Annotated in this window: 58 protein-coding genes; 22 read left to right on the forward strand and 36 right to left on the reverse strand. The window is 70.4% G+C overall.

The window, feature by feature from the left end; genetic code table 11:
• Positions 1-536: 536 nt before the first annotated feature.
• Entirely contained in the window at positions 537-3,050 is a 2,514-nt protein-coding gene (locus ABZ707_RS31220) for a Helicase associated domain protein (RefSeq protein WP_360181507.1), read from the forward strand.
• Positions 3,051-3,107: 57 nt separating this feature from the next.
• Here ABZ707_RS31220 and ABZ707_RS31225 read toward each other — a convergent pair whose 3' ends face one another.
• Positions 3,108-4,106, reverse strand: a complete 999-nt coding sequence (locus tag ABZ707_RS31225) for a hypothetical protein (protein WP_360181510.1) — start codon at positions 4,104-4,106, stop codon at positions 3,108-3,110.
• Between the two features lie 67 nt (positions 4,107-4,173).
• Positions 4,174-5,808: a replication-relaxation family protein gene (locus ABZ707_RS31230; protein ID WP_360181513.1), complete on the reverse strand. Its 1,635-nt coding sequence runs from the start codon at positions 5,806-5,808 to the stop codon at positions 4,174-4,176.
• A gap of 700 nt (positions 5,809-6,508) precedes the next feature.
• Here ABZ707_RS31230 and ABZ707_RS31235 point away from each other — a divergent pair.
• Positions 6,509-6,952, forward strand: a complete 444-nt coding sequence (locus tag ABZ707_RS31235; RefSeq protein WP_360181516.1) for a hypothetical protein — start codon at positions 6,509-6,511, stop codon at positions 6,950-6,952.
• Between the two features lie 529 nt (positions 6,953-7,481).
• On the opposite strand, the gene mobF is transcribed toward ABZ707_RS31235, so the two are convergent.
• Complete coding sequence (mobF, locus tag ABZ707_RS31240; protein ID WP_360181519.1) at positions 7,482-9,452, reverse strand: MobF family relaxase; 1,971 nt, start codon at positions 9,450-9,452, stop codon at positions 7,482-7,484.
• A 408-nt stretch (positions 9,453-9,860) separates the two neighbouring features.
• Here mobF and ABZ707_RS31245 point away from each other — a divergent pair, with 408 nt between their 5' ends.
• The 3 genes from ABZ707_RS31245 to ABZ707_RS31255 all read left to right on the forward strand — a co-directional run bounded on the left by ABZ707_RS31245 (position 9,861) and on the right by ABZ707_RS31255 (position 12,632).
• A complete protein-coding gene (locus ABZ707_RS31245; RefSeq protein ID WP_360181522.1) occupies positions 9,861-10,310 on the forward strand; it encodes a hypothetical protein in 450 nt (149 codons plus the stop codon).
• A gap of 166 nt (positions 10,311-10,476) precedes the next feature.
• The gene (locus ABZ707_RS31250; protein WP_360181525.1) at positions 10,477-11,625 is read left to right on the forward strand and encodes a ParA family protein; all 1,149 of its coding nucleotides are present in this window, start codon (positions 10,477-10,479) and stop codon (positions 11,623-11,625) included.
• Complete coding sequence (locus tag ABZ707_RS31255) at positions 11,622-12,632, forward strand: ParB/RepB/Spo0J family partition protein (RefSeq protein ID WP_360181528.1); 1,011 nt, start codon at positions 11,622-11,624, stop codon at positions 12,630-12,632. The genes ABZ707_RS31250 and ABZ707_RS31255 overlap by 4 nt, the downstream gene beginning before the upstream one ends.
• A gap of 194 nt (positions 12,633-12,826) precedes the next feature.
• Here ABZ707_RS31255 and ABZ707_RS31260 read toward each other — a convergent pair whose 3' ends face one another.
• The 24 genes from ABZ707_RS31260 to ABZ707_RS31375 form a co-directional block, all read right to left on the reverse strand.
• The gene (locus ABZ707_RS31260; RefSeq protein WP_360181531.1) at positions 12,827-13,543 is read right to left on the reverse strand and encodes a hypothetical protein; all 717 of its coding nucleotides are present in this window, start codon (positions 13,541-13,543) and stop codon (positions 12,827-12,829) included.
• A gap of 10 nt (positions 13,544-13,553) precedes the next feature.
• Positions 13,554-14,042: a hypothetical protein gene (locus ABZ707_RS31265; RefSeq protein WP_360181534.1), complete on the reverse strand. Its 489-nt coding sequence runs from the start codon at positions 14,040-14,042 to the stop codon at positions 13,554-13,556.
• Positions 14,043-14,045: 3 nt separating this feature from the next.
• Positions 14,046-14,888 carry a histone-like nucleoid-structuring protein Lsr2 gene (locus tag ABZ707_RS31270; RefSeq protein ID WP_360181537.1) on the reverse strand — a complete coding sequence of 281 codons (843 nt, stop codon included), beginning with the start codon at positions 14,886-14,888 and terminating at the stop codon, positions 14,046-14,048.
• 2 nt (positions 14,889-14,890) lie between these two features.
• Complete coding sequence (locus tag ABZ707_RS31275) at positions 14,891-15,448, reverse strand: WhiB family transcriptional regulator (protein ID WP_360181540.1); 558 nt, start codon at positions 15,446-15,448, stop codon at positions 14,891-14,893.
• Positions 15,445-15,900, reverse strand: a complete 456-nt coding sequence (locus tag ABZ707_RS31280) for a hypothetical protein (protein WP_360181543.1) — start codon at positions 15,898-15,900, stop codon at positions 15,445-15,447. The genes ABZ707_RS31275 and ABZ707_RS31280 overlap by 4 nt, the downstream gene beginning before the upstream one ends.
• Positions 15,897-16,577 (reverse strand): GGDEF domain-containing protein, encoded by a 681-nt coding sequence (locus ABZ707_RS31285; protein WP_360181546.1) that lies wholly within the window; start codon positions 16,575-16,577, stop codon positions 15,897-15,899. The genes ABZ707_RS31280 and ABZ707_RS31285 overlap by 4 nt, the downstream gene beginning before the upstream one ends.
• A 282-nt stretch (positions 16,578-16,859) precedes the next feature.
• On the reverse strand, positions 16,860-17,138 hold the full coding sequence (locus ABZ707_RS31290; RefSeq protein ID WP_360181549.1) for a hypothetical protein: 279 nt from the start codon (positions 17,136-17,138) through the stop codon (positions 16,860-16,862).
• A gap of 59 nt (positions 17,139-17,197) precedes the next feature.
• Complete coding sequence (locus tag ABZ707_RS31295; protein ID WP_360181552.1) at positions 17,198-17,995, reverse strand: hypothetical protein; 798 nt, start codon at positions 17,993-17,995, stop codon at positions 17,198-17,200.
• A gap of 40 nt (positions 17,996-18,035) precedes the next feature.
• Positions 18,036-18,548 carry an ATP-binding protein gene (locus tag ABZ707_RS31300; RefSeq protein WP_360181555.1) on the reverse strand — a complete coding sequence of 171 codons (513 nt, stop codon included), beginning with the start codon at positions 18,546-18,548 and terminating at the stop codon, positions 18,036-18,038.
• 88 nt (positions 18,549-18,636) lie between these two features.
• A complete protein-coding gene (locus ABZ707_RS31305; RefSeq protein WP_360181558.1) occupies positions 18,637-19,206 on the reverse strand; it encodes a hypothetical protein in 570 nt (189 codons plus the stop codon).
• 89 nt (positions 19,207-19,295) lie between these two features.
• Complete coding sequence (locus ABZ707_RS31310; RefSeq protein ID WP_360181561.1) at positions 19,296-19,988, reverse strand: hypothetical protein; 693 nt, start codon at positions 19,986-19,988, stop codon at positions 19,296-19,298.
• A gap of 92 nt (positions 19,989-20,080) precedes the next feature.
• Positions 20,081-20,461 (reverse strand): hypothetical protein, encoded by a 381-nt coding sequence (locus ABZ707_RS31315; RefSeq protein WP_360181564.1) that lies wholly within the window; start codon positions 20,459-20,461, stop codon positions 20,081-20,083.
• Between the two features lie 107 nt (positions 20,462-20,568).
• Entirely contained in the window at positions 20,569-21,144 is a 576-nt protein-coding gene (locus ABZ707_RS31320) for a hypothetical protein (protein WP_161266724.1), read from the reverse strand.
• Positions 21,145-21,146: 2 nt separating this feature from the next.
• The gene (locus ABZ707_RS31325; RefSeq protein WP_265546941.1) at positions 21,147-21,278 is read right to left on the reverse strand and encodes a hypothetical protein; all 132 of its coding nucleotides are present in this window, start codon (positions 21,276-21,278) and stop codon (positions 21,147-21,149) included.
• Positions 21,275-21,745, reverse strand: coding sequence for a Pycsar system effector family protein (locus ABZ707_RS31330; RefSeq protein ID WP_161266723.1), 471 nt, complete (start codon positions 21,743-21,745; stop codon positions 21,275-21,277). The genes ABZ707_RS31325 and ABZ707_RS31330 overlap by 4 nt, the downstream gene beginning before the upstream one ends.
• A gap of 88 nt (positions 21,746-21,833) precedes the next feature.
• A complete protein-coding gene (locus ABZ707_RS31335; protein ID WP_161266722.1) occupies positions 21,834-22,436 on the reverse strand; it encodes a hypothetical protein in 603 nt (200 codons plus the stop codon).
• A 123-nt stretch (positions 22,437-22,559) separates the two neighbouring features.
• The gene (locus ABZ707_RS31340; protein WP_360181569.1) at positions 22,560-22,997 is read right to left on the reverse strand and encodes an RRQRL motif-containing zinc-binding protein; all 438 of its coding nucleotides are present in this window, start codon (positions 22,995-22,997) and stop codon (positions 22,560-22,562) included.
• Entirely contained in the window at positions 22,984-23,481 is a 498-nt protein-coding gene (locus tag ABZ707_RS31345) for a hypothetical protein (protein WP_161266721.1), read from the reverse strand. Before ABZ707_RS31345 ends, ABZ707_RS31340 begins: the two co-directional genes overlap by 14 nt.
• 140 nt (positions 23,482-23,621) lie before the next feature.
• Positions 23,622-23,804, reverse strand: coding sequence for a hypothetical protein (locus tag ABZ707_RS31350; RefSeq protein ID WP_360181573.1), 183 nt, complete (start codon positions 23,802-23,804; stop codon positions 23,622-23,624).
• A complete protein-coding gene (locus ABZ707_RS31355) occupies positions 23,801-25,309 on the reverse strand; it encodes a hypothetical protein (protein WP_360181576.1) in 1,509 nt (502 codons plus the stop codon). Before ABZ707_RS31355 ends, ABZ707_RS31350 begins: the two co-directional genes overlap by 4 nt.
• A gap of 170 nt (positions 25,310-25,479) precedes the next feature.
• Positions 25,480-27,624 carry a hypothetical protein gene (locus tag ABZ707_RS31360; RefSeq protein ID WP_360181579.1) on the reverse strand — a complete coding sequence of 715 codons (2,145 nt, stop codon included), beginning with the start codon at positions 27,622-27,624 and terminating at the stop codon, positions 25,480-25,482.
• Positions 27,624-28,085 (reverse strand): hypothetical protein, encoded by a 462-nt coding sequence (locus tag ABZ707_RS31365; protein WP_360181582.1) that lies wholly within the window; start codon positions 28,083-28,085, stop codon positions 27,624-27,626. Before ABZ707_RS31365 ends, ABZ707_RS31360 begins: the two co-directional genes overlap by 1 nt.
• Positions 28,086-28,191: 106 nt before the next feature.
• Positions 28,192-28,389, reverse strand: a complete 198-nt coding sequence (locus ABZ707_RS31370) for a hypothetical protein (RefSeq protein ID WP_360181585.1) — start codon at positions 28,387-28,389, stop codon at positions 28,192-28,194.
• Positions 28,390-29,841: 1,452 nt separating this feature from the next.
• Positions 29,842-30,207: a hypothetical protein gene (locus tag ABZ707_RS31375; protein ID WP_360181588.1), complete on the reverse strand. Its 366-nt coding sequence runs from the start codon at positions 30,205-30,207 to the stop codon at positions 29,842-29,844.
• Positions 30,208-30,385: 178 nt separating this feature from the next.
• On the opposite strand from ABZ707_RS31375, the gene ABZ707_RS31380 reads away from it, so the two are divergent.
• From ABZ707_RS31380 to ABZ707_RS31410, 7 genes are all read left to right on the forward strand, one after another.
• Positions 30,386-31,207, forward strand: coding sequence for a GntR family transcriptional regulator (locus ABZ707_RS31380; RefSeq protein ID WP_360181591.1), 822 nt, complete (start codon positions 30,386-30,388; stop codon positions 31,205-31,207).
• Positions 31,207-31,968, forward strand: a complete 762-nt coding sequence (locus tag ABZ707_RS31385) for a glycosyltransferase (protein WP_360181594.1) — start codon at positions 31,207-31,209, stop codon at positions 31,966-31,968. The genes ABZ707_RS31380 and ABZ707_RS31385 overlap by 1 nt, the downstream gene beginning before the upstream one ends.
• Positions 31,932-32,750 carry a glycosyltransferase family 2 protein gene (locus ABZ707_RS31390; protein WP_360181597.1) on the forward strand — a complete coding sequence of 273 codons (819 nt, stop codon included), beginning with the start codon at positions 31,932-31,934 and terminating at the stop codon, positions 32,748-32,750. Before ABZ707_RS31385 ends, ABZ707_RS31390 begins: the two co-directional genes overlap by 37 nt.
• A gap of 655 nt (positions 32,751-33,405) precedes the next feature.
• Positions 33,406-35,574: a hypothetical protein gene (locus tag ABZ707_RS31395; protein ID WP_360181600.1), complete on the forward strand. Its 2,169-nt coding sequence runs from the start codon at positions 33,406-33,408 to the stop codon at positions 35,572-35,574.
• 88 nt (positions 35,575-35,662) lie between these two features.
• Entirely contained in the window at positions 35,663-36,022 is a 360-nt protein-coding gene (locus ABZ707_RS31400) for a hypothetical protein (protein ID WP_360181657.1), read from the forward strand.
• A 153-nt stretch (positions 36,023-36,175) separates the two neighbouring features.
• Positions 36,176-36,448 carry a hypothetical protein gene (locus tag ABZ707_RS31405; RefSeq protein ID WP_360181602.1) on the forward strand — a complete coding sequence of 91 codons (273 nt, stop codon included), beginning with the start codon at positions 36,176-36,178 and terminating at the stop codon, positions 36,446-36,448.
• A 47-nt stretch (positions 36,449-36,495) separates the two neighbouring features.
• Positions 36,496-36,687: a hypothetical protein gene (locus tag ABZ707_RS31410; protein ID WP_360181660.1), complete on the forward strand. Its 192-nt coding sequence runs from the start codon at positions 36,496-36,498 to the stop codon at positions 36,685-36,687.
• A gap of 96 nt (positions 36,688-36,783) precedes the next feature.
• Here ABZ707_RS31410 and ABZ707_RS31415 read toward each other — a convergent pair whose 3' ends face one another.
• Both ABZ707_RS31415 and ABZ707_RS31420 read right to left on the reverse strand, forming a co-directional pair.
• Positions 36,784-36,996, reverse strand: a complete 213-nt coding sequence (locus ABZ707_RS31415) for a hypothetical protein (protein WP_360181605.1) — start codon at positions 36,994-36,996, stop codon at positions 36,784-36,786.
• 7 nt (positions 36,997-37,003) lie between these two features.
• Entirely contained in the window at positions 37,004-37,249 is a 246-nt protein-coding gene (locus ABZ707_RS31420) for a winged helix-turn-helix domain-containing protein (protein WP_360181608.1), read from the reverse strand.
• Positions 37,250-37,338: 89 nt separating this feature from the next.
• On the opposite strand from ABZ707_RS31420, the gene ABZ707_RS31425 reads away from it, so the two are divergent.
• The 5 genes from ABZ707_RS31425 (at position 37,339) to ABZ707_RS31445 (ending at position 42,576) form a co-directional block, all read left to right on the forward strand.
• Positions 37,339-37,551, forward strand: coding sequence for a hypothetical protein (locus ABZ707_RS31425; RefSeq protein ID WP_360181611.1), 213 nt, complete (start codon positions 37,339-37,341; stop codon positions 37,549-37,551).
• A gap of 490 nt (positions 37,552-38,041) precedes the next feature.
• Positions 38,042-38,647: a sigma-70 family RNA polymerase sigma factor gene (locus ABZ707_RS31430; RefSeq protein WP_360181614.1), complete on the forward strand. Its 606-nt coding sequence runs from the start codon at positions 38,042-38,044 to the stop codon at positions 38,645-38,647.
• Positions 38,644-39,297 (forward strand): hypothetical protein, encoded by a 654-nt coding sequence (locus tag ABZ707_RS31435; RefSeq protein ID WP_360181617.1) that lies wholly within the window; start codon positions 38,644-38,646, stop codon positions 39,295-39,297. Before ABZ707_RS31430 ends, ABZ707_RS31435 begins: the two co-directional genes overlap by 4 nt.
• Before the next feature lie 597 nt (positions 39,298-39,894).
• Positions 39,895-42,015, forward strand: coding sequence for a helix-turn-helix domain-containing protein (locus ABZ707_RS31440; protein WP_360181620.1), 2,121 nt, complete (start codon positions 39,895-39,897; stop codon positions 42,013-42,015).
• Between the two features lie 3 nt (positions 42,016-42,018).
• On the forward strand, positions 42,019-42,576 hold the full coding sequence (locus ABZ707_RS31445) for an XRE family transcriptional regulator (RefSeq protein ID WP_360181623.1): 558 nt from the start codon (positions 42,019-42,021) through the stop codon (positions 42,574-42,576).
• Positions 42,577-42,638: 62 nt separating this feature from the next.
• On the opposite strand, the gene ABZ707_RS31450 is transcribed toward ABZ707_RS31445, so the two are convergent.
• Together ABZ707_RS31450 and ABZ707_RS31455 are read right to left on the reverse strand one after the other, a co-directional pair.
• Entirely contained in the window at positions 42,639-43,301 is a 663-nt protein-coding gene (locus ABZ707_RS31450) for a hypothetical protein (RefSeq protein ID WP_360181626.1), read from the reverse strand.
• Positions 43,302-43,415: 114 nt separating this feature from the next.
• Entirely contained in the window at positions 43,416-43,937 is a 522-nt protein-coding gene (locus ABZ707_RS31455) for a DUF6233 domain-containing protein (RefSeq protein WP_360181629.1), read from the reverse strand.
• A gap of 100 nt (positions 43,938-44,037) precedes the next feature.
• Here ABZ707_RS31455 and ABZ707_RS31460 point away from each other — a divergent pair, with 100 nt between their 5' ends.
• The 5 genes from ABZ707_RS31460 to ABZ707_RS31480 all read left to right on the forward strand — a co-directional run bounded on the left by ABZ707_RS31460 (position 44,038) and on the right by ABZ707_RS31480 (position 46,604).
• Complete coding sequence (locus tag ABZ707_RS31460) at positions 44,038-44,628, forward strand: helix-turn-helix transcriptional regulator (protein ID WP_360181632.1); 591 nt, start codon at positions 44,038-44,040, stop codon at positions 44,626-44,628.
• Positions 44,629-44,730: 102 nt separating this feature from the next.
• Positions 44,731-45,501, forward strand: coding sequence for a hypothetical protein (locus ABZ707_RS31465; protein WP_360181635.1), 771 nt, complete (start codon positions 44,731-44,733; stop codon positions 45,499-45,501).
• Positions 45,498-45,767 (forward strand): hypothetical protein, encoded by a 270-nt coding sequence (locus ABZ707_RS31470; RefSeq protein ID WP_360181638.1) that lies wholly within the window; start codon positions 45,498-45,500, stop codon positions 45,765-45,767. The genes ABZ707_RS31465 and ABZ707_RS31470 overlap by 4 nt, the downstream gene beginning before the upstream one ends.
• A 359-nt stretch (positions 45,768-46,126) precedes the next feature.
• On the forward strand, positions 46,127-46,357 hold the full coding sequence (locus ABZ707_RS31475) for a hypothetical protein (protein WP_037664301.1): 231 nt from the start codon (positions 46,127-46,129) through the stop codon (positions 46,355-46,357).
• A complete protein-coding gene (locus ABZ707_RS31480; protein WP_360181641.1) occupies positions 46,347-46,604 on the forward strand; it encodes a hypothetical protein in 258 nt (85 codons plus the stop codon). The genes ABZ707_RS31475 and ABZ707_RS31480 overlap by 11 nt, the downstream gene beginning before the upstream one ends.
• Positions 46,605-46,793: 189 nt before the next feature.
• Here ABZ707_RS31480 and ABZ707_RS31485 read toward each other — a convergent pair whose 3' ends face one another.
• The 5 genes from ABZ707_RS31485 to ABZ707_RS31505 all read right to left on the reverse strand — a co-directional run bounded on the left by ABZ707_RS31485 (position 46,794) and on the right by ABZ707_RS31505 (position 50,023).
• On the reverse strand, positions 46,794-47,180 hold the full coding sequence (locus ABZ707_RS31485; RefSeq protein ID WP_360181644.1) for a hypothetical protein: 387 nt from the start codon (positions 47,178-47,180) through the stop codon (positions 46,794-46,796).
• A gap of 38 nt (positions 47,181-47,218) precedes the next feature.
• Positions 47,219-47,929 carry an RNase adapter RapZ gene (locus tag ABZ707_RS31490; protein ID WP_360181647.1) on the reverse strand — a complete coding sequence of 237 codons (711 nt, stop codon included), beginning with the start codon at positions 47,927-47,929 and terminating at the stop codon, positions 47,219-47,221.
• A gap of 122 nt (positions 47,930-48,051) precedes the next feature.
• Positions 48,052-48,534 carry a hypothetical protein gene (locus ABZ707_RS31495; RefSeq protein WP_360181650.1) on the reverse strand — a complete coding sequence of 161 codons (483 nt, stop codon included), beginning with the start codon at positions 48,532-48,534 and terminating at the stop codon, positions 48,052-48,054.
• Between the two features lie 341 nt (positions 48,535-48,875).
• A complete protein-coding gene (locus ABZ707_RS31500; protein WP_023420993.1) occupies positions 48,876-49,322 on the reverse strand; it encodes a helix-turn-helix domain-containing protein in 447 nt (148 codons plus the stop codon).
• Entirely contained in the window at positions 49,319-50,023 is a 705-nt protein-coding gene (locus ABZ707_RS31505) for a hypothetical protein (protein WP_360181654.1), read from the reverse strand. Before ABZ707_RS31505 ends, ABZ707_RS31500 begins: the two co-directional genes overlap by 4 nt.
• Positions 50,024-50,992 lie beyond the last annotated feature (969 nt).

Here is a 50,992-nt window from a genome sequence, read left to right on the forward strand (position 1 = left end):
ACGCACCGCCAACGGGAGGGCATCCGGCCCGCGTTGCGGGTCGGGGCCGGCCTCCGGCCGACCCGTGGCCTCCGCTGCGCTCCAGCCACCCCAGGCGCGCCCCCGATCCCCGTGCGGACCAGGCGCGCCACGCTCCGCGAGGCACGCCCACCGGGCTCGGGCCACAAACGGCAGCAAGAGCGGGGAGGGGTGACGGGTAGTCGGGAGAGTGACAGGCCGAACCGGGGAGCACGGGGCCGGATTGACCGGCCGTCAGGGCTCTTCCCGTGGTGTCCATAAGAGAACAGTAGCAGAATTCAGCCCCATTCGAGGGACTTTCCGGGTTCCGAGTGCTTCACTTTGAAGCACGAGATAGACTCTGGACTCAGATAGCAGCACCATCGGGGATCTGGATCGGCTTTCGATCATGCTCCCCCGCTACTGCTCCGAGGCTGTGACTCGGTTTTGGTGAGCTTCACCGTAGCCGAACGCAAGCTCTCTACGTGCAAGTTTCCCATTTCTTACCCGGGCTAAAGCCCAGGAGGGGGCAGGCGGATATGTCGACCACAAGCCGGACTGATCAGCGTGAGGCGGCCCAGCAGGAAGCCGTGGAGGCGGTTGTCCGTGCCCTCGAATTGCCTGCAAGATCATTTGTGCTCGAACGGGGCCTTCGAACGCAGGTGATCATGGCGACCGGGTCCGGGAAGACCCGGGTCGCGGCCCGCAGCGCGGAGCGGCTCCACGCGGGCCGCGTGCTGGTGCTCGTGCCCTCGCTGGACCTGCTCACCCAGACCGAGGCCGCGTGGCGCGAGGGAGGCCGTACGGGCCCGATGATCGGGGTCTCGTCCCTGCGGGGCGAGGACGTCTCCTTCCCCAACACCACGGACGTGGAGGAGCTGGTCGACTGGGTGCGGCCGTTCGACAAGGTCACCGTGTTCGCCACGTACGCCTCCCTCGGGCTGGGCACGCTGGAGCGCGCACACAAGGCCGGCCTTCCGGGCTGGGACCTGATCGTGGTCGATGAGGCGCACCGGACGTCGGGGCGGCTGGGCAAGCCGTGGGCGGTCGTCCACGACAACACCCGCATCCCGGCCCTGCGCCGTCTCTACATGACCGCCACGCCCCGCCTGTGGCAGCTGGACGAGGACACCGAGGGCGCGCCGGGCGAGCTGGTGGCGAGCATGGAGGACGACCCCGAGGGCCCCTTCGGCAGCCGCTGCTTCACCCTGACGCTCTCGGACGCCATCGACCGGGGAATCTGTGCCCCCTACCAGGTGGTGTGCGTGGACATCACCGACAGCCAGCTCCAGGCCGCGCAGCTCCTGGGCGCCGAGGGCCGCTCGGACGAGGTCCGCGGGGCCCGGCTCGCCGCCCTCCAGACCGCGCTGCTCAAGGCGTCCTCGGAGGAGAACTTCCGGCGCACGCTCGTCTTCCACCACGTCGTCAAGGAGGCCGAGGCGTTCGCCGCCGGCCTCCCCCACGTCGCCGCGCAGCTGCACGCCGCCGACCCCGAGCTGTACCCGCGCACGATCTGGGCGGACTGGCTGTGCGGCGAGCACAAGCCGAACCACCGCCGGCGGGTCCTCGGGGAGTTCGCCGACGGCATCGCCACGGACGGCACGGTCGTGGAGAAGGGCGTCCTGGGCTCGGTGAAGGTGCTCGGGGAGGGCGTCGACACCAAGAACTGCGACTCCGTCTACTGGGCCGACGTCCGCGGCTCCATGCCCGACCTCGTCCAGGCCGTCGGCCGCGCGCTGCGGATGCACCCGGGCGAGGGCAAGATGGCCAGCCTGGTCGTGCCAGTCCTGCTCGGACCGGGCGAGACGGCCGACAACATGCTGACCTCCCGGGCGTACGGCGGACTGGCGAAGCTCCTGGAAGCGCTCAGGGCGCACGACGCCCGGGTGGTGGAGCAGTTGGCGCAGGAGCAGGCTCCCAGCGCCTACAAGCCCGCCTCGAAGGCCGCGCAGGGCCAGGAGGGCCGGGGTGAGGGGAACGGGTCCGGTGGACCGTCGGCCCCGGCGCGGAAGCTGCTGAAGTTCAGCACGCCGCGCGACCCGGCGCAGCTGGCCGCGTTCATCAACCTGCGGGTCCTCAACCCGGAGCACGAGCACTGGCGGCGCGGGGTGGAGGCCGCCGTCATCTTCGCGCGCGAGCACGGCGACCTGAAGGTGCCGTTCACGTACCGCGTGCCCGAGGGCGAGGAGGCCGAAGGGGTGGGGTGGCCGACCTCGCTCGCAGGCTTCCCCCTCGGACAGTGGATCGCCGACAACCGGCGCTTCTACGCCCGCGGCGACATGGACGAGGACCGCATCGCCCAGCTGGAGAAGCTGGGCATGGTGTGGTCGCACTTCGACGTCGCGTGGGAGGAAGGGCTGTCGGCCGCGCGCGGGTGGGCCGCCGAGAACGGGCACCTCCTGGCGCCGCTGGACGCCACCTTCCAGGGCTACCGGGTGGGGATCTGGCTGAAGAACGCGCGGGCCGCCGCCCGCAAGGCCGCCGAGAACGAGCAGCGGCGTGCCGAGGGTCTGCCGGTCGAGTCGTCGGCCGGAGCCATGTCGGGCGAGCGGCGTGAGCAGCTGGAGGACATCGACCCGTCGTGGTGCCCGGTCTGGCCGGTGGAGTGGCAGCGCGCCTTCCACCTCGTCCGGCTCCACCTCGAAGCAGCCGGCGGCATCCTGCCGACCGAGCCCGGTGAGGTGATGCACCAGGGCGAGGACCTCGGGCGGTGGGTGCGCTCGGTCCGGTACGGCTGGGACAACCTCACCACCGTGCAGCAGTGGATGTGCGAGCAGGTTCTCGGGATCGAGCCCGCGACCGAGGACGAGAAGCCCAAGCGCCGTACTCAGGCCGACAAGTGGTCCATGAACTTCGAGGCCGCCAAGCAGTTCTTCGAGCGCGAGGGGCACCTGCGGGTACCTCGCAAGCACGTCGAACGGATCGTCGGCGAGGACCAAGAGGAGCGGGAGCTCCGGCTCGGAGCCTGGATCGGGAACCAGCGCAGCCGGGCCGCGACGCTGCCCCCGGAGCGGGCGGAGCAGCTGTCCGCGATCGGGATGCGGTGGGCGTAGCGATCGTTGAGCGATGCCCTGGGGCTGTCGGCCGGAATGGCTGGCAGCCCCGTCCGGCTACTTGAGGGCGGCCCAGGCGATGATCGCCGATGCCACCGCACCGACAGCTCCAGCCGCCGTCCAGAGGACGGTGGTGCGCTGCCAGATGGGCTGCGTCACGGGAGTCGCCCCAGGCTCGTTGATGTTTGCGCTCGCTGTCCCGCCGCGGTCGGCGTGAGCCTTGGGTGCGTTGATGTGCACGGTCGCGTGGTCACCGGCGCTGATGTTGAAGGCTCGCTCGGCAGCGTCGCCGATCTGCGCGGGGTTGGGGTCCTGCTGGCCAGGGGGCATGGATGCTCTCACTTCTGCGACGAACGTGGTCAGGCGGGTTCGGATGTGGTCGAGGATGCCCTCGATGCTCGAGACGGCTACATCCCAGTGCAGGGAGGTGATCTCCGTGCCTTCGTTTCCGGCTTCGCGCTGCTGCAGGGTCATCAGCAGGGCGTACTCCGCCGACCCGGCCGGTGCCACGAAGACGGACTTCTCGGCTCGGGCGACAAGCCCTTCAAGCTCCTTGACGCCGTTGAGGATGGGGACCATCTCTCCGACGCCCCGCTCGCGAGCCGGCTCGGGCAGCAGGTGCGGACTGATCCGGCGACCGCTGTACTGCGTGACCCCGCCGAAGTGGTGGACGTTCGCGTTGATCTCAAGGGCGGCCGCCACTCTCCGATACGCCGGAAGATCATCGTCAGCGGCGTAGCCTTCGAGCTCCTTGAGCGCCCAGGCCCGCAGTTCCTGATGGTGAGCGTAGCCGCCCAGCATGAGGCAGCGGCGGAGCGAAGATGCGAGTGGAGTCTTGTCGTCCAGGACCGCAGCTTCAAGCTGCTCTAGTCCTCGAACGTCCGGTGGAGTCACGGCGACCAGTCTGCCCGGTAAAGCCCCACGGTAGGACCCCATTTCGTCGCGGGCTCCCGCCAGCGGGAATCCCCCCGACAGCGTGGGCTTGCCCAGGGTCACCTTCGGCTTGCCCGGCTCAGCGAGGACAGGCTTGCCCAGGGTGCCCTTGGGCTTACCCACGTCCCTTCGGAGGCTTGCCCAGCGTGGGACCTGGGGCTTGCCCAGGCCCCTGGGAGGCTTGCCCGCGTCAGCCGCGCCGACGTGAGAACCAGCCGGTGGCCTTCTGCTTGGGCACGGCCTGGTCCTGCTCCTGGTCGTGCTCCTCCTGCCGGCGGCTCAGACCCCAGGCTGTGTCCAGGTCGTTCTCCCGCTGGTCGCAGTCCCCGCACAGAGTCGGGTGTTTCGCCGGGGACCGGGTCCAGCCGACGGGCTTGGTCGCCTTCCATCGTTCGTCGGTGAACGCGGCACCGCATTCGGTGCAGACGGGGCGCTGGGGGTCGGGCCAGGAGTCGTCCGGCTCTGCCTCGCCGCGTACCGGCTCCTGGCGCTCTCGCGTGGCAGCCGCCGGGCTGACGACGGCGCCGGCCTTCTGCTTGCAGTCGTCGCACAGGTTCGGGTGGGAGTCCTTCGGGGTGCCCCAGTCCGTCGTCTGTGCCGCCTCCCAGCGTGCGTCGGTGAACTTCGCCCCGCAGCCGGTGCAGACGGGACGGCGGGCTTCTCGCTCGGCTGCCTGCTTCGCGGCCTGCTCCTGCGCCGCGCGCTGCACCTTGGCCTGGTACTCCTGCTGGGCACGCGCGGTCGCTTCCCGGGCGCGGGCGTCGGCGGCCTCGCGGCGGGGGTTGCCGATGGCTTCGAGCAGGGGCTCCATGTGGTCGCGGCCGAAGCGGAGGAACACCGGACCGGTCGGGCCGTGCTTGCGCAGGTTGTTCAGGCCGGTCGCGATGATCGGGATCCGCCCGTCGTAGCGGTGGTGGCCGGCCTTCTGCCGCTCGCCCTCCCACAGGTGCCGGGTCAGGTCCATCAGGCGCGGGATCGTGCGGTTGGGGTTGCGCTCGCCGATCCGGTTGAACACCAGCAGGACGGGCGGGTGCGTCCTGTCGCCGGACCGGGCCTCCGGGGCCGTCCAGCGGGTGCGCCACATCGGGCGCTCCTTGCCGTCGGTGTCCTTCGCCTTCCTCTTGAAGAAGCGGGCGTACTTCTCCAGCTTCAGCGCGAGTTCCTCGGCGGTCTCGTGGCAGTTGTCGACCTCGATGAACAGCAGCGGCACCTGGTCCTGCGGTGCGGTGAGCACCAGGTCGGCCTGGGCGCCGCCCTTGCCGGGCGCGTTCCAGGTGCCGGTCGCCGGGAGCGGGACCTCGGTCCAGTACGAGGCGATGGTGCCGATCCCGTCGGGTCCGTCGACGGCGGCCTGGGCGGCGGCCTGGACCTGCGGCGGGTCGTCGGCGAGCTTGGCCATGTTCGGCTTCGGCCGCAGCATCGCGATCACCGTCTCGTTGACGGCCATCGGGTGTGAGGCCCCGCTGGAGCCCGCGCCGCGCGCGGTGGAGCCCATCTCCCCCGCCGGGCGCCGCAGCTCGTAGGAGGCGGCCTCCAGGCCCTTGGGAGTCAGGTTCCGCAGCGAGTCCCCCGTCTCGGTGGAGCCGCCGTTCTCGGACAGGCCGTGCTTGCGCATGTCGGAGAGCGCACCGGAGTGCGACGCGGTGCGGGCCTGCTTCTGCTTCGACGGCGTCTCCTTGTCGGCGTGCCGGAACGTCAGGTGCGGAGCGCCGATCCGCTGGATCTGATCAGCCGTCGCCACCTTCAACGCTCCGAGCACGCGCAGCACGTCGCCGCGGTAGCTGTTCGTCGACCCCGCCGGGTTGGTGATCCGCTTCCCCGTCATCAGCTCTGCTCCCTCGTTGCTCGCGACCGGCGCCGGTCGACCGGCGCCGCTGGCCGCGGCTGGCCTGGGCTGGCCTCCCGGCCCCCCGGAACCCGATGATCTCCTGCACTACGGACAGCAGCAGGAGAGAAGAGGGGTGTGACGACGCGGTTTTCGCGCCCATCACGCCGCTGACAAGGGGTTTTCCCCTCACCCCCGGTGTCGGGCACCAAAGGGGGTTCCCGAGGGGCATCCGAAGTGGGCACCCAGGGATCCCCCTTGGGCTTGCCCACCACGGGCCGGCCTTCCGGCGTGACCGGCCCACACGGTGCCGCTGCCCGCCCCTTGGGTGGGTGGTCGTCATCGTCTCGTCTCCTTCGCTGCCCCGACCGCCCCGGCCGGGGCGGTCGGGGCGGTCGGGGCGGTCGGCGTGGAGGAGCAGCGTGCAGGGGACCCCCTTGTCCGCAGTCTGACCGGGGCCGGGGCAAGGAGAAATACGGCGGCGGCAGGTCGGTAGCGGACCTGGACAAGGGGTCAGGGCCGGGCTGGCGGTCGGACCGACCAAGCTGGACAAGGGGGCCCTGTTTGGCCCTTGCAGTCCTGATTCATCCGCATCCGGCGGAGGGGGGAGAGCTCTCTGGCCTCTATCCACAGGGTGCTCGTCCGAGGCTGCTGGGAGTCGCCGTGATCCGAGCGACGTCACCCAGTTGAGGAGACCTCCATGCCGTACCTGATCCCGTCCCGCATACCGCTGACGCCCGAGCAGGTGGAACGAGGCTTCGACTACCTCCTGGCGCTGTCGCAGGGTGGCGCCGCCGCTGTCGCTGGGCGGGCGGACGCGGACCCGAAGTTGGTGTTCGTCCTGCTGCGTCTGGCCGAGGACATCATCTGGCCCATCACGGCCCTGGACGGCGACAGCGACCCGAGCGCGGACTCCTTCGCGCTGGACGAGGTCGGGTGCGTGTTGCTGTCCGCTCTGCGGGACTGGGCGCGGGACTCCTCCAGCACGGCGGCGTTGGGCATCGCACGCAGCATCCTCCGGTTCGTGGTGAGCGTGGTCCCGGACCCCGACTTCGGGGAACCCACCGGCACCTTGGAGGTAATGCGCTTCGAGCATCTGGTGTTCGCCCACGCAGTGCACTCCGCACCCGAAACGCACCGGTAACCGCACCACCGCACCGGGTCCTAGCGCACCGGTGCGGTGCGGTGGTGCGGTGGTGCGGTGCGGTGGTGCGCCCGAGTCCATCCGGTGCGCACCACGATGCGCACCACCGTCCATCCGGTGCGCATCCACTCGGTGGGCGGTGCCCACCGGTGCGGTCGGCGCGCGGGAGTGGTGCGCACCGGGTGGGGTCGGTGCGGCGGAGTGGACCGCCTGAAGGCGGGCGCATTCCTCCTTGACACGGGCCCAGGTCAAGGGGAAATGCGGCAGGCGCGCACCGGGTGGATGGACGCCATCGTCCCGGGCGATGGCGTCCACTCCCGCACGATGGCGTCCACTTCCACCGGGTGGGCTCCACTCGGTGGAGCGGAGCCGGGCACGGTGGCGTCCACTCCCGGGCCGGTGGTCTCCACTCGGTGGAGCGGATGCCGGGCACGGTGGTCTCCACTCCGGTGCGGTGGCCTCCACTCGGTGGAGTGGGGTGCACCGCACCGTCGGGCGCACCGCACCGGGTGCGCACCATCGGGTCCACTCAGTGGCCGGCCTCCCGGCCGCGGTGCGGTCCGGGTTCGGGCGGGCGGTGCGCCTGCTGCTCGTCCGGGCGCACCCGGCGCACCGCCTCGGCGTCGGCCTGTGCGGTGTGGCGGTCCGCGCGGGCGCGGGCTTCGGCGGCCATCTTGGCGGCTGTCTCCCGGATTCGGCGCAGTCGGTCGGCTGTGAGATCGAGGGCTTCCACATCCGTACGGGACTCCCGCAGGGCCCGCACGGCCGTCATGTCGATCGCCTCCTGGCGGCCGGGCTCCGGCTCCTGGTCGTCGTGCTCGGCTTCGGCGGCCGGGCGCGCGAGCAGCTGCTCGGGCATCGCTGCCTGCTGGTGGGCGACGACGTCGTACGCCCGGCCCCGCGCGGCGGCGGTTGTGGTGGTGCGCAGCTTCTCGCGCACCATCGCACCGGCGAGGACGGCCCGGTCGTACTGGAGCGGGATGCGGGGGATCTCCCACTCCCCCGCGTCCTGGCCCGGTGGCCGGGGCGCAGCCGGCTCGCCGGGGTCGGCCGGGGGTTGCCGGTCCGGGTCGGGCGCGGGAGTGGGTGGGCGGGGCCGGGCGGGGAGGTCGGCCAGGTCCCATCGGGCGGTGTAGAGGCGGTAGTCGGCCAGCAGGCCGATCGTGGTCTTCGGCTCGCTGATGTCCAGGCAGTGCGTCTCGATGGCGGCGGCCACGATCTCCTCGTCCAGGCCGGGGTCGCGGCGGCGGCCGCGCAGGATGAGGGCGAGGTGGCGGCGGGCTTCGGCGAGCAGGTGCCGGCGGTGGAAGCGGCCGCCGTCGTTCATCACGAACACGGTCGCGGTGACGTCGACGGCCGCCAGGGCGACGTCGACCACGGCGGCGACGCGGGCCCGGATCGCGGCGGCCGCGGCGCGGGCGTGGTCGAGGAGGGAGGTGATGACGTCGGCGGCGACCTTGGAGGTGAGGATCGCGCTCGCCTTCCACCAGACGCGCAGCTGCGCGAGCGGCTGGGTCTTCTGCTTGGGCGGGCGGGTCTTGCGGGCGGCGATCTGGTTCATCTTGGCGCGGGCCCGCTCGGAGACCACGGGCAGGAACTTCAGCTCGCCGTCGTCGTCGACGGCGGTGACGTACTCGTGCTCCAGCTCGGCGAGGCAGGCGGCGATCTGGTCGCTGCGCCGGGAGGTCCAGCGGATCAGCTCGTGCGGCACCCCGGCAATCTCCATCACCGGGCGGCGTCCCGGGGTGACGGTGCGCGGCTCGGTCGCCAGCCCCAGCGGCTCGCAGACCTCCGCAGCAACGAGTTCGTTGTAGAGCGCGGAGGCGGCCACGGTGTTCTCGTGCAGGGCCGTGGTGTGGATCGAGCCCCACTTCTCGTCCAGGCGCTGCCCCTTCACCGACAGCAGCAGATGGTCGTGGAGCAACGGCCGACCCGACCGCGCCTCGTAGTGGCGGAAGCGGGCGGCGACCAGACCGCCGGGCGGCCGCACCCGGTAGATGCCGTCCTTGCCGTACCGGATGACCGCGACCTCGTCCTCGATCCACTCCAGCACCCGCTCGATCGCCCGCTCGTGCGCGGCCTCGATCACCCGCCGTGTCTCGTCATCCCCGAACGCCCACAGGAGGTAGATCGTCGGCTGCGGCCGGAACACGAAGTCGACACCCGTCACCGTGACCCGGCGTCCGAGGGCGCCGGCCCGATACGCCTTCTTCGGGGAGTCGCCCGCGGCGAGCCGGTCGGCCTCGATCCGGTCCGCGTACGGATGGCGGCCCCGCTCCCCGAATAGGTTCCGCAGCTGCGCCTCGGTGACCTCCTCACCCGGCGCGAGTCCGAGCACGGCCAGGCCGCGGCCCATCCATCGCCCGGCCGGGACTCCGGCCTGCTCCTGGGCGGCGCGCAGCGGCGTGCGGGCCGGGCGGCGGCCGTCGCCGACGACGGTCTCGCGCAAGTAGTACCGGTACATCTGACCGGCCCGGATCACTCTGATATCCACTGTCATGCAGACCACGCCACACGGCTCTGACCTGCAAGAAAAGACCGATCAGCGGCACGTCCCGCCAGGCGGGAGCAGCGGCCGAACTTTCTTCTCAGGTGCCCGCCGGGCGGGAAGCGGCCCCGGGCCGGACGCGAATGTCATCGCTCTCCGGAATCCGGAAGCCCTCACATCACGACCCGGGCGACACCACCGAGCACCAAGGAGCTCGTCGGCGGCGCGTAACCCTGCTGACGATGGTTCGTTGAGGTCGCTGGTGCCGCCTTACTGCCGCGACGGTGCCCGGCTGAGTGTGCGTCCGGCCCATGACCGGAGGACTGGTAGGCCCTAGACGCTCCGCGTCATCGCAGCAGCCCACCTCGTGGCTAGGCCACGGTCAGTGCAGAGTCATGGGCAGGCGCCGAGGAACTCGTTATGACATCGCACGCACGCAAGAATGCGGCCCGCCAGCGGCAAGAGCTGACGGGGATCAACCGGCGAGCAGCTCTGCAGAACGTTCGCAACGCGCTGCCGCCCGCGCCACGGGCTCGAAGCGCAACCCGATTCCAGGACCATCGAGCGGCCGCAGACGTCGTACCGAGCGAGCTGATCGTTCTCGTCCAGGACTTCACCCGGTGGGGTCGGCATCATCTGGATGAGGCGGCCCGTGTCGCGCACCGGCACGTCGATTCGCCGAGCGAGTGGCATCGCTTGGTGCTTTACGCGCTCACTGACGCCCTCTCCTACAACTTCCTCGTGGTGGGCACGTTCGCCGCCTACCTCCAGGAGCGGGGCTCGACGGGGATTTGCTCCGTCGCCATCTTCAGTCACCTGACCCTGATCGTTATGTCACCCAGGAGGCGCTCGATCTCTTGGCAGGGTTGATGGGCAGGGAGGTCAACGAGGGTGAGCACCAGCCCACTTGGCACTTCATTGGGCGGCAGCTCGCCGAATCCGGTGTGGACCGAGGTGAGTAAGGGGGCCTGCGACGCGGTCGTGAGCATCGTCGGCTGCGCCCCAACCGCACCTTGGCCTAGTAATGTTTGGCCGCATGAGCATCCCCAGCCCTCGCGGGGAGCGAGAGAAGCTAATCACAGCCCTCGCTCCCCAGCTGCGTAGACACCTGAAGATCCGCGCTTTTGAGCACGGAATGGACATCCAGGATGCAACAGAGCATGCCATCAACGCCTGGTACACGGCAGATGGCCTCCCGGAGGTCAAGACGGACGGCGCGAAGACCTGGGGGACTTTCCTCCCCGTCGGCGAGCCGGATAAGTTCAAGGCGGCGTGCACGGAGCGCGGCGTCACCTACGTGCAAGGGCTGGCCCAGGCGCTGACTCTGTGGTTGGACAACCACCCCTCCCCCACGGCTCCGCTGGTCGCTCAGCCGGTCGTCCGGGTCATAGTGGCCAACCAGAAGGGCGGCGTCGGCAAGACCTTCCTCTCATCTGGGATCGCCCAGGCGCTCGCCGAGGCCGGTCGCCGAGTCCTGCTCGTCGACTACGACCCGCAGGGGCACCTCACCGCAGAACTCGGCTTCGAAGACCTCATGTACGAGGACGACGTTGAGACGCTGATGATGCACATGGACGGCACCGCGAAGGGCGACATCCACGACCTGCTCGTCGCCCTGGACGGTGACCGCTTCGGAGATCGGCTTCACCTTCTCCCCGCCTCCGACGATGCCTTCCTCCGCGATGTCGCTCTGTCGAAGGTGAGCTTCAGCGAAGCCGCACTGGAGCGTGCGCTGGAGCCGCTGGAGCAGGACTACGACGTCATCGTCATCGACGGTCCTCCGAGCCTCGGCCTGAACATGGACACCGCTCTGTACTACGTCCGTCGGCGTGACGGCGAGCTCGCTGACCGCTCGGGCGTCATCACTCCGGTCTGGGCCAACAAGGCGTCCCACCGGGCATTCCGGCTTCTGAAGTCGCAGATGGACGACCTGTGCAAGAAGGGACGCATCACGGTCGACTCCCTCGGGATCATCGTGAACGCCTACGACAGCCGCCGCGGCAAGCTCGTCCAGGCGAACAAGGAGCAGTGGGAGAAGAGCAGCGCTCCGGGAGTCCTCGCCGTCATCGGCGACTTGAAGGAGGGGCGCGAAGCAGCAGACGGAGAGATCCCTCTGCTTGAGTACGCCCCGGATAGTGAGCACGCGCAGGTGATGCGCGATCTGGCGAAGGAGCTGGCCGTATGACTCCCCCTGCGCAGCGCGTGACCCGCGGGTTCAGCATCGACGAGGAGGAAGGCGAGAAGAAGGCGCCGCGTCGGATCCGCACGCGCCAGCAGATCATCGCTGGCGAAGGGAAGCGGCCGCCGGCGACGGTCGAGCTGAGGCGCCTGGCGCACAACCCTTTCAACCCGCGCGAAGAGCTCACGGAAATCGATGAGACTGCTGCTTCCCTTAGGGAGAAGGGACAGATCCAGCCCGTCACGGTGGTCACGCGGGCGGCGTTCCTCGCGGCCCACCCCGGTCAGGAGGAGGCTCTCGGCGAGGTCGACTACGTCGTCATCGACGGGAATCGCCGTTTGGCGGCAGCCCGGCTGGCTGGTCTGGACGAACTGCGGATCGACGTCAACGACGCGCTCGCCGCTACGGCGGCGGACATCCTCGAGAGCGCGCTGATCGCCAACGTCCATCGTGTAGATGTCGCTCCGCTGGACCAGGCAAAGGCCCTGGAGGAGCTCGTCCGCGTCCATGGATCCCAGGGGAAGGTGGCCAAGCGGCTGGGTAAGACGCCCGCTTGGGTGTCGCAGAGGCTCGCCCTGCTGGAGCTCACGGACGAGCTGCAGGACAAGGTCGAGTCGGGAACACTCAAGGTTGAGCCAGCCCGTCGCATCGGCCGCTTGCCGAAAGAGCAGCAGGCTGCTGAGGCGGAGAAGGTCATTACCGCGGCCAAGACTCCTCGACAGCGGGCCCCCCGGAGGCAGTCGGGTGAGGACCAGACCGTTAACGCCGTTAATACCCTCAGCGCTGGGTCGGTCGGGCCGCGAGGCTCGGGCTCAACCGTTAACGGCGTTAATACCTCTGCGACGGTCGGGGAAGAAGAGCAGCGCATCGTCGTGCCGTGCTCTTCGCCGCAGCAGGTCGTGGATGCCCTGGTGGCGCGCCTCTCGCCCGAGGACCTGCTGGCTGTGGCGGAGCTTCTTCTGGATCGTGTCTCCACCGGCTCGGGCGCCGAGACCGAGAAGGTCAACGCGTAGGCAGCCTGAAACGCAAAAGCGGCCCCCTCCGCCCGGATCGACGTCCGGACGGAGGGGGCCGCTTCGTGTACTCAGGTGCTCAGGTGGATGCTCGCGGGAGTTGGCGTCCGGCGAGGGCGTGGGTGAGGAGGTAGGTACGACAGGGTCCCGGCCGCCGGGACCGCGCTGGTCCCGGCGGCCGGAGTGGGTGGGGGTCAGCGGGTGGCCGGGGCGAGCGCGGCCTTGTGGCTGTCGCGGTGCGCGCTCTGCGCCGGTTCGGCGAGGACGCGGAGGCCGTGCGGGTCGCCGACGGGGCCGCAGGCGCTGCACACCACGGCGTAGTTGCGGCGGCCGGCGCATCCGGAGTCGGGGTCGCGGGGCTTGCCGGAGGGGCGGACCGCGTGGGTGCACTCGGTTCCGTCCGGGTGGATCGCGGCGATCTTCACGCTGATGCGGGCCATGGGTGTCGTCTCCTGTTCGGGTTCGGGGAAGGGCAGCTGGTGGAGCGCGGCCGCGGGGGCGCGTACCCGGGTGGGGCGCGGCGGGGTGGGCGGCTCGATGCGGGTGAGCGCGGTCTCGGGGAGGAGCCCGAGCTGTCCGGCGGCGGCCGCGCGGGCGGCGAGGGTGATCGAGCGGGTGACCCGGTGGTGGCCGTGGTCGATGCGCAGGTGGCAGAGCTGGCAGGCGGCGAGCAGGTTCTCGTCTCGTACGTCTTCGGGGGTGTGGTTGAGGTGGGCGGTGGTGATGCCGACCACGGAGCCGGTGTCGGGATGGAGTTGCTCGTGGACGGCCGGGCAGCGGCCGCCCGGGTGCGCCAGGCCGCATTGGCCCGTGCACTCGCAGCGGCCGCCTGCCCGCTCGAACCGGATCCGCGCGCCGATCTCGTTCCAGTCGCGCGGGTACCGGTGCAGGTTCTCGGGACGGATGGGCACGGCGGCTCCGCTACTCGCCGCCAGCGGCCTGGCGGTGCTCGAAGTCTTCGAGCAGCTCGCCCAGGTCGTTCGGCTCGGGCACGGTGCCGACCCATGTGCCGCCCTCGGTGAACACCTCCACGTCAGTGGTGTCGGCGTCGAACCAGCAGACGTACGGCCCGTACCGCTCGATGGCCGCCGTGGCAACGGTGGCCGGGTCGGACATCAGCGGCGCGGTCTCCAGCACGGACAGTGCGGTGACGACCAGCCACATCGGCTCGTCCGGCGTGCGGGGCAGCCGGAGGTAGCCGGTGACGCGGAGCTTGTCGCCGGGAACCAGGTCGTGCAGGACCGCGTGCGCCAGCTCCGCGTCGGCAACGCTGCACGGCAGGATCATCTCGTCCGTGCGCTCGTCCGTCGGGGAGACGGTGAGGCGGAACCGCGCCGTCGACCCGTGCAGGTCGCCCGGCACGGTCTCTTCGTCCAGGAAGCCGTCCAGGGCTATCGCGTCGTCGGCCATGGGTCAGCCGGCCTTCCGGACCGGCGCCTGGTGCGCGGCGTCGTACGCCTCCAGGACCGCCTTGCGCACCATGCCCACGTCAGCGACCGGGTGGCCGTTGGCGCGCGCCCACGTCCTGATGGCGGCGAGCTCCTCCCGGGTACGGCCGCTGCCCAGGCCCGCGCGGATCGGGGTGGGCGCGGTGGCGGCCACCGTGGTGGCGCGGGTGCCGGCCTTCATGCTGCGCAGCTCCTCCTGCGCCTTCTCCAGTTCGGCCTTGGCCTTGGCGACCTTCTCTTCGGCCTCGCGCTGCGCGGCCTCGCTGTCGCGGCGGTCGGTCAGCTCGGAGAGGTCGGCGGTGATGCGGGCGGAGCGGCTGCGGACCGTGGCGGCCGGGTGCGCGGCCGCCCAGTCGAGCAGCTTCTGGATCTCGTTGGAGACGGCGAGCGGGACGACCGGGACGTCGATGGCCGGGGCGTCGGTGGCCGCGCAGGGCAGGCCGAAGACCTGGTCGGTGAGGAGGTCGTTGAGTTCGGTGTCGCTCAGGCCGGTGGCCTCGCGGATGGCCTGCTCGGTGTCGCCGTTGTTGTGCATGGAGATCGCCATGGCCTCGTGCGCGGATAGGGCCGGGGCGGCGGGGGTGCTCGTCATGGTGGGTGCGTCTCCGGTTTCCGGGAGGAGGGGGAGCAGGGTGGTGAGGGTGTCGGGGTCGGTGGGCAGCCCGAGGACGTCCAGGAGCAGCGCCATGTCGTTCTTGTCACGGGAGCTGCGGGCGGTAACCCGGGCCGCGGCGGCGAGCTGCTGCGCCGGATTCGGGTCCAGGGGCAGCGCTTCGGCCTTGAGGGCTTCGGTCCAGTCGGTGAACACGGTCAGGCCGCCTTGCCGCTGGCGACCAGCTCCAGCACATGCCGGTTGGACGCGGCCTGCTGGGGGGTAATCGGTTCCTTCCAGCGGTTGTACGGCTCGGGCCGGGTGGGGATGCCCTCCAGCTCGAGGCGGGCGAGGGCCAGTTCGCGGACGGTCGGCGGCACGACACGCGACGCGCGCTGCCGCTCGCGCCGGCGGCGGTCCTGTTCGGCGACCACGCCGACCCAGTCGTCCCCGAGCCGCGCTACGAGCTGCTTGCGCAGCTGCTGGCGGTCGCGGGCGGTGGTCGCCGCCCACACTCCAGCGGTCGTCAGGTCGGGATTGGCGAGCGCCCATTTCAGGCAGCCTTCGACGATCGGGCACCCGGAGCACGCGCGCTTCGCCTGGGCGAGCGCCTTCTCGCGCGCGCGGAGGTCTTCGTCGTTGTGGATGTCCTCAATCGAGAACAGGTCCGGCGTCGTGCGGCAGCGCAGGACCTGGTCGGTGTTGGGAAAGGGGATCCGGTCGTCGGCGGGGACGAAGGCCGGCGGATTGGGGACGCCGGTGCGGGTGCCGCTCATGAGGTGCCCTCCGGAGCGAGGTGGGGAAGCTGAAGGAGGACCTGGTCCACGAGATCCTGCGGCGGGCGCCACGGGCCGAGCTGTCCGTGCAGCCACGGGATGGGGAGCGCGAGCCCCTGGATATCGGCGAGGACCAGGTGGAACGCGTCGGCCTGCGCCCACTTCGAGCACGGGGCAGTGCCGACGGCGTCCTGGTGGCAGTCGGTCAGGCGGGCGACGCCGATGACGGCCCGGGTGTGCAGGGCGCGGCCGCGGATCGCGGTGGCGACCAGCGGGTCGCGCATCGGGGCCCGCTCGGTGGCCTGCCCGGCGTGCAGCAGCAGCCAGCCGCGCCAGGACCAGGAGACCGGGCGGTTCTCCACGTCCTTCCCGGCGAGGATGCAGGTCGCCCAGGGCTGGCGAATCGTAATGGCCCGGACCCAGGTGCCCGGGTCGGCGGTGGTATTGCTCATGCCGCCCACCCCAGGGTGTGGGTGCCCGGCCGTCCGGCGCGGCGGCCGTTGATGGACGGCACCGTGGCGTGCTGCGGCCCGGCGAGCACGGCGCGGCCGGTGTGCTTGCCCGCGTACATCGCGGCGTCGGCGGCCCGCTGGAGAAGCGACAGGTCGCGGGTGCCGATGACGTCGGGGCAGGCGGCACCGATCGACGCGGCGACGTCGACCAGAACGCCGTCGTCGACCTCCGCCGGCTGCGCGAGCAGCGCGGTGAGCTGGGCGAGACGGAGCTCGCGGCGTGCGGGTCCGATCCGCACGGCGAAGGCGAACTCGTCTCCCCCGAGCCTGCCGACCGCCCCGCGGCTACCCGTCCAGGCGGTGAGGCGCTGCGCGGTGGCGGCCAGGACGCGGTCGCCGGCGGCGTGCCCGCCGGGTCCGTCATTGATCTGCTTGAAGTGGTCCAGGTCCACCATCCCGACCAGGGCGTGGTCGCCGTACCGGTCGGTGATCTGCCGGGCCTTGGCGGTGAAGCCGTCGCGTCCAAGGAGACCCGTCAGCGGGTCGCGGCGGGCGGCAGACAGCTTGCGGTGCAGACTGACTGCGTGCACGGTCCAGCCGGTCAGCGGCACGGCGAGCGTGGTAATGAGCAGGGCACGTGGCCCGATCGGGGCCTGTACGCGCACGGTGGAGGCCATACTGGTCTCTCCCTCTCGTCTTGTACGGGATGGGTCACCCGAGGCAGGCGACGGTTTCCACACCTGGTGCGCCTGCCTCGGGGCGTATCTACAGCTCGTAGGGTTCCCAGCCGCCGTCCTGCTGGCCGGGGACCTCAAGCCCGGTCGGGATGTCCACCTCGTAGAACTCCAGCTGCGGCATGACGGCCTATCTCCTTCCTCGCTGGTCGTGGCGGAACACCGTGCCGCCCCGGCCGGTGAGGCCGGGGCGGCACGGAGGAACGCCGCGCTCGCGGAAGGGGATCAGTGGTTCGCGGCCGCCGCCACGATCTCGGCGTGGTCGAACGCGAGGTCGGGGAGCGCGTCCAGGGGCCACCAGCGGGCGGCGGTGGCGTCGTCCCCGGCGGTCGGTTCGACCAGCGCGGGCAGGGTGGCCGTGTAGGCGACGCTGACGTACCGGCCGCGCGCGTCACGGCCGACGGCGTCAAAGGCTCCCAGGATGTGCCCGGCGGCGAACAGGACGATGTCGGCGGTGTAGCGGATCGTCTCGTCAGTGGTGACGGTGGTGGTGTCGGTGCTCAAGAGGTGTCTCCTGGTTTCGGATCGGGGCCCCGGCCTGGTGGCCGGGGCGGGCGGCAGCATCAGGCCGGGACGGGGGCCGGGGTGTCGAGTCCGGCTCCGAGCAGCAGGCCGCGGATCGACTGCTCGTACTCGCCGTTGCGGATCCGGTCGAACATGAGCTGTCCGGCGACCAGGCAGCGGGCCCGCAGCTGGATCAGCGTGACGGCGTGCGGGTCGGCGCCGGCGGCGGCCGCGGCCTGCCCGGCGGCGTTCCCGGCGAGCTTGTTGGCCGCCTGGAGGCCGGCCTCGCGGCGGGAGTATTCCGCCCGGCAGGACGCCCAGCCGGTCAGGGCCCGGGTGTGGTCCACCCGCTTCTCCCACGCCTTGTACGTGCGGAGGGTGCGCTCGGGGTCGGCGGCCCACTCGGTGGCCCACTGGCGGGCGAGGTCGGGGAGCTGGGCGAGGACGGCCAGGACCTGCGCGCCCCGGTGCCCGAACGCCTGCCACGCCTCGGTCTCCTCCACGACGCGGATCTGCTGGGACAGCAGCCAGTACGGGTAGAAGTGGCCACCCCAGTTGCCGGTCTCCCCGAGCGGCTCCACGATCCAGAGCCGGATCGGCCAGCCGTCCTCGATGCGCTCCAGGATCTCGCCGGGCCGGGTGTACATGTGGAAGTAGCCGAAGGGCCGGTCGGTGTACCACTTGCGGCCGGGGGTGGGGTGGTCGATGACCTGGCCGATGTGGTCGGCGAGGTTGACGGTCGGGATCGTCTCGCCCTGGGCTCGGTGGTAGGCGGCGAGGTAGTTGTCGGTGGGCGGGACGGTGCCGTCGGGCCGGGTCGCCATGTAGTGGACGACGGGGCGGGCGCTGCGTGCCATGGGTTCCTCCAGGTCGGTCAGGACGTGCAGGTGAGTGGGGTCAGCGGCGGGTGCCCAGGCGCAGGGCGCCGGACGTGGCCAGGAGTTCGGAGATCGGGTGCACCGAGGTGAAGCCCTCGCGGTGGAGCTGGTCGGCGTCGGGCAGCAGCTGGTGGTGCTCGCGCACGATGTGCAGCGGGACCACGCGGTCGCGTGCGGCGTTCTGGGCTTCCACCGTCGGCAGCGGGACGTCGAACAAGACGGCGACGGCGGGCCGCTGCCAATAGCGGGCGCGGGCGAGCAGTCCGGCCCTGACGTGCGGGAACACGTTGGTGGAGTCCACCAGCACGTTCAAGCGCCGGGAGAGGCGGGCGTCCAGGAGCAGGTTCTGGATCTCGGCGGCGACCGGGGTCGCGGACTGGTCGGCCTCGGAGTCGGTGGCCAGGCGCCGGTAGACGTCCAGGCACACGCGCCAGCTGTCCGGGTAGCGGGCGGCGAAGGTGGACTTGCCGCTGCCCGGCGGCCCGACCAGCGCGCAAAGGACACCGTCGGGGAGGTTCAGCAGGTCGTTCATCACAAGGGGCCTCCTGCGGGACTGCGGCTGATGGGGCACCGCGCCGTCCCGGCCGGAAAGGGCCGGGGCAGCACGGTGGCGCGTCAGATCACAGGCGCCGGGCGAGGTCGGCGGTGACGCGCTCGGCTTCGGCTCCGTCGACGAGGATCTGCGCCTGGAGCTTGTTGGCCTGCCGCTTGCTGAGCGGGTGGACGTTCATCTCGTGCCGGACCCAGGCGATACGGCGTTCGCGGGCGCCGGAGCGGATGAGCTGGTCGACCTCGACGAAGCCGCGCAGCAGGCTCAGCTTGAGCTGCTTGGGATCGCGCATCTTCGGGGCGTTGATCAGCATCCACATCGCGCCCTTGGGGGCGATCACCGTGGCGACGCGGAAGTCCTTGAGCTTGCCGATGATGCTCTGCTGCACGCCGACGGACTTCCACGTGTTCTTCGGGACGCCGGCGGCTTCGCCCTGCGCCTCGTTGGCGAGGGAGAGTAGCAGGCGCGGCTTGGTCAGGATGATCGTGACCGCGCCCAGGGGGCGGCGTCCGAACTGGTCGTGGACCAGCTTGCGGACGGTCGGCGCGTAGGAGGTGACGCGCTGTTCGGCGGTGCGGGAGACGAACGCGCCGTAGCGCAGCACGCTGAGCTGGGAGGGCCTGCTCTTGGTCGCGGGCATGGTCGGTCCTCTCGGTGGCGGGGCAGGGGTGGGCTGATTGGCCACCGCACCGCCCCGGCCGGGAAGGCCGGGGCGGAACGGACAGTCCGTCAGACCGCGTGGATGCCGGTGAGGTCGTCGTCCAGGACGTCGTCCTTGTCACCGTCGACGTCGCCGTGGGCAGTCGCCGGGACGGCGGGAAGGCCGGCGGCACGGGCGGCGAGGTGGTGGCGGATCTGCTCCATGCCGGTGATGGCCACCGGCTGCTCGCCGTCGCCGGTCAGCAGCGTGAAGTGGTGCTCGCGGCCGTACTTGCCCATCTCAGCGCGGTGGTGGAGCCAGACGCCGGGGGCGAGGTAGAAGGACGCCTCGCCGTCCTCGTAGCCGCGCCACCGGCTCTCGTCCCGCAGGAAACTCTCGCCGTCGTCGATACGGAAGGAGGCGTTGGCGGCGCGGTGTGCGGCGTCTCCCTCGGTCGCGGTGACGACCTGGGCGAGGGCCTCGTCCAGCGTGGCGGCCGGGGCCGGGGCCGATGCGCGGGTGGAGGGCAGCGGGCTGCGGGTCCGCATCAGGCGGCGCATCGGGGCGAGGACGAGTTCGGCGAGCCCGTCAACGGCGACGGCGCCGACGACGGCGACCGCCCCGGCGAACAGGACGCGGGTTCCGTCAGGCCAGGCGACGGGGGCGAGCTGGTAACCGAGGTAGGCGCCGGCCGCGCCGCCGATCAGCGCGGACGCCATGCTGGCGCCTTCGATCATCGAGTGGGCGACGGCGTTGGCCGTCTGGCGCAGGGGTGCGGTCATGATGATGGAGCTCCTTCTTCTCGATGCGCTCTGGGAGGGGGAGGGACTGCTCCGGGGCGGCCGGGCCCGACGCCTACGGCCGCCCCGGGCGCTCAATTGGCCGCGTGAAGCGCGGCGGTGGTGCGGACGGTGTCCGCGAGGAGCACGGTCATCTCGTGGCCGTGGTCGACGGCGTCCTCCAGGCGCTCCATGAGCTCCGGGGGCAGGCCGCGGTTGCGGGCGCCGGCCAGGACGCCCTCCAGGTAGAGGACGTCGGCCAGGACGCGGCCGCGGACGTCCAGGACGCCGGGCTGCACGGCGAGAACGTCGGCGTTCTTCGCGGTCGCCAGGGCAGCGTGGTCGGCGGCCTCGGTGTACGCGGTCTCGGTCTGCTCGGTGAGCAGCGCGTCGACCTGCGTGGTGGTGCCGTAGCCGCGGCGCCAGCCGAAGCGGGCGGCGGCGGCCTCCATGAGGGAGCGGCGGGCGAGGGACACGGTGACCTCCGGGGGAGGGCCGGTCGTCCGGTCTCGGCTGACCGGGCGGACACCGCCCGGCCCCGGCCGCCGACGGGCGGCGGGCGGGGCCGCGCGGAGAGCGCCGGTCAGTTCTCCGGGAGGCGGCGTGCGTAGTAGGAGACGTAGTCGCTGTACTGGCTGCGCTCGATGCGCAGGATCTCCGGCTCGGCGACGACCAGCTGGTTGAGCACGTCCACGATCCAGTCGTTGGAGCGCTGGAGGGTGAGGCGGATCAGGTCCAGGTCGGACACCCACAGCTGCCTGTCCTCGTCCCGGCGGCGGGCGCCGCGCACCCAGGCGTGCAGCCGCTCGCGGACGGTGTCGTCGTCCGGGCGGGCGGGGATGTCGCGGGGCAGCGCCCGGCAGGTCGTGGCGTGCTCGTTGGCCACCGTCGCGGCGTCGGCGAGGCTGTAGCGCGTGCTGTAGGTGCGCTTCCCGTTCTCGCGGGTGGCGTAGTGGCAGCCGAGGCAGGCGACGGAGTAGTAGGTGCCGTGCGGGCCGTCGTCGGTGGTGTAGACGAGGACGACCGCGTGCGCCTGGTTGTAGTAGCGCTGGGCGATGGTGACGCCCTCGGGCTTCCAGGTCTCGCCGATCTCGGGCCACGGCTCGGGGGCCGGCGCTTCGACGGGCTCGGGGCGGCGGGCGAACAGGGTGAGGGCCATAGTTACTTCTCCTTCTGGTCGGCCTGGGCGTGGATGCGGGCGGCGGTGCGGCGGGCGGCGGCGATCACGAAGGGGATGGCGAGTGCGCCGGCGAGGCTGGCGTAGCTGATGACGAAGCTGGCGGCGGTGCTCACGCCAGCACCCCGATCGCGGCGACGGTCAGCAGGGCGAGCGCGGCGAGGATGACGTCGACCGCGAGGGCCAGGCGCCGGAACTTGCGGACCGCGAGGATCGAGAGCGCCTTCACGCGGGCGGGGCGGTGGTCCTGGTCCATCGCCTCCTGGAGCTCGTTCTCCTCCAGGTGCGCCCACTGCGGGAAGGTGCCCGGGGCGGGGCGGCCGGGCACGGTCAGGCAGGGCCGGACGACCAGGAGGAGTAAGACCGCGGCGGCGGCGAGGGCGAGGACGGCCAGGCCGCCGACGGCCTTGGTGAACACGGGCAGGTTCTTGTCGGCGACGCTGGCCAGACCCGCGAGGACCGCGCCGTCGAAGGCGAGCAGCAGGCTGGCCTTGCTGTCGGTGCGGGCGATCTCGCCGCTCACGGTGGCGCAGGCGGCGTCCAGGTTCCGGTCGCTGCTGATGGTGAGGGGGGCGGTGGTCACGTGCGACTCCCATCCGGGCCGGGCTGTCCGGCTCCCCGTCACCACCCGGCCCGCGTGTGCGGGGCGGGTGGATCAGGCAGCCGTCAGATCAGCGAGCCGGGTGGTTGTGGTTGTGGTTGTGCAGGTGGATCAGCGGGCGAAGGGACAGGCCGCGCAGGGCGAAGAGGCTGCCGATCGTCCAGGCCAGGACCGTGAGGGCGGCGGCGACGGGGCGGCCGGCGGCGGGGGCGGCGTCCCACACCATGAACACCGAGCAGGCGCCGTGTGCTGTCCAGGTCAGCCGGGCACCGACCGCGCCGGTGATCCAGGACAGGGCCAGGGAGACGATGCCGACGCCCTGCCAGATGACGAACGCGCTGGTCGCCGTCAGCGGCAGGCCGACCGTGTGCGCGCTCAGGTAGGCGTGGACGGGGTCGGCGACGGTGGCGGTCCACTGGGTGAACCACGCCCAGTCCTGGTGGTGGTACCAGTCGATGCCCTTGGGGATGCCCCACTTGAGGATGAGCAGCAGGGCGACCAGGGCGACGACGCCGAAGGCGGCGATGGCGCCGGGCGGGATGTCGTCGGCGGCCTTGATCGGGCGCGGCCGGGGCGGGGCCGGCCTGCGGGGCGGCGGGATGCGCTGGCTGTCGTCGATGGTGTCCAGCGGCGGGATGGCGGGGTCGGGCTCGTGCTTGTCGGGCTCGCTCACCGGGGTCTCCTTCACGGTGGTCGACGGCTGCGGGACGAGGTAGTGCGGGCCGGGCTCACCGACTCCCCTTCACCACCCGCCGGTGGGCGGGTGGATCAGGCAACCGGCAGACGCGGAAGGGGTTCAGGCCGCGGCGGCGAGGTGCTCGCCGGGCGTGCGCATGTAGCTGCCGGGCGCGGCCGGGGTGCCGTCGTAGCACTCCAAGCAGGACCCGAGGGTGCGTAAAGGGAGGCAGTGGTAGTACCGGCGCGAGCATTTCGGGCAGGTCTGCCGCTTCGCCATCGCCTTGTCGAGCGCGAGCTCCTTGGCGAAGGTCATCGGCCGTATCGGCTTAGCCTTCTTGATCTCGTACAGCCACGCCTTGCGCTTGCCGCCCCGGCATTCGATGACGGCGACCGGGTCCTGGCCGCCGGGCCGTAAGCGCCGCTCCCGCAGCTGGCGCCGGGTGGCGAGCCCCTTCGGGGCCTGCCTCCAGCGGTAGACGGGGAGGGCGCCGGTGGGGTCGGCGTAGATGTCGACGTCCCGGACGGCCGGCGGGGACGCAGGTTCAGCGGCGGCCACGGCCTCGGTTGTGTCCGCGGCCGGTGTGGACCTGGACTTTGGCGCGGCCGCGGGCGTTGACGTTGATCGAGCGGCCGCTGCCGGGGCCGGTGACGAGCATCTTCAGCAGGACGAAGCCGACCAGGGCGACGCCCGCGATAATGGCGAGCGCCTTGGCGAGCTCGAGGATGGCGGCGGCCAGGAAGTAGACGCCGACCCCGGCGACTCCGACGATGAACGCGACCAGCGCGGCCTTCACCAGGAGCGGGGAGACGTAGGGCTGCGGGGCCGGGGCGGGCGGCGGCGTGTAGTACGCGACCGGCTGCCCGTTGGGGCCGGGCATCATGACGACGCCGTCCAGGCCGGCGGTCGGCGGGTAGACGACCGCGCCCTGGGGGAGCGGGACGACGTGCTGCCCGTACGCGGGGGCGGGCGGCTGCCCGTACTGGGGCGGCAGCGGCGTCGGGTAGTAGGTGGGCTGGGGCTGCTCGCCGTAAGACGGCATGATGGGTCCTCTCCTCGATGGGGAGCCCGGACGGATCGCTGGCGTGTGAGGTCCGGGGGAGGCTTCGGCCTCTTCACCGGCCCCCGAGGTGGCTTCAACATCTCGGGGGCCAGTGGAGCCGTCGAAGCTCGGGTGTGCGTTCAGTCGGTGAGCTGGCGCCACCGCGTGGGCAGCAGCTCGTCCCGGCGCAGCAGGATCGTGGGCGGGTGCCCGGGGCCGGCCTTGGGGAGCAGGGCGACCGGCTCGGTGCCCAGGTGGGTGAAGTCGAACTCGAAGTCCGTGTCCACGGCGTTCTCTTCCTCTTCGTCGGGCCGGTGGGTCATGCCGCACCGGCGCTGTCGCTGTCGTCGTCCTCGAAGACGTCCAGGGCGTCGGCGATGACCGACTCCTCGAATCCGTCCTCTTCCGCGAGGCGCTTCTTCGCGGCGCGGACGCGGTCTCCGACCCACGTCTCGCCCTTGCCGTACTGGCTTCCGAGGCGCTCCAGGTCCGGCGCGATGCCGGACAGCGAGCACTTCGCGATGTACCGCTCGGCTTCGTCACGCTGCTTCTCGCGCACTTCGCGAGGGATCCGGCCGCCGTTTTCCGAGGCGGTCAGGGCGGGCACCGCGCTGAGCGCGACCCCACTTTCCGAGGGACGGCCCGCAGAAATCGAGGCGCGGGCGCCTGCACTTTCCGAGGTTCCGCGAGCCTTGGCGGCGGCCCGCTCCAGGGCGCGCTGCCGCTTCAGCTTCTCGGCTTCCTCCAGGGCGCGGGCCTCAGCCTCAGCCCTGATCCGCTCAGCCTCAGCGGCGGCTTCGGCCTCCTTGCGCAGCGCCTCCGCCTGGGCTTCGGCTTCCTTGCGCAGCGCCTCTGCCTGCGCTTCCGCCTTGACGATCTCCGCCTGGCGGGCTGCCTCACGGTCCCGTTCGGCCTGCTCCCGCTCCCACTCCTCACGGCGGCGGCGGTCCTCGATCTCGGCTTCGGTCTTGCGCCGCGACGCCTCGATTTCTGCGGACCGCTCGGTCAGCGCGAGCCGCTCGCGTTCCGCCTCGATTTCTGCGCGGCGGGTACGGTCGGCCGCCTCGATTTCTGCGGCGCGCCGCTCGTTTTCGAGCCTCGCGATTTCCTCGCGTTCGCGCCGGGCGGCCTCGCGTTCTGCTGCCTCGCGCTTCGCGGCGGCCTCGCGTTCCGCCTCCTCGCGCTTCGCGGCGGCCTCGCGTTCGGCTTCCTCGCGGGCTCGCTTTTCGGCGGCCTCGCGTTCCGTGGCCTTCGCGGTCTCGAACTGGGCGATGACCGCGTTCAGTTCGCCGCGCCGCCGGGTCGCGTACTTGCGGTAGCCGGTGGCGGCTTCCGCGAGCAGGATCAGCAGCGCGGGGGCGACGGAGTGGAGCAGGATGCCGCCCGCGTCGGGCTTCTGCGGGATGAAGTGGAAGTGGCCGTCCGGGTAGAGCGACGTCCAGCAGTTCATCACCCAGGTGGAGAGGCCGGCGGTCCAGCGCAGCAGGAACGGCCAGCCGCCGGGCTTGTAGTCGCCGCCGTGTTCGGCGAGGACGCCGTCGACGTACAGGACGGTGATCAGGGCGAGGCTGGCCAGCGGGTCCAGCATCCAGGCGATGTACCAGGGGATCTGGTGGGAGATCCCGAACAGGGTCACATTCACACAAGTGAAGATCAAAGCGCCGCCCCCGAGGGTGAGCAGCGCCTTGGTGACCATGGCCAGGACCTCGTCCAGCTTGGCGATGGACTTGCGGGCCTTGACGGCGTCCGCCTCGCTGACCGGAGGGGGCGGGAGGGGGGTCTTGGGCGGCCCGGCCTGCTTCGGCCGGGGCACGGTCGGGGCGCTCATTCTGGCTACCTTCCGTAGTGTGCGGGGGGAGTGTGCGGCGCACACTGCACAGGGTGCAAACCGGGATCAATCACCTGTGTGCGGGCTCACACACTGGAAATTCCCTAGGGAGAGGGAGGGGCCGCACAGTGCGGTGTGCGCTGTGCGGCCCCTCCCGGGATCGGTCACTCTCAGTTGTCTTTTTCGAGCGGGGAGCGGATCAGGTCGTACGATCCGTAGCCCTCCTCGGACTCGTCCTTGGCGATGACACCGTCGTCCAGGAGCTGCTTCTTCAGGCGGTTCCACCAGTCGCGGGCGCCCTTCTTGTTGACCCGCATCCACAGGTCGTTGAGCTCCTTGGGCTCGAAGTTGTCTTTGCCTTCGCGCACCCAGGAATCCAGGCGAGCAAAGATGGCGGCCTTGGTGTCCTCGGGGGAGAGCTTCTCCTCGTCGGCCACTGCGCCGGGCAGCTGGAAGACCGGGGCGTCGTCGGCCGGCGCCTCGATCTCGGTCTCGACGCTGAGGTGGTCGTACGCGCCGGGCTCGGGGTCGGCCTCCAGGATCCGGCGCAGCTCCTCGTCCAAGTCCTCGGTCTCCTTCGCGAGCAGGTCCGGGTCGATCTCCACGTCCTCGTCCTCCTCGTACTCGTCGTCGGCGTCGTACTCGGAGGCCGGGTCCGCCGCCGGGGCGGCGGGGGCGGCCTGCTGCTGGGGGAAGGCGCCGGATCCGTCGGCGTCGCCCTCCAGGAGCGGGGTGGTGAAGAAGGTGCGGTTCGTCCACAGCGCGCCGAACGCCTCAGCGGTCGTGGCGTCCATGGGCGTGCGCACGTTCATGCCCGCGGTGACGGCGGCCGCCAGGGTCGGGCGGTCGGCGTTGTAGGTGCGGGCGGTGACCGCCCAGCGGTCCTCGGGGATACCCATCCCGGCCGCGTACAGGTAGCCGGGCTTCCTGTTCGCCCAGCCGGGGAAGGCGCCGGCGTCGATCGCCTCGGGCGGCAGGACGTACTGGGCTTCCGCGCCGTCGGACAGGCCGTAGGCCATGCCGGCGGGGTGGTTGGAGCGCGCCGTGGTGTTCATCTGGTCGTGCGTGGCGCGCTGGATGGAGGAGAGGAACCAGCCGCCGGTGGAGCGCAGGGTGCGCAGCACCTTGGCGTACTCGTCGCCGTCGGCGAAGTCGGCGGCCTCTTCACCGATGATCACCAGGAAGTTCAGGCCGCAGCCCGGCTTCCACTTGGCCAGGCCCTTGGCGGCGAGGTAGTCGCCGCGGGCCTTGATGACGGTGTGCATCTGCTTGAAGAACCGGCGGGCGTCCTTCTCGTTGGTGATCACCATGTCGGCGGCGTGCCGGACGTGCCCGTAGTCCTGCATGAACTTCGAGCAGTTGATGACGATGACGGACACCTCGGTGCGGGTGGCGGCCTCGGTCACGATGATCGAGTTGCCGACCGTCTTGCCCGCGCCGTTGACGCCCTGGGCGACGCAGTGCTCGACGTTCTGCCCGCCTTCGACCTCCTGGAAGTCGTTGAGGACGCCGGGCAGGTTGAGCTTGAGCGTCTCGCCGTCCTCGTACCGTCCGAGGTTGATCGGCAGGTCACCGAACCCGGCGCCGAACGCGGACGGGCCGGGCCAGGCGAAGCCGTCCTTGAGGAGGTCGGCGACCTGGACCCGCATGGTGATCAGCGAGGCGTCGTCGTCGTCGACGGTGTGGGTGATGCGGCCCTGCCCAAGCTTGAGCGCGGAGGTCATGGCGGGGATACGGCGGGCGAACTCGTCCGCCGTAGCCCCGTCCTTCGCCTCGATCTTGGCGACGACCGTGCCCTTGCCGTTGGACTTGGCCTCCTGGAGCTCGTGTTTGGCCAGTCCGATCTCGGATTCGAGCTTGGCCCACTTGCCGCCGGCCTTCTCGCCCGAGCCCCTCTTGTACAGCGCCGACCAGAGGTGGTTCGCGATGCACAGGCCGGACCCGGCGAGCATCCAGGCGCCCATCGTGGCGCCGGACTCCAGTCCCACCACGGTGCCCAGGGTGACCCCGGCCGTGGTGGCGACGGCGTTGACCTGGTGGAGGTAGCGCACGTCCTTCTCGCGCTTGGCCTTGTGGTCCATGTGGTTGATGAACTTGGCCAGGGCCGCGCCGGTGCCGGCCAGACCGAGCGCGGCGAGCGCCAGAGAGGCCGGCGTGGTGGCGAGCAGCACGTGGGCGGTCTCAGCGACGACGCAGCCGCCGATGTTGATGCCCCACGGCCCGCCGTGAGTGACCCATGCCTTCTTCGAGGACTCCTGCTCCTCTTCGGTACGGGTGTCGATCTTCTTCGCTCGGGAGGAGATACGGCGTGCCATCACGCTGCCCTTCCGGCCTCGCCCGGACGCCCGGCGGCGCCCTTGGGCTTGTCACCGATGGAGAATCCGGGCTTCTTCGAGCCCTTGCCCTCGCGTGCCTTCCGCTCAGCCTCGATCTCGGGCTGGATGAAGTGCTTGACGAAGGAGGCGTACATCTTGATGCCGCTCAGTCCGAGGACCTTCGCGGCGGACGCGCCGCCCTTGAGGTGGGCGGACACCAGCTTCGCGCGGATCTTGGACTGGGTACCGAAGGTCCACCACTTGCCCTTGTACTGGGCGAGGATGGCGCCGACCATGTCCGCGTCCATGCCGATCCGCATGTGGAGCTCCAGGCCGATCGCCCGCAGGATCCGGGCGTACTGGTAGAGGTCGCGGTCCGTCGTGAACTCGATCTTCTCCAGCTGCTGGATGAGCTGGGAGAGGTTCGAGCCGAGCTTCTCGCCACTGTCGCTGTCGCTCATGTCGGGGTGGGGTCCTTCCAGATCGGGGGTCGTGCGGGAATCGGGGGCTGTCACCTCCCCGCGGGCCCGCACCTCTCGGTGCGGAGCCACGGGCAAGCGGCAGAAGTCACTTACTGGCGGCGTTGGCGCTGGAGATCGCGGCGCCGATGCCGGTGCCCATGCCGTCGATCGCGGTCGCAAGCGGCGATGTCGCCAGGGCGTAGCCGCACACGAGCGCGGCGATCAGGACGCCCGCTCGCATGTCGGAGCGCCAGAACAGCCAGGTGGCGCCACCGGCGAGCAGGAACAGAGGCAGTGCAATCACGAGGTCCTCCAAGGACGGGGAGTCGGGGAAGTGCTCTCCAGCCACGGGCCGAACAGAGCGGGGAAGCGAGTTCCGGCGCTCTCCACCGTCACCGGACCGCGTGGGCGGTCCGGTGACGACTGGGCAACACGGGAGATCGCGGTGACCTGGCAGAGCGTCACTTCTTGCTGAGGTCGGCGCCGTACGCGCTGCCCGAAGGCGGGTGGATGTCGGCGACGCGGTGGCCTGCCTCCCACGCGCGGGCGGCGGCCACCGCGGCGGCCGCCAGCAGAGCGCGGGTGACGGGGTGTCCCAGGCCACGCCGGATGACCGCCCGCGCCGCCAGAAGCTGCGCGGCGCGGGCGGTCCGTATGTTCGGGATCGGAACTCCTACCGTCCGGTGAACTGTCCGGTGAATTCAGCTGGGCATCAGCACCCGCAGGTGCCGCCCGGCGGGATCCGGTAGGTGACTTGGGCTCCGCATTCGGGGCACTGCCACAAGTGCCGCAGAACCGCGTGGACGTGGATCAGCGCGCGCATCGGGCACCTCCCGCGCGTAGCGTCAGCAGCGGGCGGAGAGTCTCACCGGGACACATTTCGTTGAGCGTCCGGCGGGCGCGGCGCCCGGTCCGGGCGGCCCGCTGGTTGCCGTCGGCGACCAGGTGACGCACCAACTGGTGGAAGTCGTCGGGGGCGAGTGTCTTGCCTGGCTCCCGGCGTGGCAGCGGCGGCCGGCCCGGGTCAGCGAGCAGAGGAACGAGCAGGGCCTCCTCCCCAACGGACGCGACGGGGAATGCGGTCGGTCGGCTGCCGCACTGGCAGGACTCGAAATTGCCCCCGCATACCGGACAGGTGCCGGTGGCAGATACCGGCACCGTGCTCGCGATGGTCGTGACGGCCGGGACCGGCCGTGTCATGATCTGGTCTCGCACAGAAATTCCTTTCGACGGTGGCCTGTGTTCGCGGCGCCCGGGGCCTTCACCTCCCGGGCGCCGCTCTGTGCGTGGGGCGTCCTGCTGTACCCCCCGCCAGCCGCCGCCCCGTGATACTCGGGCGGCGACGACGGGCAGCGCAGGCTGCGAAATCATGTGGAACGCGGCCTCTTCCGCCGCGCGTGATCGCCTTCTGGGAGCCGGAACCTCGGCTCGGTGCCAGACAGGGAGACGATGTGCCCTGTGGTGCTGTGCGATATGAACCTGGTCCTCTGTCCCGCTCGCCCGAGGAATCGCTCTCGGGGTCGTCGCGCTACCGGCGTCCGTTCCCTCGGACCAGATCCGTTCTTTTGAGTCGGGTCGCCCCTACGGGGCTTGCCGACTGGTCTCCACTCACCTCGGCTGGTGTGGTCACGGCCGTCGTATCTGTGGTGGATCACTCTGTTGAGTTGTACTGGTCACCGACGGTTCCGGCTCCCACATCCGGCGCCGCCAGCGGCGGTTCCGGGTGAAGGAGCCGGGTCCGAAGACCCGGCTGGAGCTAAGCCGCGAGCGGCAGGAGCGTGGCGGTGGTCGGCGGCGTGATGCGCAGCTGCGCGGCGTAGGGGAGGAGCACGTCGACCAGGCGCTCACGGACCCGCTGCGCGATGGTCGGGTCATCTGCGGTGATGTCGCGGGCGGCGAGCATTCGGTTTTCGCGGGCCTCGATCGCGGCGACGGTGGCGGTGATATCCAGGCCGTCCAGCCGCTCGTGGGAAAGGGGGCCGGCCTCGTACATCTCCAGGGGTGTGCCGAAAGCGATGTCCACGTCGATGTCGCCGAAATCCGGCAGCTCCACGTCGATCGCGTCCAGCAGCTCCTGGGTCTCGGTATCGAAGACCTCGGCGGAACTGCGGGTGAAGTCCATGGGGGTGCTCCTCTCAAGACAGATCCAAGACCGACCTGCCTAGGCAGGTCAGGCGCTGGAAAGAGACTTGCAGCACGGAGCCGCCATGTCAACACCTGCCTACGCAGGTTGCATCGCCACGACAGACTTCCCTAGTCAGGTGTTGCAAATGAGCCCAAAGATCTGAGAAGGTGCGCGCATGAGCTCCCAGTCACCGGGCGAGAAATCTCCCGCCCCCTACGACGCCACCCGCCTGGCGGAGGAAATCGAGGCGCGCGTCACCAGCGGCAAACTGACTCCTGGTGAAGCACTGCCGCCTGCCCGTGAGCTGGCCGCGCGCTACGGCGTCAACAGAAACACCGTCGTCAAGGCGATCACAGCGCTGAAGGCCCGGGGCATCCTGACAGGGGCGGCAGGCGGCCGCACCTGGGTGCGTGTGCGTCCTCCTCAGATCACCCGTCATAACAGGCGCTACCAGATCGAGAAGGACTCTGTCCTTTCCGACGATGCGGCTCGCGCGTCATACGGTGTCTCAGAAGCGGACAGCGGCATCCCGGTGCAGCACCTCTACGAGGACATCTGCACGTATGAGGTCGTTCGCGGCCCGGAGGACGTGCGCCACATTCTGCGTGTACCTGACGACGAGATGCTGCTGCGGAGGACGTACATCCGACGGCATGCAGAGCGCGCGGGCGCCGGCACCTCCACCAGCTATCTCACGTACGCTCTCGCCAGTCAAAACGAGGCGCTACTCGATCCGAGTAATGAGCCGTGGCCTGGCGGCACCATGCATCAGCTCTACACGGTGGGTGTGGAGCTGGGCAGGATCGACGACCACGTGCTGGCGTCTATGCCGACACCGGAAGAGCAGGCGCTCCTCGACATCCCCGCGAGCGTGCCTCTGCTGCGCGTCCGGAAGATCTCCTACTCGACTGAGGGCAGGGCGGTGGAAGTCTCGGAGATCCCCCTCCCCGGCGACCGAGCGACGCTGATCTACACGACGCCGCTGGAGGGCTGGTAGTGCCCACCATCAGCGTCATCACAGCCGTTATTGACGGACGGCACAATTACCTCACCGACGCGTGGGAGTCGCTGGCCAGTCAGCAACTCCCAGAAGGGTGGGACTGGGAATGGGTTGTGCAGGAAGACGGGACGACTGGTAGGCCCATGGCCTGCCTGCCGACTGACCCTCGGATCAGGTCGGCGGGTGGTCGGCGTGGCGGTGCGGGTGTTGCTCGGACCATGGGGCTCACACGAGCGACGGGAGACCTCGTACGCGCCCTCGATGCTGACGATCTGCTCACACCCGGCGCGCTGGCCAGAGACATCTCGGCGATGGAGGAACACCCCGACATCGGCTGGTGCATTTCCAGTTGCCTTGATCTACTCCCAGACGGGTCCTACAAGCCCGGCCCCAATGACCCGGCGGCGGGTCCGCTCTCAGCTGAGACTCTGCGCCGCCAGCTGGAGGCCGATGAGTTTCCAGTAGTCGGAACACACCTGGTCATGCGCCGCGATCTCGTCTGGGCACTCGGTGCATGGCCGGCCTACCCAGCTCTGGAAGCTCTGGCTCTCGTCCTCTTCTGTGCAGCAGTTGCTCCAGGTCTGATGATCACAGAGCCTGGCGGTATCTACCGAAAACACGACGCCATGACCACCGCAGGGACCGGATACCGCGAGGACGTCAACGTGCCGCTGCTGCGGAGTTCGATCCTCCACCGCATGGATGCATTGCGGTCGTCGGGATGGACCTGGAGTTCTACCGCAAAGAAAGGCTCCTAATGAGCGGCGTTATTTCAGTTATCACACCTGTTCACCGTGCCGGTCTGGCCTATCTATCGGCCGCCTACGACTCCTTGGCATCCCAGCATCTGCCCTCCGGCTGGTCCTGGGAGTGGCTGGTGCAGGAAGATGGCGGCGATGTCGATAGTGCGGCAGTTTTGCCCAGCGACTCCCGCATTCATATCGCGGCATCCCGCAAGGGCGGCCCGCACGTGACACGCACGGTCAGCCTCGGCCGGTCATCTGGCGATCTCATCAAGAATTTGGACTCCGATGACGTGCTGTCAGTCGGAGTACTGGCGCGCGATATCGAAGTTCTTACCAATCACCCCGACGTGGGCTGGACCACGTCTGCCGTCATCGACCTCTTGCCCGACGGCAGTACCACCACGTTTCCTGGTGATCCCGTCGGCGGCCGTATCCAGCGCACCGCGGTCTACCGTCACTGGAGCCAGCACCGGCGCGCACAGGTACACCCTGCGACGATCTGCGCCCGCCGGGACCTCGTCCTCGCTCTGGGCGGGTGGATGGCTCTTCCCGCCTCCGGAGACACCGGGCTCCTGCTGGGCCTGGACGCTGTCGCGGACGGCTGGTTCCACACAGAGGTGGGATTGCAATACCGCAAGCACGAAGGGCAGATCACCGCCGATCCGCGTCATACCAAAGGCCCGGAATGGGAGGCACGTATGGCCGTGATCGGTGAGCACGCACGCGCTCTGCATTCTCTGATTGCTGGCGAGGCACCGAATGTCCTGCGGTCGAACTCGCACCCCATCTCCTGACGGCGCGTTACGTAGGTAGGGTGGCTCAGGACTTGATCTACGAAACCGAGGACCGCTGGGAGGTGATCGCGAAGTGAAGATAGCTCGTGCTGCGGAACCACACACACCGCCAAGCCGTTTGAGCGACGTGATCATGTCGCTCCGGCCGGTATCGCGGATGCTGACGCCAGCCTCCGGATCAAGGGAGTTGGGATGACCTAGGTCATCGGCCGCAGCCGTGTCCGTGGTTTGGCGACCACGTGCGGCGTGCGGCCCGTCTGGCTCGGTCGGGGTGGCACCCGATCTGAGCGAAAGTTCTGGGGCCCTTTGGCAAGGGCCCCCGGTGACTCCTTGGCAGGAGTCACGTCCGCAGTACCCGGTCCTTTGGCAGGGACCAGTTCCGCAGTACCGGCCTCTGGCAGGGCCGGGTATACCCGCTCCTCGCGGAGCGGCTCCTCATCCACGTCCAAGTAGGAACAGGAGCTGTTGTCATAGTGCACGACCAGCCCGGGCCTTGTCAGGTCCGCCATGGCGTCCGGCGTATCCCGCCGGGCGGGACGCCCTTGTACGGTGGCGTCCCGCCCGGCGGGAACGTGATACAGATCACACAATCTCGCTCTCGCTTTCATACGGATGCCGTCCGGTCGGCGGTCCGTTTCTCATCAGCGGCGTCCCTGTGAGCGCGGTCGCGGCCTCCGCCGCCCACTGGGAGAAGGGTCGACGCCGTCGGCTGCGGTCGGTCCCGGCGCAGGCCGGTCCGGTCGCGCGACTGGAGCTGGGCAATCCGCTCCAGCTGTCGAAAACGATGCGGGCCCGGCTGCTCGCCGCGGTGCGCGCGCTGGTGACGTCCCCGGCGCTGGCCGGTGCGTCCGACGGCACGCGGCTGGCGTCGGTCGTGCTGACAGCGAAAGCGGATGCGCGCAAGGACTTCGAGACGTCGATCTGGGCGGAGGAGCTCGGTCGGTGGCTGGGGGTCTCCCAGTCGACGGTCGCGCACACGGTGCTGCCCGAACTGCGCGGCGCGGAGTTCCTCGGCTCGAACGTCGCGACCAACGCCATCGGGTGGGCGACGGGCCTGGAGTGCTGGGTGATCCCGATGTACCGGGCGCAGCAGGCCGGCGACCGGCGGCACGCCCTGGCGCTGTCCCGCTCGGAGCTGGCGGTGCTGCTGAGCCTGATCACCGTGCTGTTCGGTCCGGGATGGGAGCCGAAGGACAAGCCGCCGATCCCGGCCGGACTGCTCGCCGGTCGTACGGGCCGGGGGGCTGCGACAGACCGGCTCGGGCTGCTGCTGATGGTGCTGACGACGGGTTCGACGGGCTGGCTGCAGCTGTGCCCCGGGTCGGTCGACACCGACCGGGGGCGTCCGGCGGCGACGGTCGCGCGGCTGCTGGGCTGCACGGCTGCGGCCGGGGCGAAGGTCCTCAAGCGCCTCCAGGAGCACGGCGTCGCGGACGTGGTGCGCAAGGAGACCGGCTCGGGTCTCAACGCGCAGTCGCGGGTGCGCCTGGTGCCGGTCGCCAAGGCCCACAGCGTGGCCGTACGGGAGGCCCGCCGGGTCGCGGACGCCGTGTTTTCAGACCTCGCCGGTACTGCATCCGGAGATCTTGAGTCCGGCAAGACGGGCGAGACCCTTATGACGACTGGGATCGAGGGTGCCAGGCAGGACGGGATCGCCGGATCGGCAGACCTCGCCGCAACTGCACAGCACCACGCTCTCCACGCTTCTGGGGTTACTCCTGGTGGTTCTCTGGTGCTCTCTGGTGGCTTTTCCGGCGAAGGCCGTAGGGCGACCGGTGGTCTGCCGGACCGCGCGTGCGTGCGCGAGAACGGCGGCCCGCTCCGCGGGGAACAGCAGGAGAAGTCCCCAGTCGTCGAAGGCATGAACGGCCGCCGCGGGCCGGTGGCCGGTGCTCCGGTGCGGGTCGTGGACCGTGCGGGCCAGGGCAGGCAGCAGCGGGGCAGGGTGCCTCTGCCGCCAGAGGATCTGCGGGTCGTCCTGGCTCCGGTCGACCTGGTGTGGGCGCGCCTGGAGCGTCCGGCCGCCCGGAAGCTGGTGGAGGCTGCCGCCCGTAGCGAGCTGGCCCGGGTGGTCGGCCTCGCCGGCCGTACGGACGCACCGCAGATCCTCGCCGACCGGGTCGCCCGACGCCTGGAAGACCAGATGCGGCTGGCCGGGCCGATCCAGGACCCGGTGGGCTGGCTGATCGGCCTGGCCCTGCCCCAGCGTCAGCAGTGCGGCGACGTGCGGTGTGACGACCGCGTGCTGGTCGGCTCTGGGCAGGACTGCCCTCGCTGCGAGGAGAAGCAGGCCGACCGCCGCGACCAGCGCCGTGCGGTCGCGGCCGCCGTCGACGCGACGATGCCGCACGCCTCCGAGACCGAGCGCCGCACGGCGACCGAGCAGCAGCTCCACCAGGACATCACCGCCCAGGCGTGGATCCGCGAGCACCGGTGGGCACAGGTCCGCGAGCAGCAGGCCGCCGCAGCTCAGGCCCGTGCCGAAGCCGCGGCCGCGCAGCCGGCCGACGACGTCCCGGCCGCACCGGTGGCACCGGTCGTGCTGCCTACGCCGTGCCCGGCTGCCGTCGTCCCTGCTCCGGAGCCGGAGCCCGCCGACGTCGACGACGATCAGGAGCTGGTCCTCGAGGACCTCACCCGGGAGCAGGTCTTGGACTGGCGCAGCCGCGCCGCCGTCGACCACCAGCTGGTGTTCAACCACATTGATCGCTACGGCGAGTTGTCGGCGCAGCGCCTGTTCACCCGGGCGTTCGTCGCCCAGGTGCAGCGCCTGGCTGACCTTGGGCACCTGGACCTCGGCTACACCACCTGGGGGCAGATGTGAGCGCCAGCGAGGCGTTCGGGGCAGGGGTGTGTGCGTGAGCGACGAACGAAACGACTCTCCCGACGCCGCGCATCGGCGCCCCGTGGGCATGACCGACACAACTGTGGAGGCGCTGGGCGCCCTGTCGAAAGCCCTGGAGACAACGGAGCGGGCCCGGGGCGCCCTGTACGAATTCCACCAGCTGACCGGCAACGCCGACTTTCAGGTCGGCGATGCGGCCCGGCTCCTGCGTGAGGCCGGCCACCACGCGGAGGCCGATCTTGTAGAACGCGAGATCCTGGGTCGCAACGTGATCCCCGGACACTGGACCTTCCAGATCATCGAGGCATACAACCAGAGCTACTACCGGCCCTTCGTCGACATCGAGCAGCGCCTGATCCAGGAGCTCGCCCAAGGCCGCGACCATCTCTTCGAAGCAGAGCTGAAAGAGGCACGCCGAACCAGGTAGCCGCGTCGACCGCTGATCGTAGATGGCCGCCGGGACTCCCGGCTGCGCGTCGCGGCCAGCTTCTCTCCACCAGCACGGACGAGTGGATCTCGGTGAGAAGGAGGCACCGGCTGCCCGGGCGGCCGTACCGTACGAGGTGGGAAGGAGACCATCTTGGATGCCACTTTCAAGACCGTCATCGGCGGTGAGGTCGTGGAACTGCCCGGTACGATCGCGGCCGTGCGCGCAAGCATGGACGCGGGCAGGGCCGCGGAGTTCGACCGCGAGATCGAGCACGTGCCTGCCGCCGACCTCCCGGCCGTCCTGGTGCGCTGGGCGCTGGCGGGCACCGGCGCGGATGAGGAGGACGAGCTCCTCTTCGAGCGCCTGTCCCGCGGCGAGGACATTGGTGCCACCGATGCCGCGCCGGGCTCGGAGGTCGCGTGAGCTACCGTCTCCAGTACGCCCCGCCCGCCGACCAGGCGCGCGGGGCGATGCCCAGCGCGTTACGGGCTGTCTTCGACGCGGGCATGCGCCGCCTGGCCTCTGATCCGTACGGGCACGGCTCCACTCCGGTCAAGGCCGATGCCGACCGGCGCGAGGCCACCATCGGCGGAGTCGTGGTCCGCTACTACATCAGCGCCGCTGTGCTGATGGTGACCGTCGTCCGCGTCGTCTACATCTGACAGGCCGACCCGGTCGGCCTGTCAGCGAGCCGCTGACAGTGAAGCGCCGTCGTCGGCCGACGTCCGTTGGGCCATACCGCGTGAGGGCAAAGGTAGTCAGCTCTCGGAGGTGTCGTTGTCGGCGTGCCGATCCAGCGAGCGGATCAGCCGCTCAGCCCGGATCAGCACGGCGATGAACGCGACGGTGCCGACCAACATGATGGACCAGGCAACTGCCTGCCACGTCGATTCGTTGCGGAACACGTACGGCGTGAACATCGCCATGACGACGGCGAGTAGACCAAGTGCGGCCAGCCAGAACAGCCTCATCGCAACCTCAAGTTTCGTGATTCGGTGAGCCTGCTGCGACGAAGCTGCCCATACCTGGGGTGGTGGTGATCAGACCTTCATCCCGCAGGGCCGCGGTCGCCTTGCGGATGGTGCCGCGGGCCACGTCGAACTCGTCCTCCAGCCGGACCTCGGAGATGAGGTGCATCGGCGGGTATTCGCCAGAGGTGATCCGGTCGCGGATTACAGCGGCGATCTGTTCCCACTTGGGTCGCGTCGGGTCGAAGGCGGTCACACGTCCGGACTGTACGTAACCGGACACATGAAGGCATAGACATACATACCCATAGCTAGGTGTGAACAGGGGTGTATAGGGTGTCGCGTGTGAGTGACGACGCGACAGGCCCCAGCGGCAGCGCCGCACAGGCCGGGAACCCTCCAGTGGCCGCCTCCCGGCCGTGCCACTGGTGTGGCAACGACACACAGAGGACGACCCTCATCCGCATCACACCCGGCTCCGCCGGAGGCCGGGCCAGCCGGCAGTACGCCTGCGACGCCTGCATCCAGGCGAACGGGTTCACTCCGCTGCTCGACTGAGATGCATCGCGCGCTCGATCCCCGCCGTCCAGGTCCATGACGTTGACTTCGCACTTGGGCGCGGCGGCGAGTCCCTCCATGAAATCGCGCAGCCTGATGGCGGGTTCTCACTCCTTTGTGTGGAGCGAGAGAGGCGGGCTGGAGCGGCGTGCCGCAGTCGACCTGCGGCGTTCTGAGGGGTACGGGCACGACGGCAAGCATGTTGTGAGTTATGTCACTTGACGGAGCGACATGTTTGCCTTCGGCATGTGCCCGATTCCTTTTCGCTGTTCAGGGCTGGTCTCGGGCAGGCGCATACCCTGCGTGAGGCGCTACGCAGAGCGGTCGTTCGAGATCATGGAGTGATTTTTTTTCGGGGGTGATGCGTGATCGGCGCCGGATCTCGACATCGTGGAGCTGTGGCCAACAACTGGCCGCGCCAGACCTGTTCGGACCACCCTCAACGAAGAGGACACCCTGTGATGAGCACCCGCGCATGCCGGAGGCCCGAGTGAGCGAAGAGGACGTTGTCGGCGGCGTCTCGCCCCTGGAGGGCGGTTACAGTCAGCCGGTCCATGAGCCGCTGCCCCTGCCCCTCGACTACGAGGCCTTCTATCTGGGACACCAGGAGTTCTTCCACACCTTTGCCGAGATCCACCTCGGCAGCCGCGGCGCGGCTGAGAAGGCGGTCCATCAGGTTTTCCTGGAAATCCTGGCCGGCTGGGAGCAGTTGCTCCAGGAGGGCGACCTGGAGCAGCAGACCCTCGCGGTGCTCCAGCGTCATGTTTCCGCGTCGCTGCAGTGGGAGGACCGGGATCCGGCGTTCGTGATCAACGGTCCGATAGCCCAGACGCTGCGGGCGATCCGGGACGAGCTGGAAATCACGGATGGCTCCCGGGGTTTGTACGAGGCGATTGCCCAGCTGCCGGTCCGTCAGTTCAATGTCATCGTCCTGCGCTACCTCATCGGCTACCCGACCGCCCGCATCGCCCGGTTCATGGGAGTGGACGTGCGCACCGTCGATTATCACAACCGGAAGGCCAAGGAGCGTCTGCGCGTGCAGCTCGGGCTGCCGGCCGATCAGACCAGGACCACCAAGAAGGGACGCAGCCAGTGACAACCACGATCGACGACCTCCTGGCCGCCGCCGCCGTACCGACCACCTCTCCGGCCGCCTTCGACGTCGGAGCGGCACTGCGCCGGCTGGCCTCCGACGCCACGCAGACCACGCCGTCGCCGGACATGGTCCGAGCGGCCAAGGCCGGACAGCGCCTGGCCGTGATCTCCCGCTGGATCCTCAACGCCCCGTCCGCAGCGATCCATGTCGACCGCCTGGTCGACCGGGAACCGCCGGCGCAGGGCGAGAACCAGATCGATGTGGAAGGCGCCGCGGTCTTCGCGTGCCTGCTCTACCTGACCGGCCACCCCGAGTCCGCACAGTTTTGGTGGCAGCTCGCCGCCGGAGCTGGTCACCGGGCCGCTGCCTACTGCCTCCACCTGCACCACCTCGCACTGGGCGAGACCCGTGAGGCTCAGCACTGGCGTCACGAGGTCACTCACACCGCCGTCGACGTCGACGCGCTCGACGACGACTTCCTCGCCAGCCTGGAAGCCGTCGCCGGCTACGTCCGCAAAAACGGCTCCGAAGCGAGCGCGCCCACCGCCACCCTGGAGATGGAAGTTGACCGCCTCGCCGAGCAGAACGTCATCATCCGCCGGCCGGACCGCCGCCTGGCCGACCGGCTGAGGGACTTCATCCACCGCTGACCAGCCGCCCCACACACAGCAAAGGAGCCCCTGCCGACCTCGGTTCCTAGGCCACCGGTCGAAAGGGCTCCCTGTGCGACATCCCCTGCTGAGAAAGGACATCTCCATGCACCATAGCCCCTGCCCCCCGGGCCCCCGCAAGGCCACCGGACGACTCCACCGGCTCGCCCGCTGGATCCTGCGGCACCGGTCGACGGCGGCGGATCAGCTGCTGCGCGGCGCGTGCTACGGCGCCGGAACCGGCGCCGTTGGTCTCCTCACCTTCTGGATCCAACACCGCCTCTGAGAGCCCGTCACCCCTGACCGGCCCGCCACAGCCACCGTGGCGGGCCGATTTCACCAGGACTCGTGCATGCGGCTGCTGGGCCGCACGGCGGCGGGACGAAGGTGCTCAAACGCCTCCAGGAGCATGATGCCGCGGACGTGGGCGGCGCCCGCGCTCAGAGGCGCTGTGAGGCCAAAGCCGCCCGACTTGCTGGGAACATGGCGGGCCTTCCGTGTCAGCAGCGTGTCGCCTCCAGCCTGTGCGATCCATGAGCGAAATTATATGCGATCCAATGAGTGATTACGGTAGGATGCCCATCGGAGGTGAGCTCTGTGCCCACTGAGGATCAGCTGTTCAGCGCAGTGGACGCGCTGCTGGAGCAAGTCGCCCAGGATGATCTCCCAAGCCCTGTCGAGCGCAAGCGGCTGCGAGAGACTGCCGGGCTCAGTCAGGCTCAGGTCGCGACCGCGCTGAATACGCGTCGGGAAACAGTCGCGAGTTGGGAGTCGGGCAAGAACGAACCGCGGCCGCCGCAGCGCGCCGCCTACGCCCGGCTGCTGGAGAAGCTGTCTGAGCGCTTCCCCGCCCCGGCGCCGGCGGTCCCGCAGACGTTCACCGGCCCGGCCCCGGAGTCGGTCCCGGCGCCCGTTGCCGTGCCGCCGTCCCGCCCGGTGGCGAGCAGCACCGTCAGGTCGGCCGCGTCGTCGCGGCGCCAGGGTGCGAAGAAGGCGGTGGCGAAGAAAACCACGGCGGCCGCCGTCGACCCGCGCTTCGAGAACGGGCCGCTCGCGGTGATCGACTGCGGCGAGGACGGGAAGGTGTCGGCGTACTGCGTCGGCGGTGTCCTGGATGTGCCCGCCAAGTCCATCCCGGCGCTGGTGGAGTGGACGCTGAAGGAGGCGCGTCTCGGGCAGCCGAGGCTGCACCGCAACGGCCGCGACGCCGACCCGATCCTGGTCCTGATGCCGTCCGCGCTGGACCGCTACGGCCTGCCCGCCGCACTCTCGGAGGAGGACCGGCGCGCCGGTCGTCTCCCGGCCGGACACAAGGTCCTCAAGCAGCTGGAGCGCGCCGAATGGCACCTCACGCAGCGCGGATTCGGCCCGTGGGCACGGATCTACCGCCCGGCCGAAGGATCGAAGCGCAACTGCGTCCAACTGTGTATCCCGGCTTGGAACGCCCTGGATGTCCGTGAGTGGGACAACAAGGACGCCCCGCTCCTTCCCACGATGGGCGCGGCCGACCTGGCCCGGTTCCTGGGCACGTACGCGTCGCGGGTGATGACGCCTCGCGGCACCACGGCCGTCACGGGCCTGGAACTGATGGTGGCGCTGCACCCGCCGACCATGGCGGTGAAGGACGAGAGCACCGGGGAGTGGCGCAGCGCCCCGGCGCCGGGCGCGTTGACGGCCGTGTACGAGCCGGTGGAGTGCGAGGTGCCTGACGGGCACCCCGTGTTGAAGGGGAAGTTCGCGCGGCACCACCAGCGGACCCCTGCCGAGATGTTGATGGAGGAGTCCTTCGACTGGTGCCGGCCGCTGACGGACGCGGAGTGCATGAAGCAGTTCGTCGTCGGCATCGACGTCAACATGGCGTTCGCCGCCGCCGCGAACCGGCTCACCGTCGGCCTCGGCGCGGCCACACACCTCCAGCACCCGGCGTTCGACCCGAAGCTGCCCGGCTCCTGGCTGGTCGACCTCTCGCACATCGAACTGGACGAGCGGCTGCCCAGCCCGTTCACGGCGAAGGGAGAGCGCCCGGAGGGCCCGGCCTGGTATGCCACGCCGACCGTCGCGTACGCGGTGGAGCTCGGCCACCAGGTGCAGCCAATCGAGGCGTACGTCCGCTACGAGCACGGTGGCTATCTGGACGCCTGGTACCAGCGGCTGCGCGACGCCTACATGGCCACGATGGCCGACCTCGGTGTCGTCTCCGGCATGGAGGAGCGGGCGTTCCTGGAGGCGATGGCGCAGCACAAGCAGGTCGACCCGGAGATGGCGCTCGTGCTGAAGGCGATCAAGGCGACCGCGAAGGGCGGCATCGGCAAGCTCCGCGAACGGCCGCGCACCACGCCGTTGTTCGAGCCGTGGCCGGCCCTGGAGCGCAAGGAGTGGCGCCCCGACATCCGGGCGGCCGTGCTCGCGACGACCCGGGTCAACATGCACCGCAAGATGATGAAGTTCGCGGCCGCCGCCGACCTGTACCCCGTTGCGATCGGCACGGACTGCATCGTCTACCCCTCCGACGGGCCGACCCCGCTCGACTTCCTTCCGCGCACCGAGGACGACAAGCCGCTGCCCGGCGGTTTCCGGCTCGGGGTGTCGCCCGGGATGGTCAAGCACGAGGGCACCCAGACCACGCTGTGGCTCGAAGAGCAGTACGAGAAGCACGGCCTGGTGAACATCGCCCGCATCATCAAGGACGGCGGCAAAGCCGCCGACGACGGGGAGTAGACGATGGCCGATCAGCTCGGGGACAGCCTCGACCGCGCGGTGGAGCAGGCGTTCACCCGCCCGATCCCCAAGTCCGCGCAGGCGCAGATGAGGTACCTGGTCAAGCAGCTCAAGGGCACGAAGGCCGCCGCCCAGGCGCTCGGTGTGTCCCAGCGGACCGTGGAGCGGTACGTCGCCGGGAAACTCAAGCGGCCCCGCAAGGACCTCGCCGCGCGCATAGAGCGCGAGGTCAAGAAGCGGTGGCAGCCGCAGATCCGGGCGAAGGCGAAGAAGAAGGCCGCCAGTACGGACGGCATCGTCGTCTCCACCCGGGCCCGCTTCGGCTTCACCGCGGCGCCGGGCACCACCGACGACGCCCGGGTTCGGTCCATCACCCAGGCGCTGTCCCCGCAGTGGGCAGAGAGGCTGTTCGAAGCCCGCGACCAGGGCGCCACCGAGCAGCAGCTCCTGCGGATCGCCGCCCAGGGCCTGGGCCAGCACTACTTCCGCGACAACGGACGCCGCGCCCACGACCTGGACGTGGAGTTCACCGACGTGGAGGAGATCGACATCTCGCTGTAGCCCGGCCACGCAATCGGGCCCCGCCGCCGACGCGGTCCGGGGTCCGGTTGCGTTTCGGTGGCTTACTGCGGGTCGGCGCTGGCCAGGGTGACGGCGAGCGCGATGTGGGGGACAGCGCTGATGCAGAGCTCCGCCGCCGTGCTCGGATCGGAGGCGGTGCGCGCTTCCTGCAGCGCCAGCAGACCGGTCAGTACCGCAGAGTCGACCGCCTCATCGAGGACCTCGCCCGCGGCGAGTTCGCCGCTGGCCACCAGCTCGCGCAGCAAGGCGGCCGCCTCCTCTGGATCGGTCAGCCACCGCGCGGCGACCTCGTCGCCGGCGCTCGCCAGGTCTATCGCGGCGGACTGCTCCACCGTCGGCAGCAGCACGCCGTGCTCACCTGGTGGCTCGGTCCGCTCCGCGAGCTTCTGGGCCTCCGCCACGGCGCACCGCGCGGCGTACGTCCGCCGGGCCTCCTCTCGCTCCCACGCCATAACGGTCGGCCACCGGGCATCGTCCTCGGCGCGGGCCCGGTCCAGCAGGGCGGCGGCGGCGAGGCTGACCTGGATGCACGGCAAAAGGCCCACCTCCACGGCCTTCTGGCCGGGCGGGGCGGCCGCGATCGGCTGGTAGACCGCTTCCGCTGCTTCGGCGCAGGCGCCGATCAGCGTGGTCAAGGCGGCGATCAGCCGCGCGTGGCGGCGTCGGCGGGCGGGCAGGTTCAGGCGGTCCGGTGTCGCGGTCACCCCCGCACTATGCCGCGCCGCACCCGCCCCCCGGCCCTCTTTCGGCCCACCGGCCTGCCTCTGTACCGGCCGGGCGTCCTCGCCCATCAGCGTGCGGTCACTCGCAGGGGGAGATCAATCGTCACCGATGTGGTCGAAGCCGCGCAGCACGGGGTCCAGCTCCTGTGCTGCACCGCACAGAGAGCACAGGCGGGTGCCGGGCTGATCCGCGACGTTCAGTGCCCGCTCCAGAGGCAGCAGCGGCGCGTTCTGCGGGGCCTCGGTGCAGTCGACGGCGTGAACCACGGCGCGGCCGGGCCCGCGGCCGCCGCCCGTCTTCTGCAGCACCCAGCCCGAGGGCCGGCGGGGACCCAACACCTCGCGCACCGACGACGGCGGCGCCAGGCGCTCGGTGGGCACGGCGTCGTAGGAGACGCCGTCGACGGGCCGGACGTGCTCGGGGGCCCGCACCCACACCCGGTACTCCGCGGCCTGGACGTCGCCGTCCTCGGTGTTGCGGTACGCGGGCAGCCCCACCTCGTACAGCCAGCCGCGCGGCGTCTCGCGCCGGGACCACAGCCGGGCGGTGAGCTCCTGGCCGTCCGGCAGGACCACCCACACCGGCACCGGCGGCCCGTCCGGGGGAGTCGTCGTCATGCCGACCACGGTAGGCAGACCCGGCCGGGACCCGGCGACCGCCGTGCGGACCGCCGGACGCCGGCCTCTGTCCACAGGCCCGGTCGGGCCTGATGATCACATGACTGATGACGACGTGACGCGCGCGGCCCGGACCCGCGCCAAGATCCTGGACGGCTTCGCCCGCGCGGAGCGGGCCCTGTTCACCCGGCCCGCGCCGAAATCCGCGCGAGCCCAGATCAAATTCCTTCGCACGCGGGAGAAGGGCTCCACCAAGTCCCTGGCCGAGCGTCTGGGCGTCTCCCGCAAGACGGTGCAGCGCTACCTCTCGGGCGCCTCCACCAAGCCGAACCAGCGCCTCCAGGAGGCGCTGGTGCAGGAGACCGAGTCGGAGTGGCAACCGCAGGTCAGGGCACAGGCAAGGCAGCGTGCGGCGTCCTCGGGCGGGCTGATCATCTCCTGCCGGGCCTACTTCGGCCTCGGCCCGGAGGGCACCTCGGACGCGGGCCGGGTCCGGGACATCACGGTCGCCGTCACCCCCTCCCACGCGGCCGCCATCATCGCCGCACAGGAGGAGGGTGCGACGGAGAGCGATCTGCACGACGCCGTCGCTGAGGCCATCGCGGACGCCTATTTCCGTCAAGGCGGTGGCGGCCGGGCGGGCCTGGAGGTGAAATTCGCCGACGTGGAATGGTTGAACATCACGTTTTAGCAGCGCGTAATTCGGGCGTGCTGTAGACCTGTGTGACCGGCCCGCCCAAGCCCATTCCCGGGCAGGCCCTCATTTCCGTATCCGAGCTGAAAGCGAGTCCTGATGAACACGTCCGACGGGTGGCGGCCGCGCCGTGTCCCCGAGGCCCGCGGCCGCGCCGGCACCCCGCGCACGCCGATCGACTACGCGAAGGTCGGCCGGTCCTCGGTCCGTCGCCGCGCGCGGGGCATGACGCACGGCGAGGCGGTGGCGGCGCTGGAGGAGGCCGACCTGCACGCGCACCTGGACCGCCGCGACGAATCCGCGGCCGACGACAGCGGCCGCCGTGCTGCGGAGCTCGCTGAGTGGCAGCGCGTCGTGCAACTGCTCGCCGCGACCGGCGGTCCGTACGACCCGGACGCCGACGTCGTCGTCCAGGAGGAGCTCGCCGAAGACCGGCGCCGCGAGGAAGCCGAGCAGCAGCGCCGCCAGGAGCAGCAGCAGCTCGCCGACCGGGCGGCCGAACTGCTCGACCTGGCCGGGTCCGGCCGACTCGACCGGACCGTGGCGAGCCGGCCGGGCGACGAAGCCGCCCGCGCCCTCCTGGACGACTACGACTACCGCGTCCTGGCGGTCGACGACTGGTTCGCCCGCGCCCTCGCCGACCGCGTCGGCCACTACGCCGACCCGGCCGCCCGCGCGGCCGCCGTCGGCTCCCTGCCCGCCTCGGTGCACGCCCGCGCCGCGCTGCTCGCCGCCCTCGCCCGCACCGGTGCCCCGGTCGACGACGGCCTCGAGTTCGTCGGCCGTCTCGCCCAGGCCGACCCGGACGCCACGACCGCGCTCGCCGCGTGGCTGGAGACCGCGGCCGCAGTGAAGGCCAGCACGGCGTGAGCGCGGCGGACGAGGTGGTGGTGGCCACCTGGAGCGAGCACAGCGAGATCGGGCACCACTACGAGGACCTGCTCGCCGACGGCTCGGTGATCGCCTGGACCGAGCCGCCCTTCGGCGAGACGCTCTACCCCGGCGACGACGACCCCGACTACAACCCGATCTGCTCGTGCCCGCGCCTCCCGCGCCAGTTCTGCCTGGAGTGCGTCGGCTGCGCCGCCTGCGGGCAGTGCACCGGCCCGCACGTCTGGCCCCCGCTCCAGACCTGACAACCAGTTGTCACGCTCGCCGAGAGTGATAGTCGGTTGTCACGTCGCCCTGTCACGCCCCCTGTCACGTTGCCGGAAGGCCGCGTGACAGCCCACGCTCGAAAGGCCGTCAAATTCGGACATACAGGCATGGAAACGGCCCGGAAACCCCTCTCCGGGCCGTTTCCGCGTGACAAGCGCGACAGCGTGACACCCCACCGGCCCGTGATCACGTTCCGTGTCGGGCCGCATCGAGCCGGGAGGGCCGGCCCGCGCCCCCGCAGAGCGCTCGCCGGTCCGGTTCGTCCGTACCGGGGTCCGGTGCCCCGCCCCGGCGATACCGTGGTGACACACGCCAGAGAGAAGCCCAGGAGCCCAGGATGAGCCAGCAGCCGGCCCCCGCGCCCGCCCGCCAGCCCCTCGATGAGCACGCCGCCGAATCGGTCCTCGCGTACGCGGCCGCGGAGCGCGCCAAGACGGACGTCCTCGCCTCGGTCCTGGAGGACATCGCCGCCAACGGCTACCCCGCGCCCGAGTCCGGCGTCCCGTGGGAGACTGCCCGCGACGCCCATCTCGCCCGCCTCGCGGACGAGCAGCCCCGTGTCGCCTGAGCACGGAGCGCGCCGCTCCCAGGTCGTCATGGTGGAGCCCGCGCTCACCCAGCTCGCCAAGCTCACCGCGTCCGAGACCCACCGCCTGGACCGCGCGATCGTCGCCATCAGCGTCAACCCCGACCTCGGCACCGCGGTGCCCGGCACCCTGCTGCGCGACTACGCGGACGAGGTCGACGGAGTCCGGGTGATCTACTACGTCACCGCCCTGCGGACGATCACGATCGTGGCGTACGTCGAAGCCTGAGCAGCAGACACAGCAGCGCCCCGGACCGTCGTGGTCCGGGGCGCTGCTGTGTCTGCTGCACGGCGGGTAGCGGGTGCTGCACGGCGAGGCTGGCGGCCGGGCGGCACACGGGTGCTGCTCGTGCAGCAGGGCCGGTGCCGCGAGCAGCGGAGCCGTGCAGCGCCCGGCCGGTGGCCTGCTGCACGGCGGTCAGCTGCTGCCGGTGGCCCACTGCTCCAGCTCGCTCGGCTCCTTCTTCAGCAGGGTGTCGCGGCGGGACTGCGCGGTGGCCCGGGTGACGCCCATGGCGCTGGCCAGCGCGCCGTACGAGCCGCCCTGCGCGGCGTGCTGACGCACGGCGGCGTCCCGGATGCCCTCCAGCCGGTTGATCAGCCCGTTGGACATCAGGATGGTGTTCGCGAGGTCGTCGGTGCTCGTCCCGCCGGCGCGCAGCTGCGCGAGGCCGTGCAGGACGGCACCGAGCCGCATGGCGAGCTGCCCGACGTCGTCGCCCAGCGCCTGGGCGTCGGCGGCGGACAGCGGGATGGTGAGGTCGGGGACGGGGGCGGGGGCGGTGTGGTCGGGCTCGGTGGTCACCGGGGTCTCCTCCTGGTGGTGCGGGGCGGGACGGGTGTTCAGCGGTGCACGACGTCCTTGTCGAGGTCGCGGTGGTGGACGTCGACGGCTAGGCCGCGCTCCGTGTACCGCTCGGCCAGGTCGGCGACCAGGTACGCGGCGGCGGTCTCGGTGTCGCCGGACAGGGCGGCGGCGAGCGCGTCGGCCACCGTCGCAGAACGATGACGGCCGCCGGCGCACCCGAGCCCGATGGCCAGCGGCTCGTTCTGGCGCGGCCCGGCGAGGTAGGCGTCCACGGTGGCGGCGATGGCGTGCACGAGCGCCAGGACGCCGTCGGTGGCCATCACCGCCTCGCGTACGGGGGCGTCCCGGGCGGTGAGGTAGCGCAGCTCCGGGCGCAGGTGGGGGTCGCGGAACTGGTGGCGCAGGTCGTAGCAGGCGCGGGCGTCCGGCTGCGGGCCGTGCAGGTAGCCGAACGAGGTGATGGCCACGGTGGTCATCGGCGGGCCCTCCTGGGGGCGGTGAGGGTGCGGGCGGGGGTCAGAGCACTGGAAGGCGCGTCGGACGTCGCCCGCGGCCCCGGAGAGGTTGTCGGCGTGGAGCCGCACGTCGAAGTCGTACGGGGCGTCGGTCGCATCCATCACGCGCTCGGAGGCGGCCTTGAGGGCCTGGACGATGTCGTCGTGGTCGGCGCCGCCGGTGGTGGTGGTCCGTTCGACCCCCGTCTCGATGTGGCTGATCCGGGCGAGGGCCTTCGGCTGCTGCTCCATGAGGAATCCGATCAGAGTGCGCGTGGGCGGGGGAGGGTGGCGGTGGCGGTGGTGAGGCAGGAGTGCGTGCCGGAGAGCGATGACATTCGGGGCCGGCGTCCGGCGGCACGGCGGTGGAGCGGTCAGGCGTGCTGGGCGAGGTAGCGGGCGGCGGTGTCCACGAACTGGTCGTGGGCGACCATCGCGGCCTCCCGCGCGGCGGTGAGCTCCTCGGTGCTGCCGAAGTGGTCCCGGATCGCGTACGTCAGCGTGATCATGTGGTCGGCGGCGGCGCGCACGGCCGGGTCCGTGATCAGCACGCGCATCGCGACCAGCGGGCGGGTGACCTGGGAGCGGGTCTGGTGGCTCTCCCGGCGCAGCGACTGGATCAGCTCGCCCTCGGCGCCTTTGAGGAGGGCGTCGCCGCGCATCCACATCGTGCGGCGGTGGTCGCTGGCGGCGCAGGCCAGCGCGGTGACGGCCTCCAGGCGGTCCCGCCGGTTCGTCTCGCCGTGGTTCACGCGGACGGACCGTTCGGCGGCCCGCTCCTGGAAGCGGCCGCTGATGAACGAGCCGAGCAGCGTGCCGACGACGGCGATGGCGGCGGTGACGAGGGCGAGTAACACAGCGGGTCCTCCCGTAGGTGTATGAACTTCAATACACTGTATGGAAGTTCATACAGTTAGAGAAGGGGGCCACTCATGATTCTTTTCTCCGGCTCCTGACCTGCGCGGTGCCCGCCCGTGGGAACCGCGCGTCCGGATCTGACACTCGCTGCCCGCACACGAAAGCGGCGCCGCGCCCCTGCCGAAAGGACGTGGCGCCGAACGAGACGGGCGACAGGCTGTTTGGCCCCGCACAAATGGATCTTTGTCCACCCAGGCAGGGCCCTTCGGTGTCAGGCTCGACACCAGGAACGCGAGCGGCGCTGCACCAATGGATGCAGCGCCGCGGGGTGAGCAGTGGGTCAGGACACGGCCTTGAGGTTCTGGCGGCGCTTGGCGTTCTCGCGCTGCCGGCGCTTCTCGGCGAGCTGGTCCTGGTAGGCGGTGACGGCCTGGCGGTAGTGCTCCACGAAGCTGGAGGAGTTCAGGCGCTGGCCCTTCGGCATCGCCTTGACGGCCGCGACGGCGTCCTCGGGGGAGAGGTAGGCGGCCAGCATCGGGTTGAGCTGGTAGACGCCGGCGCGCTGCTTCTTCACCAGCTGCGCCAGGTCCAGGTCGCGCAGAGCCGCGTTCACTGCGGCCCGGCTCAGTCCGAGCATCTGCGCGAGGGTGACCTGGTCGACCTCGATCCGTCCGCCCGGCTCACTGTGGGCGCGCATCTTCAGCAGCACGCGGTACGCCGCGGGCAGCAGGTCCAGGTCGGCGACGATCCCTTCCGCGTTCACCGCGGCGAAATGCAGACCACTCACTGTCCGGTCCCCTTCTCCTTCTGCTGCGCCTGCTCAGCGCGGCGCTCAGCACGAATCTTCGCCCGTTCCGCGCGCATCTGCTCAATCTCCTGGCGCATCCGCTCCAGCGACGGGAAGCGCACCAGGTCGGGCAGCGCCTCGTCCGACCGGATCTTTGCGATCGTCTCGTGCTGGTCGACTCGGACGTACCGCGCTTCCATGGTCTCCGTGCCCGGGATGAACTCCGCAACCCGGTACGAGTACGGCGGGTTGAACTGGTAGATACCGCGCTTCACCCGGAACACGATCCCGTGGGACATGACCTCCTTCAGCGCCTCGTTCACCTTGGTCCGGGCAACGTCCAGGACGATCGCCATCTCGTCCTGAGTCAGCGGGATGCGTCCGCCGGCCTTCTGGCACGCGATCATCAGCAGGATCAGCCGCAGCGGCAGCGCCTCGCGGAAGAACTGCGTGATGACGAAGAAGAACTCCAGGCTGTCCATGGAGAAGGCGTTCGGCTCGTCCGGGGGGCCGTAGAACTCCAGCGGCTTCCGCTCGCTGTCCAGCGTGAGCTTGCGGCCAGGGTAGGCGCGGGCGACGTCGTCCAAGTCCTTGACGGGCCGCAGCGGCTGGTTCCAGGCGTCGGACGGATCTCCCAGCGGCAACTTCGGCTGCGGCGCCCCACGGGGGCTTGTACGGCGGCGCTGCGGCTCTGTCGACACGAGGCTGCTCTCCAAGCTGTTGATCTCTGCGACGCGAAGCAGTATGTCACCTGCGCTTGACATGCATGTCGCTTCGACACGACATGCCGCACGAGTTGTGTCCCCCCAGGGGGGACAGATCTCCCCCCTGACCGTCGGACGGTCCCCACTCGGGACACATCCGCTTCTTGATGTCGTCTCCAGTTGACATGTGGCACCTGATCATGTCGTGTGCAGTTGACATAGGGACGTCGATATGCCCCCTCAGTCGGGACACATCGATGTCGATACGTCCCCTCAGCCGGTACGTATCTCGCGATCTCCGACGCTCTGACCTGCGGCTTCTTGATCTCGCCATATATCAGTGGCTGAGGTCCCCCCACAGCGGCCTGCGCGTCCACTGCTCCCCGGTGGCCTTTACCGCCCCCCGCGTGACCACCGCCAGCAGCAGCAAACTCAGCCGCACGACGTTGGCCGGCCTCAGCAAACTCGCTCCCTCGGACACCACTCAGATAATCTCTGCCAATCAGTCGCTCACCCACCCATCCACATTTCGCAGTTTTACCAAAGCGATATTCCGAAGCTGCTTTTTCGCAAATCGCACGTTATTTCTAAATTCACGTGATGCTCTACATCTCAGCATTCAGCCAAGCTCTTTTACCTGGCGACAGGTGGTCCATGCCCATTCCAGTTCTAAGCTAGCTGCTATCTTTGAAGCACACACCCAGCTGCCCCACTTCACTCCCGCCGACCTCTGTTCACCCCGTCACTCGCCCGACTGCCTGTCACCCCCCCTTCCTCTTGCTGCCGCTTGGTCCGTAGGCCCGTGGGTGGGCCGCGCGGAGCGTGGCGCGCCCCGTGGTACGGCGGGTGACGTGGCGTCAGGCGGTGGTATGGCGGGTGGCTGGAGCGCAGCGGAGGCCACGGGTCGGCCGGAGGCCGACCCCGGGCCGCAACGCGGCCCGGGTGCCCTGCGGTTGGGTGGCGGGC

The organism is Streptomyces sp. NPDC006923 (genome assembly GCF_040635655.1).
Classification (GTDB): Bacteria; Actinomycetota; Actinomycetes; order Streptomycetales; family Streptomycetaceae; genus Streptomyces.

What these genes read in the sequence shown, in the direction of transcription:
- ABZ707_RS31220 (WP_360181507.1), top strand. Translation starts at nt 537, where the DNA reads ATGTCGACCACAAGCCGGACTGATCAGCGTGAGGCGGCCCAGCAGGAA.
- ABZ707_RS31230 (WP_360181513.1), bottom strand. Translation starts at nt 5,808, where the DNA reads ATGACGGGGAAGCGGATCACCAACCCGGCGGGGTCGACGAACAGCTAC.
- ABZ707_RS31235 (WP_360181516.1), top strand. Translation starts at nt 6,509, where the DNA reads ATGCCGTACCTGATCCCGTCCCGCATACCGCTGACGCCCGAGCAGGTG.
- mobF (WP_360181519.1), bottom strand. Translation starts at nt 9,452, where the DNA reads ATGACAGTGGATATCAGAGTGATCCGGGCCGGTCAGATGTACCGGTAC.
- ABZ707_RS31245 (WP_360181522.1), top strand. Translation starts at nt 9,861, where the DNA reads ATGACATCGCACGCACGCAAGAATGCGGCCCGCCAGCGGCAAGAGCTG.
- ABZ707_RS31250 (WP_360181525.1), top strand. Translation starts at nt 10,477, where the DNA reads ATGAGCATCCCCAGCCCTCGCGGGGAGCGAGAGAAGCTAATCACAGCC.
- ABZ707_RS31255 (WP_360181528.1), top strand. Translation starts at nt 11,622, where the DNA reads ATGACTCCCCCTGCGCAGCGCGTGACCCGCGGGTTCAGCATCGACGAG.
- ABZ707_RS31265 (WP_360181534.1), bottom strand. Translation starts at nt 14,042, where the DNA reads ATGGCCGACGACGCGATAGCCCTGGACGGCTTCCTGGACGAAGAGACC.
- ABZ707_RS31275 (WP_360181540.1), bottom strand. Translation starts at nt 15,448, where the DNA reads ATGAGCGGCACCCGCACCGGCGTCCCCAATCCGCCGGCCTTCGTCCCC.
- ABZ707_RS31280 (WP_360181543.1), bottom strand. Translation starts at nt 15,900, where the DNA reads ATGAGCAATACCACCGCCGACCCGGGCACCTGGGTCCGGGCCATTACG.
- ABZ707_RS31285 (WP_360181546.1), bottom strand. Translation starts at nt 16,577, where the DNA reads ATGGCCTCCACCGTGCGCGTACAGGCCCCGATCGGGCCACGTGCCCTG.
- ABZ707_RS31295 (WP_360181552.1), bottom strand. Translation starts at nt 17,995, where the DNA reads ATGGCACGCAGCGCCCGCCCCGTCGTCCACTACATGGCGACCCGGCCC.
- ABZ707_RS31300 (WP_360181555.1), bottom strand. Translation starts at nt 18,548, where the DNA reads ATGAACGACCTGCTGAACCTCCCCGACGGTGTCCTTTGCGCGCTGGTC.
- ABZ707_RS31305 (WP_360181558.1), bottom strand. Translation starts at nt 19,206, where the DNA reads ATGCCCGCGACCAAGAGCAGGCCCTCCCAGCTCAGCGTGCTGCGCTAC.
- ABZ707_RS31310 (WP_360181561.1), bottom strand. Translation starts at nt 19,988, where the DNA reads ATGACCGCACCCCTGCGCCAGACGGCCAACGCCGTCGCCCACTCGATG.
- ABZ707_RS31320 (WP_161266724.1), bottom strand. Translation starts at nt 21,144, where the DNA reads ATGGCCCTCACCCTGTTCGCCCGCCGCCCCGAGCCCGTCGAAGCGCCG.
- ABZ707_RS31345 (WP_161266721.1), bottom strand. Translation starts at nt 23,481, where the DNA reads ATGCCGTCTTACGGCGAGCAGCCCCAGCCCACCTACTACCCGACGCCG.
- ABZ707_RS31350 (WP_360181573.1), bottom strand. Translation starts at nt 23,804, where the DNA reads ATGACCCACCGGCCCGACGAAGAGGAAGAGAACGCCGTGGACACGGAC.
- ABZ707_RS31355 (WP_360181576.1), bottom strand. Translation starts at nt 25,309, where the DNA reads ATGAGCGCCCCGACCGTGCCCCGGCCGAAGCAGGCCGGGCCGCCCAAG.
- ABZ707_RS31360 (WP_360181579.1), bottom strand. Translation starts at nt 27,624, where the DNA reads ATGGCACGCCGTATCTCCTCCCGAGCGAAGAAGATCGACACCCGTACC.
- ABZ707_RS31365 (WP_360181582.1), bottom strand. Translation starts at nt 28,085, where the DNA reads ATGAGCGACAGCGACAGTGGCGAGAAGCTCGGCTCGAACCTCTCCCAG.
- ABZ707_RS31375 (WP_360181588.1), bottom strand. Translation starts at nt 30,207, where the DNA reads ATGGACTTCACCCGCAGTTCCGCCGAGGTCTTCGATACCGAGACCCAG.
- ABZ707_RS31380 (WP_360181591.1), top strand. Translation starts at nt 30,386, where the DNA reads ATGAGCTCCCAGTCACCGGGCGAGAAATCTCCCGCCCCCTACGACGCC.
- ABZ707_RS31390 (WP_360181597.1), top strand. Translation starts at nt 31,932, where the DNA reads ATGGACCTGGAGTTCTACCGCAAAGAAAGGCTCCTAATGAGCGGCGTT.
- ABZ707_RS31400 (WP_360181657.1), top strand. Translation starts at nt 35,663, where the DNA reads ATGACCGACACAACTGTGGAGGCGCTGGGCGCCCTGTCGAAAGCCCTG.
- ABZ707_RS31410 (WP_360181660.1), top strand. Translation starts at nt 36,496, where the DNA reads ATGCCCAGCGCGTTACGGGCTGTCTTCGACGCGGGCATGCGCCGCCTG.
- ABZ707_RS31415 (WP_360181605.1), bottom strand. Translation starts at nt 36,996, where the DNA reads ATGAGGCTGTTCTGGCTGGCCGCACTTGGTCTACTCGCCGTCGTCATG.
- ABZ707_RS31445 (WP_360181623.1), top strand. Translation starts at nt 42,019, where the DNA reads ATGGCCGATCAGCTCGGGGACAGCCTCGACCGCGCGGTGGAGCAGGCG.
- ABZ707_RS31455 (WP_360181629.1), bottom strand. Translation starts at nt 43,937, where the DNA reads ATGACGACGACTCCCCCGGACGGGCCGCCGGTGCCGGTGTGGGTGGTC.
- ABZ707_RS31460 (WP_360181632.1), top strand. Translation starts at nt 44,038, where the DNA reads ATGACTGATGACGACGTGACGCGCGCGGCCCGGACCCGCGCCAAGATC.
- ABZ707_RS31465 (WP_360181635.1), top strand. Translation starts at nt 44,731, where the DNA reads ATGAACACGTCCGACGGGTGGCGGCCGCGCCGTGTCCCCGAGGCCCGC.
- ABZ707_RS31475 (WP_037664301.1), top strand. Translation starts at nt 46,127, where the DNA reads ATGAGCCAGCAGCCGGCCCCCGCGCCCGCCCGCCAGCCCCTCGATGAG.
- ABZ707_RS31490 (WP_360181647.1), bottom strand. Translation starts at nt 47,929, where the DNA reads ATGGAGCAGCAGCCGAAGGCCCTCGCCCGGATCAGCCACATCGAGACG.